This is a genomic window from Lacticaseibacillus sp. 866-1 (assembly GCF_016861825.1).
Classification (GTDB): Bacteria; Bacillota; Bacilli; order Lactobacillales; family Lactobacillaceae; genus Lacticaseibacillus.
The window spans coordinates 1-57312 of the sequence record NZ_BOLU01000006.1 but is presented as its reverse complement, the minus strand read 5'-3'; the positions used below and the strand labels follow the sequence as shown (position 1 = coordinate 57312).

Genomic DNA, 57312 nt, shown 5'->3' with positions numbered 1-57312 from the left:
CCGACGCGCTGTCATCCCCGTTGTCGCTCATCGCGCGGATGATGACAAATGGCGTGTGGAATTCATGCGCGACCTGGCCAACCGCGGCGCCTTCCATTTCGCTAGCTAAGGCGTCCGGGTACATGGCCAAAATGCGCTTGACGGCACTTTGACTCGACACAAACTCGTCGCCGGAAACGATCAGGCCGACGTGCGTGTTCAAATCAGTTTCATGCGCAGCTTGAGCAATTTCCTGGACGACTTGCTGGTCGGCGTCAAAATAAAGCGGCTGCTGCGGCAGCTGGCCCGGCTTGTAGCCAAACGCCGTCGCGTCCACGTCATGGTAGGCGACCTTGCTGGAAATCACGACGTCGCCGATGTTCAGGCCCTGGCCGATGCCGCCGGCGGAGCCCGTGTTGATCAAGACGTCCGGCTGGTACTGGCTGAGCAGCACGGTTGCGGTCATTCCCGCCTGCACCTTGCCGATGCCCGATTCCACCAGGGTGACCTCGGTGCCGTCAATCGTGCCGTGGTAATAATGCTGGCTGGCCACGACCCGCTCTTCTTGATTTGCCAGCTTGGGGAGCAGCGTGCGAATCTCCTCTTCCATCGCGCAAATAACGCCTATCTTCATTAACTTTCATCCCTTCTATTGTTCAAAAGCAGCTTACTTATTGTACGCCAGCCAGCCAAAAATTACAGCTTAAACAGCACCATCGCAACGACCAGCAGCAGCACTACAACGATGCCAATGGCCCAGTTGAGCCGCTTTTTCATGCTGTTGACCTTCTTAAAGGTCTGCTCGTCGAAATCGCCGCGGTGCGGGGCTCTCGGCGCCTTGCGCGGCTCGTGGGCCGCTTTGGCGTACTCACGCTCGGTTTCCACCCGCTTCTCGTCGCGTTTTTCGGCCTCGCGCTCGGCCTGCTTCTGCTGCTGACGGTACTCTTTACGGGTCAACTCAGGCATGGTGCACCTCCTGCAGCTCCCACAACGCCAGTCCCAGGGTGGTTTTGGCGTCACAGATCAGGCCATCAGCTTGGGCCTGCTTGGCCTCTTCCAGCGTCAGCCACTCACCGGTCACAAATTCTCCGACGTCCTGACTGCGCTGCTCGGCCGGCTTGTGCAGGTGCCGGGCGGAAAACAGGGTCGACTCGGCGTCGGAAAAACCGGCGCTTTGGTAAAAGTGGGTCAGGGGCGCCCACTCATCGGCGGCCAGCTGCGCCTCTTCATTCAGCTCGCGCTTAGCGGCTTCAAGTGGCGTCTCCCCCGGATTGATCTTGCCCGCGGGCAGCTCGAGGGTCTCCTGCGCAAGCGGCGTGCGCCACTGCCGGACAAACAGTGCCTTGTTCTGGCTTATCGCCAACACCCCGGCCGCGCCGGTCGTGTGAACCAGCACTCTTTTCGCCATGGTGTCATCCTCCAGTCTGACCGTGAGCTGGCTCAGCGTCAGTATCTGGTCTTGATAAATCTGCTGTCGTCCTTCGATTTTTTCCATCTGGGAGCCTTCCTTCTTGTCGCCTGGACAGGCGCATTCAATCCTATGATACCAATGGCCGGCGAGAATACCAACGCCTTAAGGAATCCTTCAGCAAAGTCCATCTCGAGGCTGATATTTGAGGCCTGATATTATGGTAAACTGAAGGCACGAAAGCATATTCAGGAAGTGAAAGACGTTGAAAAAAACAGAAAAGCGTATCCGCTGGGTGCGCGTCGGGCTCTGGGCCGCGGCCGGCCTGGTGATTGGCCTCTTGACCCAGCACCTGTGGGTCGGGCTGTTCGTCATGCTGGTCTTCGCCGGTGCCCGCCTGGTCGGCGAGTTGAGCCGGCCGGTGGAAAAGCCCGCCACACCGCCGATCACCCCAGACATGGCCGCCCATTACGCCGAATCCGGGCTGAGCGAAAGCGAGATCAACTTGTTCCGCGAAACTATGGACCAGGCCGCAGACGAGATCCACGAATTCGAGGCTATCGCCGACCGCGTGCCCAAAATCAAGACGATTGCCGTTAATGCCGACCTGCTCGACATCATGCACGCCTACTTCAAGGCCATCGTGCAGACCCCCAAGAAGCTGGGCGCAGCTGGACATTTTATCTATGAGCAGCTGCCAAACGTCTTGAGCATCGCGCAAAAATACGAGGCCATCACGCACCACGAGGTCAAGACCCAGGACACCTACGACGTGCTGACCACCGCGGCCAACACCCTGCGCGACCTGGCCGACACCATCAAGTCCGGCTACAGCGAGTTTGTGGAAAGCGACATCGACGATCTGGAAGCTGACATCGACTTGGCGAAAAAGCAGATCAAGCCGCGCCTTGCCGAATCGACCGAAACAGTCGACCGCGGCGTTCATTTGACACCGGAGCACGCCACCATCACACCAAAATCAGAAGAATCGGGGCAACAGCATGAGTGATGAAGAAGCAAAAACTACCGCACCATCAGCCGCAACCAGTACCGCCGCTGATTCAAACTTGGTCGCCGACCTCTTGAGTCAGCCTTTTGCCACCCAGGCCCCAAGCAGTTCGGCAACTGCCGCACCCGCCGCCACGGCTGCCGAGCACGCGGCGTCGAACCTGACCCCGGAGCAGGAAAAGCAGGCTCAGGACCTTGCAGCGCAGATCGACGTCAAGAACAATGACGGCGTGATGAGCTACGGCGCCCAGGCCCAGCAGCAGCTCGGCCAGTTTTCGCAGACAATGCTGGACAAGGTGCAAAGCCAGGACACCGGCGCTGTCGGCGACGCCCTCACCAGCTTGATGGCGCGGCTGAACGAAGCCAACCCGGATGAGCTGCGCGCCGAAAACAACAATGTCTTCAAGAAGCTGTTCGGCAAGGTTCGTCGCTCGATTTTTGAGATCACAGCCAAGTACCAGAAGATCGGTGCGCAAATCGACACGATCGCCGCGCGCCTGACCAAGGAGCAGCAAGGCTTGCTCAACGACAACAAGATGCTTGATGAACTGTACGCTCAGAACAAAGCTTACTTTGACGCGTTGAACATCTACATCGCTGCCGCCAAAATCAAGCAGGACGAGCTGCAAACCAAGACGATTCCTGCCGCTTTGGCCGAGGCCCAGGCGTCCGGCGACCAGATGAAGGTCCAGGAGGTCAACGACCTCAAGCAGTTTGAGAGCCGCCTGGAAAAACGCGCGTACGACTTGCAGCTGGCCCGCGAGATCACCTTGCAGCAGGCGCCGCAGATCCGCCTGATTCAAAACACGAACCAAGCCCTTGCGGAAAAAATTCAGGCCAGCGTCAATACAGCCATTCCACTGTGGAAGAACCAAGTCGCCATCGCCTTGACGCTGCTCCGGCAAAAAGATGCCGTCACCGCCCAGCGCCAGGTTTCCGAAACCACCAACGACCTGCTGAAGAAGAACTCGTCGATGCTGAAGATCTCGGCCGTCGAAACCGCCAAGGAAAACGAGCGCGGCGTGGTCGACATTGAGACTTTGACCCAAACGCAAAACGACTTGGTCGACACCTTGCAGCAGACCCTGCAGATTCAGCAGGAAGGCCGCGCCAAGCGGCAGGCCGCAGAGCAGGAACTCGGCAAGATGGAAGAAGACCTCAAGAACCACCTGCTCGATTACACCCATGGCAACATGAACCCGCAAAATCCGCGGGCTTAACCGCTTCTATCAACCAGTCGCTCAGGCGGCTGGTTTTTTCGTGCGCCGACGCAAAAAACCGCACTGCCCAAAATCAGGCAGTACGGTCAAATCCAACACTGATTAAGCTAACACCACCACGTGTTTGCCGACAAAGCGGCCAGACTCCAAGTTGGCATGGGCCTCACCGACTGCTGAAAGCCCACGATAGACCTTGGCAATTGGGACGGTCAGCTTGCCCTCTTTGACCGCAGCAAGGACTTGGTTGAAGATCTTGGCCGGCAGGTCTTTGGCCTCACCGGCATAACTGGTCAAGAACTTGCCGCTGGGGATCATGAACGGTGAGAAGCGCTCGATTTCCCAGCCGCCGCCAAGTCCGCCAGTGAAGCAGAGTTTACCAGCTGGTTTGACTGCGCTAAAGGTGTCCGCCAGCGTCGTGGTGCCGACCAGCTCAAGCGCCTTAGCCACGCCGTCAGGAAGTACGTCGTGCACCTGGGCGGCAATGTGGCCGTCGTCGATCAGCACATGGTCTGCACCCATGGCCGTTAGTTTGGCCACCTTGCCTTGACTGCGCGTCGTGGCAAGCACGGTCGCCCCCAGCATTTTAGCCAGACCGATGCTCATGAGCCCGACGGTTGACGAGCCACCGCGAATCAGCACGGTGTCGCCGGCCGTTAGGTTTAGCCCCTTGTTCAGCGAGCCGTAACTGGTCTGCAGCATTTCCGGCAGGGCGCCAACAACGTCCCAGTCAAGGTCAGTCTCCAGCGGAATCATTGCCGCATGCGGCACCAGGCAATACTCGGCGTAAGAGCCGTCAATCGCCCGGCCGAGGCCGTCCATCATCATCGCCACTTTCTGGCCGCGCTGATACGGTGAGTCGGCAGCTGGCGTGTCAATCACGCCTGTGCCTTCAATGCCCAAGATCCGCGGAAACTGGAAATCGCCATCGGATTCGCCCTTGCGGCTGGTGACTTCCGACTCATTCACCCCAAAGGCCTTGACCTGCACCACGTCAAACCCGGCCTTGACCTCAGGCTTTGGCACCTCTACAGGTTTCAGCGCACTGGCCTCACACGGACCGGTTAATTGAATTGCTTGCATATTCGTTTCCTCCTTGGTTGTCTAATTGAATCGCGTTTCAGGTTTCTGTCAGGCCAGCGCGTACTCGAGCCAGCCGTACGGCGTTGCGCCTTGCGCCACCACCGCGTCGTGGTCATTGATCTGCCACAGCTGTGTACTCGGGTGCAGCCCGGCGGTCTGGCAGAACTGGTTCAGTTCGTTCAGCCCGCGGGTGATCCCGTCCAGGGTGTTGGCGACGCGCACGCGTACATACCGACCCGCCGGCTTTTTGATCAGCGGCAGCAAGGTTTCGTTCGACTTGCCTTGCGTTTCTTTTAGAATCCGAAACGACGCGTCCATGTAACCGGCGGGATCATCGACTGGCAAATCGGTTAAATACCCCGAGGTGGCCGTGTTCATCAGCGCCAGCGAATCCAGCTCCTGATAAAACTCTGAAAACAGCTGGGCCACCTCTTCTTCGGTGCAGTCCACCGCTTTGCGCGAGCACCAGAATGTGGCGGGCTTCAGCGTCGCCACCACCGGCGCATACAATTTACCGGCCGGCGCCTTGCCAGGCCGCGTCAGCCGCTGCTGAATCACCGCCTGCACGCGCTGCAGATCCTCGATTTGACTGGTGATTTTGGCCTGAGCGGCCTGCAGCTGCGGGATGGCCTGCCGGTTGTCGGCGGACCTGATGGCCTTGATCTGTTCAAGCGAGAGCCCGATGTGGCGCAGACCAAGAATCGTCATCAGGTCGTACAGCTGCTGGTACTCATAGTAGCGGTACCCGGTGTCGCTCACCTTGGCCGGCTTACAGAGCCCCTGCTCATCGTAAAAGATCAGGGTTCGTCTGGTGGTATTGGCTAACTTGGCCATTTCACTAATTTTAAGCATCGCACTGTCCTTTGGGTTGACTGTCACGTGACGGTATGGTTTATAACTAGTGTAGCACAGTGATTCAGGCCGGTATTCTGCCTTGACACTGCCGCCGACAACCTTAGGGTAAACTGTGACGCGGCGTGACAGTCAAGCTATTTTTCATCAGTAATTGCCAACTGGGTTGCGCAACTCGCCACCGTAATGACCACCTGAAAGAAGGATTCTTATGACCACCTTACAAGACTCGATTCAAGACACGATTTTTCACAACCGCCAACCCGACGCCAAAAAGCTGGCCGCATATGGTTTCAAGCAGGCCGGAACCACCTGGCGCTATCAAACCGACTTGGTCCCGGGCTTCAGCCTCACCGTCAACATCGATGGGGACACCATCACCAGCCCGGTCACCGACCAGGAGTCCGGCGACTTGTACACCCTTCACCTGGACCCAGCCAACTCGGGGATGTTCATCGGCCAGATCCGCGGGGCCTACATTGCGGCGTTGACGGCGATCTCAAAGGACTGCTTCGTGCCGACCATGTTTGACGCCGGGCAGATGAAAAAAGTCACCGCGGCCATCGGCGAGACCTTCGATGAACAGCCCGAATACCTGTGGAAGCAATTTCCCAATAACGCGATCATTCGCCGCAGCGACAACCGCAAGTGGTACGCCTTGATGGTCAAGGTCACCCCGGACAAGGTAGGCTTGACCGGCGATGACCCCATCGACCTGCTGGTGCTGCGCGCAACGCCCCAGACGATTCAGGCCCAGCTCAAAAATGGCCAGGCGCTGCCCGCGTATCACATGAATAAACAGCACTGGCTGTCCTACCAGCTGGATGTCGGCACGCCACTGGAAACGCTGATGGCTCGCGTCAAAACCAGTCGCGACTTGGCCAAATAATCAACCGAACGCAAACGAAAGTAGGACAAAATTGCCTAGTCGCGTTCCATCAAGCAACGCCCAAGCGCACAAGCGCCTCTGCACCGCGATTCTAAAAACGAATCGTGGCACAGAGGCGCTTGTGCTTTGGGCTAAACCCGCTTGATGTCTCAGCCTCTTTTTTGCGTTATTTACGCATCGTGATCATCCGATAAGCGGTGAGTGCCACAGTGATGGCACACATCACCACCGCCACACTGAAGGCAACGTGCATGCCGTTGATGAATAGTTGCGGCTGGCTGGCGACAAACGTCGTCACCTTGCGCCCGGCCTCCCGGCTCATCGCCGCGTACAGCACCGTGGTCGACGCGGAGATGCCTACGACCATCCCCATGTTGCGCGCCAGCGCGTTCAGGCCCCCGGCGATCCCCAAGTCCTTAGGTTCGACCGCTGACATGACCAGCGTGTTGTTGGGCGACTGGAATGCACCGTTGCCAAACCCCATCACGGCAATGATCACGCAAACCAGCAGCCACGGGGTGGTCAGGCTCAGCGTGACGTACCCGACCTGGACGACCAAAATCACCAGCAGACCCACCAGCGTGATGACATACGGCCCGATTTTGTCTGACAGCGAGCCCGACAGCGGCGCGACGATCACCTGCACGATTGGGAACAGCATCAGCATGTACCCGGCCGTCGTCGCCGAAAGCCCGCGTGCATTTTCTAGGTAAAACGGGGAAATTACGTTAAAGAAGAAATTGGTGACGAAAATTAGAAAACCGGCGAACAGCGAGATGGTGAACTCCTTGTTGGCAAACAGCGACAGTGCCAGCATCGGTTCTGCGGTGTGCTGCTCGATGTAAATAAACGCGGCAAAGGCAATGATCGCCACCGCAAACATTGCCAGGATGACGGGCTTCGTAAACCCAATCTCCTGGCCGATGAAAATTCCGGCAAACAGCGGCACGATGAACAGCGCAAAGGCCACAAACCCGGGCCAATCAATTTTAGACTGGCTGTGCTCGATGTCCTTGGGGAACACCACCTGACCCACGATCATGGCCAGGATGCCGAGTGGGACGTTGATCCAGAAAATGTAGCCCCATGGCAGCACCCCGAGAATCAGGCCGCCGAGCCCTGGGCCGGCGATCGACCCCACGGCCACAAACGAGCCAATCATGCCAAGCGCCCGCCCGCGCTCCTGGAACGGAAAGACTTCGGTCACAATCCCGTTACTGTTGGCCATGGTCATCGACGCGCCAAGGGCCTGCACGACCCGCGCCGCCAGCAGCATCACAAATGAGTGGTTGAACCCGGCAAACAGCGAGCCGATGGTGAACAGCACCTCACCCATACGAAAGATGCGAATTTTACCGAAAATGTCGCCCAGCTTGCCCATGAGCAGCAGCAGCGCGCAAATCACGATCAGGTAAATGGACACGGTCCACTCGGCCTGGTTCATCGGCAGGTGCATGTCCTTTGAGATGACCGGCAGTGCAATGTTCACGATGGAAGCGTCCAGCGTGGACATGATGGTGAACATGCCGACGGCGGTCATGATCCACCAGCGATTTTTCTGAACGTGCGGATCGTCGACGTAATTTTTCATGGCGGCCTCCATTGCCCGAATTTGTCCCTTTTATTATATGGTCTCAATTTCTGAAAGACAAACGTCAGTACTGACGATATTTACGTAACCGGTGCAGTGTCTTTACACCGGATACCTAACAATTACACCCAGTGCGAAAGGCTTTTACACTCACCGCGTATGCTTGAGTCATTCCATTAGGGGAGGAAATATTCATGAAAAAAGGTTCACTTTTGAAAAAAGGTTCACTACTGGTCACCGTCGGGGTCGTGCTGCTGCTCGCCGCCTGCGGGGCCAAGCAAAGCGGCAGCGCGGCCAAGCCGTCAACCGCCAAGGCCGCCGATTCCAGCAAGATCATGGCCGTTGGGTCCACAGCCCTGCAGCCGCTGGTCGAACAGGCCGCGGCGCAGTATCAGGAGAAGACACCAGGCACCAGCATCACCGTCCAGGGCGGCGGCTCGGGCGCCGGCCTGTCGCAGGTTCAATCCGGCGCGGTGACCATCGGCAACTCCGACATCTTCGCCCAGCAGCAAAAAGGCATCGCGGCAACCAAGCTAGTCGATCACCAGGTCGCCGTTGTCGGCATGGCACCGGTCGTCAACCCGGACACGAAGATCACGAACCTCAGCTCACAGCAGCTGGTCGATATCTTCACCGGTAAGGTCACCAACTGGAAGCAGGTGGGTGGCGCCGACAAGGCTATCGTGTTGATCAACCGTGCGCAGGGTTCCGGAACCCGGGCCACCTTCGAGCAGTTCGCCCTCAAGACCGACAAGGTCAAAACCGCGCAGGAACAAGATTCCAGCGGCACCGTCCAGAAGATGGTCTCAAGCACCCCTGGCGCCATCTCCTACCTCGCCTTTTCCGCGATTAAGGACGGCGTGACCGCGGTGGCCCTCAACAACGTCAAGCCCACCGACGCGAACGTCACCACCAACGCCTGGCCGGTGTGGGCATACGAGCACATGTACACCAAGGGCTCGCCGAACGCCGCCACCGCCAAGTTCATCAACTACATCCAAAGCAAAGCGGTACAAAACACGTTGGTTAAGAAAATGGGTTACATCCCAGTCGTTGACATGAAAGTGGCCCGCACCCACGATGGGACCATCGAAGACAAGTAACCGACTCACTCGGCACTGACCCTTGCGGCCAGTGCTTTTTTCATGCTCGCAGCATGGACGCCAGGCAGTGAAAAGCATAAGATTATCTATGCATGATTTTTTCATGACGCTAATTGAGAGAATGTCGTTTATGTCGAAAAGTAACATCAGACTCGTCACCGTCGCCCTTCTGCTGTCCAATGTGATGTCAGGAATCGACAGCACCATCGTCAACACCGCCTTGCCCGCCATCATAGCGGACCTGCACGGGCTGCAGCTGATGGCTTGGATCGTCGCGGTATTTCTGCTTGGCACCGCTGTGTCCACCCTGCTGTGGAGCAAGCTTGGCCAGCGGACCGCCTATAAGTTCGCCTACCAGCTCGCGGCGTTGACCTTTGTGGTCGGCTCCCTGCTGCAAGGCCTGTCACCCAACATCTGGGTGCTGATCATCACGCGCGGAATCGCCGGCATCGGCAATGGGGGCATGATTTCACTGCCATACATCATGTTCGCCGATCTGTATCCGAACGTCCGCGACCGCATGAAAACCTTGGGCCTGGTTTCCGGCTTCTACAGCTTTGCCACCATCATCGGCCCACTGGTCGGCGGGTTCCTGGTCGATACACTGTCGTGGCACTGGATTTTCTACATTAACGTGCCGATCGGCCTGCTGTCGATCCTGCTGGTGCAAATTTACTACAAGGTGCCCCGCAGCGCCGCCGTCGATGCGCCGCTGGACGTGCGCGGCAGCCTCGCCTTGGTCGTGCTCTTGGTCAGCCTGCTGGGCGCCATCGAACTGATCGGCATGGTCAAGTTGCCGGTCATCCTCGCTTTGGTGGTGCTGGCGGTCTTGGCCATGGCGCTGCTGCTGCGTGCCGAAAAGCACGCCGCAGACCCTGTCATCCCCTTGCGGCTGTTTCGCAATTTTCCCCTGGTGATGGATTTTCTGCTGTTCACTCTGATTTGGGGCGCCTTCGTCTCGTTTCTGACCTACGCGCCGATGTGGGCGCAGGGGCTGCTTGGCACGACGGCACTGCTCGGCGGCGCCACCCAGATCCCGGCGGCGTTCACCAATGTCGCCGGCTCGGAATCGGTCCCAATGATGCGCCGCCGCTACACGCCGCACCAGGTGCTGACGTTTAACATTTTGATGCTGACCATCAGTTTCGTGCTGATGGCCGTCCTGAACGTCCACGCGCCGTTTTGGCTGCTGCTGGTGGCCGGCGCATTTGAAGGCTGGGGTAACGGCGCCTGCTTCAACGAGCTGCAGGTCAAAGTCCAAGTCGACGCGGAAAAACAGGACGTGTCGGTTGCCACGTCGTTCAGTTTTCTGATTCGCATGCTTAGCCAGACCTTCACCGTGGCCATTTTTGGCCTGCTGATGAACCAGCAGCTGGCCAAAGGGGTGGCCGCCCACCCCGGCATCACCATGGCCATGATGAACAAGCTGAGTGACTCCAACAGCGCCGCCAGCCTGCCCAACCATCTGCTGCCGGCGATGCGCCAGATTCTCTTCAGCGGCTTGCACAACATCATGCTGTTGGCCCTGGCGCTCATGCTGATCTCGCTGGCGCTGAACTTCTACGCCCAGCACAAAGAGGCCAAGCTGGCCGCGCCACTTCAATAATTTCCCGAATAAATTGCAAGAGGCAGCGCACTTTAAAGGTGCACTGCCTCTTTTATTATCCGGTAACAAGTGGCCGCAGGTGGGGTATCACCGCACTCGCCTCAGCGATTGCGGTAATACTTGCGAACATAATTCAACTGACGCAAAAACAGAAAACGGCGGCGTTTTGCGTTGTGATCCGCCGGGTAAAACAGCGGGTTGACCCAGTGTTTGCCGCTGATCAGCTGGTTGATTTCCTGATGCAGCGCCGGCGACTTCACGAAATGCCGCAACACAAATTTTGGCACAAGGCTGTATAGAAAGTCGCCCTTCGCCAGCACCCGCGGCTTGGTCTCGCCTTTGATGCAATCATCAACCAGGTTACGAGCCAAGTTTTGCCCCAGCCCAGTGATGTAGTAGCTGGCCCGGCCTTGCCGCGTGTTTGCCTCAAAAATTTTGATCTGGCCGTCGCGCGGATCGCGCTTCATGTCGAAATTGGCGTACCCGGCGTAGCCGACTGCCTCGAGAAAGTCCGCCAGCTGGTTCATGAGGGCGGCGTCAAAGCGGGCGATCAGCGCGGTGTAATTGCCGATGGCAGTACGGTCGTGCTCTTGCAGCACGACCTGGGCCAGGCTGACCATCCGGGCGTGGTGCTGACGATCCACATAAACCACACTGTCCCACAGCGCGTCATCGGCGCCAGGAATGTACTCCTGAATCAGCACCGACTCGCTGTACCCATTGGCATTCAGCAGCGTCAGCACGCGCTCCAGCGCCGTGCGGTCGACACACTTGAAGACTTTTTCCTTGCCGGCAAAGTGCATGTACATGTACTTGACGGTGTCATTGGGCTTCACGATTACGGGGTAACGCAGCCCGCGGTCGTCAAACTCGGGTGCCGGGTCGCTGCAAAGCGCTGTCTTTGTGACCGGGTGCGGGATCCCGTACTGATCGCAGAGCTGATAAAAATCGGCCTTATGCTGAAACTTGTTCAGCAGATTCAGGGTTGGGTAGTTAAACCGATAAGCGGGCTGAAGCGCGGCCGCGTTTTCAACGATCAGCCTTACGTATGCGTCATTGGTGCCAATTAGGAGCAGCGGCTTACCCACGTGGCGCTTGGCAAAATCCAGCAAGATCGGGGTAAAGCGGCCCGGTTTGCGCAGGTCATCGTGATACTCGATCTGGGTCGTGATGTCGCTCCATTCGGTAAAAGATAGCGGCGCCTGGCCGATGACCCAGGGCGTGATGCCGTACTCCTGATGAAACGAGATCGCCATCGTGTACGCGTTGATATCCGTGCCGACAATGACTGGGACAAAAGTATTTTCCATGTTTAAGCTCACCTATTGAGTAAAATCAGATTTTGAATCGATTGCTGACGCGCATGCAAGTCAAGGGGTCGCCCCGCTCGCTGCGCCATGGGTTTCCGTGCAGCCAAAAATGATTAGCAAACGCATTATACGACACCCGCCGCGAAACCTCACGAGAATCAAAACAGCGCCGGCTGGGCATCTTCAAACTCTGCCCCAGTCGGCGCTGCACGTTAATTGCCGTACGTTGAATCCTCAATCACCTCGACGTTAGCGGCCTGGGGGCCCTTAGCGCCTTGAATGATCACAAACTTGACCTTTTGCCCGGCCTTCAGCGACTTGAAGCCACCGCCGATGATGGCGGAAAAATGCACGTACACATCCTTGGGCAGGTCTGGGTCACTGGGCTCGATGAACCCGTAGCCCTGCTTTTCGTTGAAGAGCCGCACGCGTCCTTCCATGGCTAGGCCTCAAAGCCGTTTTCAACGGCTTCCGGGAAGTTCTCGGCGACAATCTTTGCACAGCGGCCGCACAGCGTCGGGAAGCGCTTGTCGGCCCCGACGTCGGTGGTGATCATCCGGCAGCGCTGGCAAACGTCCCCTTGCGCATGCTCAACCAGAATATCAGCATCGTCAAAGTGCACAGCGCCTTCAGGGACGCTGGCGCCCTCTGCTGCCACGGCGAACCCGCTGGTGATCAGCAGCTGCATGACATTGGCGTCCAAGCCAGCCAGCAGCGAGCGGACACTGTTTTGCGGGTAGACGGTCACGGCCGCTTCCATGGACTTGCCGATCAGCTTAGCGTCGCGGGCCATTTCCAGACTCTTTTGCACCTCAGCGCGGAAGCTCATGAAGGCACTCCACTGCTTGAGTAAGTCATCTTGACCAGCAAAATCCTGGGCCTCAGGCATGTTGCTGAGTGCAGCATATTGCTCCGGCTGACGCAGGTACGGCCAGATTTCCTCGGCGGTGTGCGACAGGATTGGGGTCAGCAGTTTAGTCAGGTCAAGCAAGGCGTCAAACATCACCGTCTGCATGCGCCGGCGAGCCAAACTCTTTTCGGCCTCGATGTACACAACGTCCTTGGCAAAATCCAGGTAGAACGCAGACAGGTCGTTGACCAAGAAACTGGAGATGGTCTTTTCAACGGTGGCGAAATCGTACTTGTCGTACGCAGCCTTCGCCGTCTTGATAACCTGGTTCAGGCGGACCATCATGTACTGATCCACGCTGCCAAGCTGATCGTACGCCACGGTGTCGGCCTTTTCGTCAAAATCGGCCGTGTTAGCGATCATGAACCGCAGGGTGTTACGAATCTTGCGGTAGGCTTCAGAGGTCTGCGCAAAATTATCCATCGAGACGCGCACATCCGACGAAGAGTCGACGGTAGCGGCCCAGAGGCGGATGATTTCGGCGCCGTACTGGTTCTCGACTTTGTCTGGGGCAATCGTGTTGCCCAGAGACTTGGACATCTTCCGGCCTTCGCCATCGAGGGTGAAGCCCTGCGACAGCACCTGCTTGTATGGCGCGACGCCGTTGACCGCCACACTGGTGATCAAACTAGAGTTGAACCACCCGCGATACTGGTCGGAGCCTTCGAGATACAGGTCGGTCGGGTACTCAAGTTCCGGCCGGGCTTCGGCAACACCTGCCCAGCTGGAACCGGAATCGAACCAGACATCCATGATGTCAGTTTCCTTAGTGAACTTACCGTTTGGTGAGTGCACGTTGGTGTACCCTTCCGGCAGCAGGTCCTTGGCCTTGCGCTGCGACCACACAATCGAGCCGTACTGGCCGAACAGGTCCGCCACGTGATCGATGGTTGCCTTTTCAAGAATTGGGGTGCCATCTTCGGCATAGAAAATCGGCAGTGGCACGCCCCAGGCCCGCTGGCGGGAAATGACCCAGTCGCCGCGGTCGCGGATCATGTTGTACAGCCGCGTCTTGCCCCAGCTCGGGGTGAAGGACACGTTGTCGATGGCGTCAAGGATCTGCTGGCGGAATGCTTCAACCGAGGCAAACCACTGCGTCGTCGCCCGGAAAATGACGGGCTTTTTGGTCCGCCAGTCGTGCGGGTACGAGTGAGTGAAGAAGTCGAGCTTCAGCAGGGCGCCTTTTTCCTCGAGAGCCTTAGTGACCATTGGATTGGCCTTGTCGTAAAAGACGCCTTCAAAGCCTGGCGCGTCCTTGGTCATGAAGCCTTTCTCGTCGACGACTGAAACCACTGGCAAGTCATAATTCATGCCAGCCTTATAGTCATCTTCACCATGTCCCGGCGCGGTGTGGACCAAGCCGGTCCCTGAATCCAGGGTGACATGGTCGCCCAAAATCACAAGGCTGTCGCGATCATACAGCGGGTGCTTGGCCACCATGCGCTCCATGTCTTTGCCGGAGAACGTCTTCAGCACGGCCACGTCGTTCCAGCCAAGGGCCTCCTTGACCACCTGCAGTCGTTCAGAGGCAACCACAAACTTCTTGCCATCGGCTTCGACCTGCGCGTACTCAAAGCGTGGATTGACCGCGATGCCCTGGTTGGCCGGAATGGTCCACGGGGTGGTGGTCCAAATAATGAAGCTCGTGTCGGTGCCGATGATGCCCTTGCCGTCCTTAACTGGGAAGGCCACGTAAATCGAGGGCGACTTGACGTCGTGATACTCGATCTCGGCTTCCGCTAAGGTCGACTCGGAGGACCAAGACCAGTAGACGGGCTTCAAGCCGTGATAGATATAGCCTTTTTCGGCCATGGCGCCAAAGACCCGAATCTCCTGCTCCTCAAACTTCGGCTGCAGGGTGATGTATGGGTGATCCCAGTCGCCGAGCACGCCAAGGCGCTTGAAGTCAGTCCGCTGCTTCTCAATTTCCTTCATCGCAAACTGGCGGCAGAGCTCGCGATACTCGTCCATCGCCATTTCTTTACGGTGCACGCCCTTCTTGGCCAGCTGCTGCTCGATTGGCAGACCGTGTGTATCCCAGCCGGGCACATACGGTGCGCGGAAACCGTTCATCGACTTGTAGCGCACGATGATGTCCTTGGAGATCTTATTGAGCGCGTGGCCCATATGAATATTCCCGTTTGCAAACGGGGGTCCATCATGCAGAATGAAGGCCGGCTTGCCCTCATTGAGCTTCTGGCGCATTTCGTAGAGGTGGTTTTCTTCCCACGCCGCCTGCATCTTCGGTTCCTTGTTCGGCAGCCCCGCCCGCATCTTAAAGTCGGTGTGGCCGAGGTTCAACGTATCTTTGACTTTCATGACTGCTCCTTTTCTGAATCTGTCTCATCCTGCTGAAACTTGATTGGGTGCGAAGGCCACGGACCTTCACACCATAAAAAAACACCCGTCCTATCAATAGGACGAGCGTGCTCGTGGTACCACCTAAGTTCGAAGCAAAAGGTTTTGCTTCCTCTAGTTGACCCAATAACGGTGGTCATCCGTCGAAGTTACCTCCGACTTACCTGAACTGATACCGTCAAGCGACTGGCACCGGGCTTGCACCCTCCCCGGCTCGCTGCTGTCAGTGGCGTTTGACGACGCGTGTTCATTGCTTATGCTTGAGGCGCATCGCTGGTATTACTACCGCCGTCGCTTTCATAATCGGCGGTTGAAGCGGTCGAATCTTCCGGTTCATCAGTTGGAAAAACGATCTCCGTGTAACGGGTCTCTCCATCGGTGTCCTCAGTCGCCTCTGAGTTTACTGAATCTGCAGGCTCATTGTCAACCTCTGCGGCAGATTCTGGCACTTTTTCCTGAGCGGGATCCAGGTATTCTGCAGATTCTGTTGTGCTGGCCAGCAATTCTTTCCACTCTGGACTCTTAACCACTTCCAGCTGTGATTCGAGCATGACCTGCAACCGCTGGCGGAAGACACGAGTCTGCCGCTTGAGGTCCTCGGTCTGAACAGTGATGTTTTTCGCCTTATCCGAAGCATCCTTGACGATCTGGTTGGCCTTTTCGGTTGCCGAAGTCAGCATGTCCTGGGAGGTCTTCTCGGCCTTTGACTGGATCAGTGCAGCCTCATCGTCGGCGTTCTTTTTGACCTTGTCGGCCGCCTCTTGCGCCACGATGATCGACTGGTTCAAGGCGTCCTTCAGGTCATTGAAGTACTTGTTCTTGTCCTGAAGTTCCTTGAGTTCTTTTTCCATCTCTTCGTTCTTCTTGAGCGAAGCGGAGTAATCCTTGATGATCTGAGCGAGAAAGTCATTGACCTGATCCTCGTCGAGGCCGCGCATGCGGTGATTGAATTCCTTATTGTGTATGTCCAATGGACTTAATGCCATGATGAACCCTCCCAGCTATTTCTTAATAATGTCGACAGCGACTCGTTCCTTGCCTTTTTTACTGACGCCGAGCACCGAATTAACGCGAATGCGACCAAAGCCGCGCACCGACACAATGTCGGCATCACCCACGGCCACGTCTGGCCGGTCAATGAGCTCAAAATTGAGTCTGACTTTAGCGGACTCGATCAGCGCCTTCGCCCGCGCCCGCGAAATCGCAAACGCGTGACCGACCAAACTGTCCAGGCGCAAACTGCTCATCGACAGCTGCGCCGGTTGCCAATCGTTTTGCGGCGTCACGACCTGATCCAGGCCGATTGCCTCAAACCGGACACTGATGCGGCCAAGCTTCGTGATGTTTTCCTGCACCCAGTCGCTCATCGTCTTGGTGGTGAAAAGTTGCCAGCGGCTGCCATCGGTGATGATGTCTCCAAACGCGGTCATGCGAATGCCCGCATTGGCAACCGTGCCAAGCACCTGACTGTGATGCAGCTCCGCGAATTTTTCCGGGTAGTTGATTTCCAGCGGCGCGACCTCAAAATCGATCAAGTCAGGCGCAAAGTAGTCAGGCGCGAAAATTACCCGGGCCCGCTCTGCACCGATATACCCGCCAAACACGTGGCACTTGACGGTGCCGTTGGTGCCGGTCAGCGTTCGGGCAATGTGGATCTGCCGCGGATCGAGAAAATCGGTCAGAACCGGCCGGTACTCCGTCGCCGCCGTGCTGATCTGGCTTTGCAGCTCATCGATCAGCGGCGCCTCGTCTTTTCTGAAGTGCTGATAAATCCCATCCATCTCAGCCCACCCGCATCATGATCGCACTGAAAATGGTTCCTAGTCCCGACCTGACCAGGTCAAGCACGAAGAACGCGATCAGCGGCGAAAAATCAATGCCGAAAATCGGCGGAATGATGTGAAACAGGTTAAGAAACGGGTTCACGATGCCGCCTAGCCATTGGCCAAACCGCGATTGCCATGCGCCTGGGAACCAGGACATCAGCACATAGACCACCATGGCCATCATGTAAATATAGAGGCCGTAATTGATGATCGTGAAAAGCCAATACAAAACTGTCGCCATACGTCCTCCTAGTTGGTCATATCAAGGTCAGTATCAGTACCCAACGTAGAAGCCAAAGTCCCATCAATCTGGAAGTTGGCCGGCGTGACCAGAAAAATCATCTCACCAACGCGGCGGATCTCACCGTTGATGGCAAACACCGTCCCGGTAAGAAAGTCGACGATGCGCGTAGCGTCTTCGGCCTTGATCTGATCGAAGTTGACGACGACCGCCTTGTTATTCAGCAAGTGATTGCCAATCTCCTTGGCGTCAGAATAAATGCGCGGCTCGTACACGACGATGCGCGCGGTTTTGTCAGCCGGATCGCCCATCGCCACGACCTTGTTGCCGCGATACTTAGGCTTGTTCGGCCGTGCCGCAGTGGTCGCCTTAGCCGTTTCTGGCGCCGCATCCTGCGTTGGCATTTCAGCCGCGTCATCCTCGTCAGGATCCATCGAGAAGAATTCGCTGAACTTACTACCCAGTTTTTCAAAAGCCATGAGATTTCCTCCTGTAAAGGCGCGTGTAGTTGCGCTTCGGCCGACAACGCCCGAGCGGCTAGCTACGCCCGGCACCTCACCGCCAAAATACAGCGGCAAGGTGCCAGGCTAGGCTACCCGTCGGGCTAAATGCGCCGGCCTTCGCAGCCTTTTATTGCCGGCGCAGCTTGAAGAACGGCGGCTGATCATTGTCACCTTTGTCATCCGGCTTTTTCTCGTCTTCTGGCTCTGGCTGGCTTTCGAAAATGTCGAACTCCTGCTTCTTAACATTGGCAAAATCGGCATCTTGATTATCGGTTGGCTTAGGCGTTTCGCGCTTTGGTTCACGCCGCAGATCCCAGTTGCCAAACGGATCATCTTGCGCCGGCTTGGAAGAATCAGCCTTGCCGTCCTGAGCCGGGCGATTGGTCTGACGACGGTTGCCGCGACCGTTATTTTGCTGAATGGTGGAATCATCGATCCCAGTCGCAATCACGGTAACCACAACTTCATCGCCAAGCTCTTCGTTGATGGAAGTCCCAAAAATGATGTTAACGTCAGAACTTGCAGCCTGGGCCACGATGTCCGAAGCGTCTTGCGCCTCAAACAGGGACAGGTCTGGGCCGCCAGTGATGTTCAGCAGCACATTCTTGGCACCGTCGATCGACACTTCAAGCAGCGGACTCGAGATGGCCTTCTTGGTCGCCTCAACAGTCCGGGTCTCGCCAGTGGCAGAACCGATGCCCATGAGGGCCGTGCCCTGGTTGGCCATAACGGTTTTAACATCAGCAAAGTCCAAGTTGACGTAGCCAGGACTAGTGATCAGGTCGGAAATGCCCTGAACGCCCTGACGCAGCACGTTATCGGCCGCATGGAAGGCTTCGAGCATCGGGGTCTTCTTGTCGACGATTTCCAGCAGGCGGTTGTTGGCGATGATGACCAGCGTGTCAACCTGTTCCTTCAGCTGGGCGATGCCTTCAGCGGCGTTCTTCGCGCGCTTCGGCCCCTCAAATGTGAACGGCCGAGTGACCACGCCAACAGTCAAGGCGCCAAGATCCTTAGCCACTTTGGCCACGACCGGTGCGGCACCGGTCCCGGTGCCGCCGCCCATGCCGCAGGTGACGAAGATCATGTCCGCGCCCTTCAAGGCGTTTTCGATGGCCTCCTGGCTTTCCTCAGCGGCCTTTTGGCCAACGTCCGGGGTCGAGCCAGCGCCCAAGCCGCGAGTCAGCTTCGGCCCGAGCTGAATCTTCGTTTCGGCATCTGAGTTAGACAGCGCCTGGACATCGGTGTTGGCCGCAATGAACTCCACGCCCTTGACCTCTTCTGAAATCATACGATTGACCGCGTTGCCACCAGCGCCGCCGACCCCGATGACCTTGATCACCGCACCGGTGTCTTTATCTGTATCCAGTGAGAATTCCATTGTCGTTCCTCCTTAAAAAGGTTTTATTCGAAGAAGTTACCGAAGAAGCGCTTCAAAGCAGAAGGTTTCCTCTCGCTGTCTGGGTCCGGGTCAGCCTTGCTTGGTTTGCTTGGCACTTTCGTGACTGGGCTATCCGAAGACGCGGTCATCTGACTGGTTGTCGGCGTCGGCAGCACGCTGGACACCAGGATGTCGATGTCGGTCATTTCCGCCGCGTACGTGATCAGACCCAGCGCCAAGGTGAAGGCTGGGTGCCGCATCCCCATTTGATCAGGAATGTAGCGTTTGACGTTGCGCTGGAAAATGTCCGAGGCCAGCGGCTCGATGCCCGGTAAGGCAGCCGTGCCGCCGGTCAGGACAATCCCACCAGGCAGGTCCAAGGCGTTGGACTGAGCCAGCGCGTCGTTCAGCCGGGTGAAGATCTGAGTCAACCGCGCTTCGATAATTTCCGACAGATAATGCTCGGAGACCATCACAGGGTCGGTTTGACCCACCACCGAAACCGGGAACTGGTTGCCTTCCGGTGCGGCTTGGCTGTCCGCGTTGCCGTAATCGCGCTTCAGCTTTTCTGCATCAGTCAAACCGGTGTTCAGCACCACCGAAATGTCTTTGGTGATGTAGTCGCCGCCTTCTTGGTCCAAGGTGGTCAGCTTCAACTTGTGATCGTGAATGACTGCCGCGGTGGATTGGCCGCCGCCCAAGTCGATCAGGACGGTGCCAAAGTCTGCCTCGCCATCGCTCAGCGCCACGCGGGCCTCGGCCAGCGGGGCAACCACGATCTGCCTGATGGTCAGCCCGGCTTTTTCAATGGCCTTTTTCGTGTTATGTAACACGGTTTTCGGCACAGTGAACAAGATGCCGCGCAGTTCGAGGCGCACCCCGATCATGCCACGTGGATCCTTGATGTCATCGAACCCGTCAACGATGAATTCTGTTGGGGTCAAAGACAAAATCTCACGCTCTGGTGGCAGGTTGCGCACCAACGCGGCAGAGGCTACCGCTTTCACATCGTCTGCCGTGATTTCCTTGCTCTGATCACCCACAGCAATCATGCCGGAGACAGTCTCAATTTGCAACATGGTTGCCGGCACACCGGCCACCACGTCGGTGATGTCGATGCTGGCCTTTTCAGATGCTTGCTGCACCGCCTGGCGAATCGCCGATGCCGCCTTATCAATATCCACGATCACGCCGCGAGATAACCCTTGCGCACGTGAATTGCCCACGCCAATAATGTTTAACTGGCCTTGAACACGCTCGGCCACGATCACTTTTATTGAGGTGGTCCCGATATCAAGCCCGACATAAATGTCTTGATTTCCCATGGACCCGGAACCTCCTTACCAACCTTTTTATAGTAGAATGAGAAAATATAACGCTGAAATTAGTTTACCACACCACATTATGATTTGCGGTGTCTTCTGGGGGAAACGCAACTTTTCGTTTATTTTGCTGCCGCCTTTTGGTAGGGCTTAAAAAACGCGCCAGCCTCCAGGTCCACGGTGCCCTTCCCCTGCACCTGGGCGATAATGCTAGGATAAAACTTGATCTGTTTTGCCACTGTCCGGGAATCGGCAACGACAGTGTTGCCGTCGGTCATCGTCATGGTGATCTGGTACGGGTTGCCGTCCCCGCGGCTGGCGGTCACTTCCGAAGTCGTGCGTCGCAGGGCGGCCGGAAAGCGGCTCAACGTCTGGGCCAGTTTGCCTGCCTCTTGATCGGAAAAGCCGGAAAAGACGGGGTAGTTATCCAGCGGTGTCGTGGTGCCCCTGGCAATAATCGTGCCGTTGGCCAAAATCATGCGGTACTGCTTGTTTTTGACCACGTAGCCGATCGGTTCGTGCTCCACCACGTGAATGGTGACGTGATCGACCGCGCTGACGGCCAGCGAGGCGCGTTTGACCTGCGGCAGGCGCTTTTCGATTTGCGCCGCCAGCTGCTTTTTGGTCCGGAGCACTTGCGGGATCAGCACCCGATCGGACAGACCACTGGCATTGATCACGTTTTGAATCGGCACATTGACCGTCCCGACCACCGAGACCTCCTGCACCTTGGAAAAAGGTGACACCATGTAACCAAAAAAGGCCAGGAGCACCAGCAGCGGGGTCAACAGCAAGACTAAGTTGCGCGCGCGCTTGTGGCGGCGCACTGCCGACACCCCTGGCAGTTTCAGCTTGGCTTCGCCCTTGGGCCGGCGCTTTTGTTTGGCCTGGTATGCCTCCCATGGCGTGAGTGGATCTTTTTGCTGTGCATGTTTGCGCCAAGCCATCGGTGGGCCTCCCTTCTCTGATTACTTAGTGTTTCAGGACACTTTCCAAAACAGTGATCAGCTGATCAGCCGCGTCCGGGGTGCCCATTTTTTTTGCCGCTTGCGCCATGCGCGTCAGCCGGGTGTCGTCTTCCATCAGGTCGACGATGCGGCCGGCAAATGAACTGTCTAACTCCGGTTCCGTGATGACGATCGCCGCGCCGACATCCGCCAGGCTCTTCGCGTTGACAAATTGGTGATTATGCGTGACGTTCGGGCTGGGGATCAGCACGCTGGGCAAGCCCAGCGCTGTCAGCTCTGCCAGGCTCGTCGCCCCGCTGCGCCCAATCACCAGTGAGACATCCGGCAGAATCTGCGGCATGTCGTCCACGTATGGGACCACCTTGACGTTTGCCGGAACCTGACGCAGTTGGTGAGAAATCTTGCCGTAGTTGGCATTGCCAGTGACAAACAGCGTCTGAAAAGCCGCCTTGCCAAACGTCGGCAGCGCATTGACCGCCGCCTGGTTGATCATCGGTGCCCCGCGCGAGCCGCCAAAAATCAGCAGCGTCCGCTTGTGGGGGTCGAGGCCAAAGTCCGCCAGCCGGTCATTCGGCTTGAGCCCGGCGACTTGTTGGGCCCGGGGGTTACCTGTGATGACGACTTTTTTAGCGGGAAAGGCGCTCGCCACGACCGGAAATGTGATGGCGATTTTGTCGACCGCGTGAGCCAAAAACTTGTTGGTAACCCCGGCGACGGAGTTCTGCTCGTGGATCACGGTCGGCACGTGGTGGCGCGCCGCGGCGTACAAAACGCCAGCGGACACATAGCCGCCAGTGCCCACCACGACATCGGGCTTGAAGTCCTTGATCATGCGGGTCGCCTTGCGCAGTGACCCCACAAACTTCTCCACTGTGCGGATATTTGTCTTGATGCCGTTAAAGTTTAAACTGCGCTTGAACCCTTGAAGCTCCAGGGTCTCAAACGGAATCTTGGCGTTGGGCACGATGCGGCTCTCGAGCCCCCTGGCCGTGCCCACGTACATCACAGCGTCCAGCATGTCGCGCTCTTTTAGCCGCTGAATCAAGGCCAGGGCCGGGTAGATATGGCCGCCGGTCCCGCCACCTGAAATCATCAGTCGCATAATTTACCCCTTTTTCTCAGCGTACTGAGTCACTGCGTCAATAAATTCATCGCCGCGCACTTCAAAGTTCGGGTACTGATCCCAGCTGGCGGCCGCCGGCGACAGCAAGATCACGTCGCCTGGCTGACTGGCCGCAAAGGCGAGCGGCACGGCCGTTTTGACATTATCGGTCCGGGTAAACGGAATGCCGGCCTGCTGGGCCAGTGCCTCCATCAGGGGCGCGGTTTCGCCAAACGTGACCATCGCGCGAACGTGCTGCTTGACCAGCGGCAGGAGGTCATCCATCGGCAGGTGCCGATCCAGCCCTCCGGCCAGCAGCACAATGGGCTGCTTGAACGCGTTCAAGGCCACCGTACTGGCCTCGACGTTTGTGGCCTTACTGTCGTTGTAGACCTTACGCCCGTCGACGGTCTCGACGTACTGAATGCGGTGCTTGACCCCGGTGAAGCGATGCAGGACATCGACAATGGCGGCATTTGGCGTGCCGCTGAGCTTGGCCGCGGCAATGGCTGCCAGCGCGTTTTCAATGTTGTGATCGCCAGGAATCTGCATCTCGTCGGCCTTCATGATCTGCTCGCCGTCAAAGCACAGCCAACCATCGGTCAACGTGGCGCGGGCGCCTTCTGCCCCTTTGCGTGAAAACGGCACGATAGTCGCCCGGGTCTGCTTGGCGAGCTCATGCATTTCCGGCAGGTCCCAGTTCATGACGAAAAAGTCGTCCTTGGTCTGGTTCATCGTGATGCGCATCTTGGCCTTGACGTAATTGGCTCGGGAGCCGTGCCAGTCCAGGTGTGCTTCATAAATGTTGGTGAGCACGGCAATGTGCGGGTGAAGCTTTTGGATGCCCACCAGCATGAACGAGGACAGCTCGCACACCACGGTGTCTGCCGCGCCCGCTTTTTGCACAACACCTGTGACCGGAATGCCGATGTTGCCGGCGTCATAAGCCTTACCTGCGCCTTCGCGCTCGTTGAGCATGAGGCCGATGAGTGTGGTGGTCGTGGTCTTGCCGTTGCTGCCAGTGACGCCGACCCATGTCGAATCGGACACCGAAAAAGCCAGCTCGGGTTCGGTGATCACAGGGATTCCCAGCTCTTGGGCCCGCACCACCATGGGATTGGAATACGGAATCCCAGGATTTTTGACCATCAGCGAGAACCCCTCATCGAGCAGCTCGACGGGATGGCTGCCAGTGATCACAGTGACCCCTTCGTCCAGCAATGCTTGCGCATCCTTGTTATCGTCAAATTGCTCCTTATCGTTGACGGTGACTAAGGCGCCGAGGCGATGAAGCAACTTCGCGGCACTGACCCCGCTTTTGGCAAGGCCCAACACCAAGACTTTCTTGTTCTTGTACTCTGAATTATTCAGCAACCACTTACGCTCCCTAGATATCCCGGCTTTGGCCGGGTTTGCTTGTGACGCTTGATGCTTGACTTAGGCCAGCGCGAACACCAAATATGCCGCCGCCCCGACCAGGCCGACCAGCCAAAACACGGTGTCGACTTTCCACTCGGACCAGCCGAGCATTTCAAAATGGTGATGAATCGGCGCCATCTTGAAGATGCGCCGGTGAAACAGCTTGAATGAGCCGACCTGCAGGATGACACTGGCGGTTTCGCAGACAAACACGATGCCAATCAGCAGCAGCGACCACGGCCGGTCAAGCAGCAGCGCAATGACGGCAATCAGCCCGCCGAGGGCCAAACTGCCGGCGTCGCCCATGAAGACCTTGGCCGGCTTGTGGTTGAAAAGGAAGAAGCCGAGCATCGCGCCGATGGTGACCAGGCACAAGATCAGGACGTCGGTGCGTTTGTCGTGCACTGCCAGCACCGCGTAGGCGGCAAAGGCAATCATCGACAGGCCGGCGACCAGACCGTCCAACCCGTCAGACAGGTTGACGGCATTGGAAAAGCCCACCAGCCAGAACATCGCAAAGAGGCCAAAGACCCACGCAACATTCAGCTGGTAGCCAAACAGCGGCAGCACGGTCGGGAACCCCTCATGAAAGTACACGGCAAGAAACACCGCGCCGCCCACAATCTGCCCCAGCAGCTTTTGCCAGGCTTTCAGCCCCATGTTGCGGTGAAGTTCCACGCTGATGAAATCGTCCCAGAACCCGAGTGCCCCATACAGGACTAGGATGAACAGCCCAGCCCACACACTCAGGGTCAGCTGGTGCTGCCACCAGCCGGTAAAAATGGCGGCGACCACAATGGCAAAGATGAAAACCGTGCCGCCCATGGTCGGCGTCCCGTTTTTCTTTTCGTGCCACTTCGGGCCGACCTCGCGAATCGTCTGGCCCTCTTTTTTCATCCGCATGTATCCGATGAACAGCGGCATCAAGATCACGGTAATCGCAAATGCCGCGACCATCGGGATCAACATCTCAGTGAATTGCATTGGTCTCCTACCTTCGTCAATTAGTCAGTTTTCTGAAAAGTTACGGTCACAGAGTCACCGCCAAGCAAGCTGCCCGCCTTCAGGCTCTGAGCTGACGCGTATCCAGCACCTTGTAACTTAAATTTTTTGCCAGTCAACTGGGCCAATTTTAACACATCACTCTTAGACCAGCCAGAAACGTCTGGCATGGTCATGGCGCCGTTTGTGAGAAGCACCACGCGGGCAGAGCGTAAGGCCTGTGTGCCCGCTGCGGGCAGCTGCTGGACGATGCGATTTCCGGTCCCAACCACGGATGAGGTCAGGCCTTTTTTGGTCAGAGCTGCCGTCGCAGTATCCAGTGGATCGTTAGTGACTGCCGGCACGCTCAAGGTTTCGGACGACCCAGTGACGGTGCTGCCCGCATTTAACGCCAGCAGTCTGGTCATCAGCGGATGATAAATCGTGTTCAGAACACTGACCGCCGGCGTCGTCATGGCACTGTTTTGCTTCAAGGTTAAATAGACAATAAATTGAGGATCATTTGCCGGGGCGACAGCCAGTAAACTGTGCAACTGGTTTGTCTCACCCGGTAAATAACCACCTTTCGGGTTGGCAATGTTAGCCGTCCCGGTTTTGGCCGCCACGTCAGCGCCGGCAATTCTGTATGTCACACCGGTGCCGTATGGCTTGTTAATAGTGTCACGCATTTCGTTTAGCACCGTTTTCGCGGTGGCGGCGGAGATTGGGTGACCCACTACCTGACGCTTGTAGTTGGTCACTTTCCCGTTCGAACCGGTGACCTGCGTGACGACTCGCGGCTGGATCATCGTGCCCTTGTTGGCAATTGCGGTCGCCGCTTGCAAGATCTGCATTTGCGTCACGTTGATACTTTGGCCATAACCCATGACGGCACGGGTAACCGGGTTGGTCAGGCTGTATCCGCCTGAAGCTTCATTCGGCAGCGTGATCCCTGTTGGCCGGCCAAATCCAAAGTCTTTCAAGGTCTTGGCCTGATTTGCTTCACCCATCTGCTGCACAATGTGCACAAAACCGACGTTACTGGAGCGTGGCAGAGCCTGCGAAAATGGGATCTCGCCAAAACCGACGTGGTTCCAGTCATGGATGGTGGTGTTTTCGACTTTCACACCGCTAGAATTATAGTAGGTGTTCGGCTGAAAGGTCCCACTTTGAATCGCCCCTGCCAAGTTGAAGACCTTCATCACTGACCCGGGTTCATAAGTATCTTCCACGAGCATGTTTTGCCAAGACGAGCCGGGCTCAAGCCCTTCCATCGTGCTGGGATCAAAGGTTGGCCGCTGGCTCGCCGCCAGGATTTCTCCGGATTTAGCGTTCATGACGACCCCGGTAACTGACGCCTGCTTGTACTTAGTTTGAACGCTGGCGAGCAGCGTTTCCAGGTACGACTGCAAAGAAGAATCCAGGGTACTCTTAACCATGCCACCATTTTTAGCTGCCTTAGTCCGTACCTTGGCCTTAGGCAGTCGGTAGCCGTAATTATCCACCTGGGCTGTCTGGTAGCCGTTAGTGCCGGCCAGCTGTTTATTGAACTCTTTTTCCAGCCCCATGACCCCGACCAGTGGTTGATTCTTGTTGGCTGCATTCGTTTGAGTCAGCCCAATCGTGTAGCTGGCAAATACCCCGTTCGGATACAACCGAGAGGGACTGTCAATGAAGTGGATCCCCGGCAGGTGTTCTGCCTCGATCTCCTTACGGATGGACAACGATAACCCCGTGCCAGCGGCGCCAAATTCGACCTGGAAAGTCTTCTTTTTGGGACTCAAATAGGCCAAAATTTTGGCCTCAGAAAGCGGCAGATATTTGGCCAGCACGGCTGCCGTTTTGGCCTTGTCGCTGACGTAAAGCTTCTTGCCGTTTTGCGTGTAATTTTGATCGGTAATCGCATAAATGGTGTAGGTTGATGCGTCCTCGGCGATTGTCTGGCCGTTGCGGTCGACAATACTGCCGCGTTTGGCCTGCAGGGTCGTTTTGCGTGCATACTGGGAGGCGCGATACACCGCCAGGTTTTTGGAATCCACCGACCCGACAAGCGCCACGTACGCAAAACGACAAACGAACGCCAGCAGCGCAATCAGGGTGAGCGCGAACAGGACAATCCCGAACACTTTCCGATTGCGCTCGGGGTGCCGGGCGCGCATTTGTCGTTTAGTCGTTTTCTTCTTCATCAGTCTACTTCACCGCATGTTTGATATTACCCTCGATCACGGCAAACCCGTGAGCACTGGCATAGCTGTTGAGCCGATCCGAGTTGGACAGTTCGCCGACAGTTTGCTTATCGTCGGCAATGATCCGCTTTTGCACGGTCACCTGGTTTTGCACGGTCTGGTAAGTCCGCGTCAGATTGGCCAGATGCATCGAAGCGGTCAGATAGCACAGGCAAAACCCAACGGCGACCAGCCCCAATACGACGCTGAGCAACCGCTCCAGCGGCGAAAATGCCACCTTGGTTGCCGGCTGCGTTGCCGGTTGAACCTTGGGCCGGGCTTGCGGCGCCTCTCGCCGTTGCGGTTCCAGCATATCTAGCTGTCTTGCTGTGTTATCGACCATCTTGAGCACCCCTTCAATATATCCGCTCAACCACCCGCAGCTTAGCGCTGTGCGCACGGTGATTGGCAATCAGTTCATCCTCGCTAGGGAGGATCGGTTTGCGATTGATTAATTTGAAATGCGGCCTGGCTTCCGGCGGAATCACCGGCAGGCCCTGCGGCAGGTCTTGCACTGTCGTCTGCTCCTTGAACATGGTCTTCACCAGCCGGTCCTCCAGGGACTGAAAGGTGATGACACTGATGCGCCCACCCGGCTTGACCAGCTGCAACGCTTGGGTGAGCGAGGCCTCCAGGGCCCCCAGCTCATCATTGACAGCGATGCGGATTGCCTGGAACACCTTCTTGGCGGGATGTCCGCCGGTGCGTCGCGCCTTGGCTGGAATGCCGGCCTTGATCAGATCGACCAGCTCAAACGTGGTGTCAATTGGCTTGCTCGCTCGCGCCTGCTCAATCTTGCGGGCGATTGACTTGGCGAAGCGCTCCTCGCCGTAACGGGTGAAAATTCGTACCAGGTCCTGATACGACCACTCGTTGACGACGACCCGCGCTGACAGGGCTTGGCTTTGATCCATGCGCATGTCCAGCGGCGCATCGAAGCGGTAGGAAAAGCCACGCTTGGAATCGTCGAACTGCGGACTGGAGACGCCCAGGTCATACAAGATCCCGTCGACTGAAGTGACCCCTTCTGCCGAAAGCGCCTCATCCAAGTCGCGGAAATTGCGGTGAAGCAGGTGCAGGTTGACCGGCACCCCTTGCGCTGAGACCGCGTCGATGGCGGCCTGATCCTGATCGAAGGCGTAAAGCTGGCCGACCGTCAGCTGGCTGAGGATTCGCCGGGTGTGGCCGCCGCGCCCTAAAGTCGCATCGACATAGGTGCCGGCCGGCTTGATGGCCAAGTTGTCGGTGGCCTCTTTTAATAACACGGTTTCATGCGTATATTCTGTCATCGCGCTCACAGTCCAAAGTCGGTCAGATTTTCGGAAATATCATCGAAGCTGTCCTCGGCGCTTTGGGTGAAGCTGTTCCACCGTTCTTCGCTCCAGACTTCTATGCGGTCGGAGACCCCGACCAAGACGCAAGCCTTATCGAGCCCAGCGTGCTGGATCAGAGGTTTGGGAATGTTGACGCGGCCCTGCTTGTCCAGCTCGCACTCAGTGGCGGCTGAGTACATGAACCGCGTAAAGGTCCGGGCGTCCTTTTTGGTCAGAGGTAAGGCCTCGATTTGGGTCTGCAGCTTCTGCCACTGACCCATCGGATAGCCGAACAGGCAGCCGTCCATGCCGCGCGTCAGCACAAAATCACTGCCGAGATCGGTGCGGAACTTAGCCGGAATGATCAACCGGCCCTTTGCATCGATACTGTGATGAAATTCTCCCATCAGCATGGACAACGCCCCCTTTCCAACGTTAAATTCAGTCTACCACAATCACCCACTCCTCACCACCAACTCCCACAAATTCTGCTTGACAATTTGAAAAGCTACCCCACGATTCCCTGAGTATACAAAAAAATCCCCATCCACTGCGGTTTGCAGCGGGTGGGGACAGGTGGAAAAATGGTGGGGACCAGGCCCTAAAGTGAGAGCAAAATCGCCCCAAGCCACCAGAATGTGGCCGCCAACAGGAGGACTCGGCCCAAGGTCGTGAAATAACGGGCAAAGAGCAAATCATAATCGTGGGCCAGAAAATAGATAATCAAAAGAATCGCAATTGCAGTGGTGGTGAACAGCGCGACCCAAATCGTGTTGGGGGCCTTGGCGGCGGCTAAGCTGGCCACGCCCAGCAGGTCCAGCGCGACCACCAGGAATGGCAGCACGCGCGAATGAAACTGCAGCGCCCGGCTGACGCTCCATAAGGCCAGGCCCGCTAACGGTAAAATGATTCCGATCAGCATGTTCATCACTTCCTTCCCTTAAGACTATACCCGATTTTGCGTGTACGGGCACGAGAATTTGGTTGAAGCGCCTGGGCAAAACGGGTACACTACTCGAGTAGAACGCGCAACCAAATTGGTCAAAGGTGGTGATTAAGGTGAAAGAAAAACGCTCAAAATTCTGGTGGGTCACCCACATTGCCACCTGGGCGATGCTGATCGTCACCATCCTTGGGGCCCTAGTCGTTGGGTTATCCGCGATGAATGTTTTCTAACCGCACTATAAAAAGTGAGCCTGCATTTGCAGACCCACTTATTTTTTTGCTTGGATTAGTGCTGTGACAACAGCTGACCGCCGTCTTTGGATTCAAACAGCGGCTTTTTGACGGTGGTCATCAAGACAGACACCACGATCACGGTCAAGATGCCGGTGGCGACGGCCGAGCCGCCGTTGATCACCAGCGAGTACAGCCACGCCGGCGTGCCCTTAGGGGCGTATGACCCCCAGAAGACCCAGCCGGCCAGGAAATGGCAGAAGTACTTCGCCAAGACGCCAATCAACCCAGCCCCCCAGGCCAGGCCCAGGGCCTCGCGGTTCTTACCCGCCTTCAGCGCCGCTTGGAAGCGACCGTACAGCAAGCCGCCAAGCCCCGCGACAGCAAAGGCGATTGGATACTCCAGAAAGCCCTGGATCGGGTTCAGGACGGACCCTTCGCCAAAGCCAATCAGCATGATATCCAACACACCCCAGGTCAGGCCCGCGGCCATCCCGGCGCCAAGGCCGCGCCGCAGCGCCAGCACAGTGATCGGAATCACCCCGTAAGACATTTCAATACTGGAAATGCCGGTTTTGTGCGGCACGTACTCCAGCGCCATGGCAAACGCGGCAATCACCGCAATCTCCACCAAAATCAAGACACGTGAATTCGATTTAGACATAAAAAATCCTCCTTTGGGTCAGGATCCCCCACAAAGAAGGTCGATTTCTCGACACCGCAATTCCTACGCTCGTATTAGCGAACAGGTTCGAAGGGTCTGGGCAAATGCCCACTCTCAGCCAATGGCTCCCCTTTGCGTGGTCCCACCACTATTTTGTTTAGGCACAATTTTGCTTGTGCACTATCATTATAGCAAGCGGAAATTCAATGTCAAAAAGTAAGCTTACAAGATTGGCGCAAACAGCCGCGCCAAGTCGGCCCCCACCCGACTCATCGGCGACTGTTTTTTGACCATCGTGTACGTGTACAAGGTGGTCTGCTGCATGTCGAGCTTGAACTGGCGCTCCACCATTTCGGCCAGCGTGCGATCGTAAATGAACGCCGCAATTTCAAAATTGAGCTTGAACGAGCGCAGATCCAGGTTCGGCGAGCCGGTCATCAAGTACTGTGAGTCAACGATGATGGCCTTGCTGTGCAGGAACCCCGCCTGGTAGCGGTAGACCTTCACGCCGGCTTTGACCAGCTGGTTCAGGTAGAACTCTGTGGCCTTGGCCATCATTGGCTGGTTTGTGTGCACCGGCACCATCAGCCGCACATCAATGCCGGAGTGCGCCGCCAGAATCAACGCGTCAAGCAGCGAATCGTCCGGCACGAAAAATGGGGACTGAACCCAAATCCGGTGCTTGGCCAGCGCCATCAGCCGTAGGTCGCCCAGCTTGATGGCCTCAAGCTTTTGCTCCGGGCCGCCGGCAACGATTTGCATGGTCGTGCGGCCGTTGTCCGCAGGGTCCGGGAAGTAGGCCTTTTGGAAGTGGACCTTCTTGATCTTGGCCGTGGTGTTCCAGTCCATAAAGAAGCGGGCCTGAAGCGACGCCACGGCTTGACCGGTCAGGCGCAGCTGCGTGTCGCGGGTGATTGCCAGCTTCCGACTGGTGCTGCCGATGTCAAAGCCGCCCATGTACGCGACCTGCCCATCGATCACCGTAATTTTGCGGTGGTTGCGGAAGTTGATGCGCAAGTTGGCCCGGCCCAGCCGCGTTTCCAAGAATGGCTCGACCTGCCCGCCGGCTTGCACCAGCGGCCGCCAAAAAGCGTGATTCAGGCGGTGGGAGCCGAAGGTGTCATAGATCACCCGGACCCGCACGCCCTGCTCAGCCTTTTGGGTCAGCAGCTGGACCAGCGCCTTGCCCACCCCATCCGGTTCAATGGTGTAGGCCTCAATGTGAATGTGGTGCGTCGCGGTGCGCAGGTCGGCAAACAGCGCCTTGGTAAAGTCCTGACGGTTGAAAAGCAGCCGCACCCGGTTCATGGTGGTGATCAGGGCCCCGTCTGCCTGCAGCAAGGTCCGCACCAGCTCAGGGGCGCCGGCAAACGGCGAGGCCGCCCCGCTTTCCTGACTGACCGTCACGGCTTCTTGCTGCGAGGCCACCATTTGGTCGATGCCCAGGCGCTGCTGCGTCGCCAGCGAGTTCAGCTTGTTGGTGGCCAGCTTGCGGCCGAAGAACCAGTACAAAATGAAGCCAATCACCGGCAGCAGCAATAACACTAACAACCACGCCCAAGTCGCCGCAATGTCCCGCGGCTGGCGGAACACGGTGATGATGGCCGCGGTTGCGTTGATCACGATAATAATGATGACAATGGTCGTGAGCCACATAATGGAAACTCCCTGCTAATCGACCGAAGCCACCCCGAACCACTTCTCATTCAACTTCTTCAGGGTGCCGTTTGCTTTGAGCGTCTTCAGGCCGGTATTGATTTGATCTCTCAGCTCATTATCACTCTTTCGCATGCCGACCGCAAAATCTTCCGCCGGATAGGTGCCTTGGATGACCTTGTAGGCTCCTGGATCCTTTTGGTGGGCAATGTAGTAGTTGGCGTAAACCTGGTCGATCACGATGCCCTGAATCCGCCCGGCATTCAGATCCAAAAAGGCGTTATCAAAGGTGTCGTACAGGACCGGCTCGCGGTTTTTAATGATGTCCTTCAGCTTTTTCGGCTGAGCGTCGATGTCCGAGGCGCCGCTGCTTTCGCTTTGAGCGCCGACGACCTTGCCCTTCATGTCGGCAAACGAATTGATGTTATCAGCGCGCTTTGTGACCAGCACCTGGTGATTCTTCAAGTACTCGGTTGAAAAGGCCACCTGTTTTTGGCGCTCAGGCGTCACGGTGTAGCCGTTCCAGATCAGGTCGATAGTTTGGTTGCGCAGCTCGGTTTCCTTCATGGACCAGTCAATCGTCTGAAAGCTGACCTTCACACCGTAAAGCTTGAACAGCGCCCGTGCCAGGTCGATGTCGTAGCCGGCGACGGTGCCGTTCTTTTGGCGAAAACCCATCGGGACAAAACTGTCGTCAAGGCCGACGACCACTTTTTGATCCTGTTTGATGCGCGGCCAGGAGTTCTTCTGCTCGGTGCGGGCGTAACCGGAAAGCACCAAGGCGAACCCAGCCAGCAGCGTCAACAGGATTGTTAACCACTTACGCTTCATTCGACTCACTCCCCTGCTTGGCCACTGTCAGTGTCGCGTCTGCCACCATCTTGGCGAATTCCATGTCATGGGTGACGACCACCTGTGTCATCCCCTGCTGCTTGACGCTGGCGATCAGATCAGCCACGGACTGGCGCAGGTTAGGATCCAGGGCGGAAGTCGGTTCGTCGTAAAGCAGGATCTTGGGATCAAGCGCCAGCGCCCGAGCGATCGCCACCCGCTGCTTTTGGCCGCCAGACAGGGAGTACGGGTACGCGTTGGCCTGCGCTTCCAGGTCCAGCTGGTCCATCAAGTTGCGCGCGTGCTTCTCCGCGGTTGCCGCGCTGACACCTTGCAGTGTCGGCGCCAGTGTGATGTTTTTCAGCACAGACAGGTTCGGGAATAATTCAAAGCCCTGGAACACGACGCCGATAACGCCTTGCTTGCGGAGCTCAGCAGCAGAAGTCGCTTGCCCGTTGTAGGTGAAGCTGCCACTGTCGGCCGGGGTTAGCCCCGCGATGATCCGCAGCAGCGTGGTCTTGCCGGCACCGCTGGGGCCAACGATCGCGAGTGTTTTCTGGTCTTCAATCGTGACATCCAGGTTGTCCAGGACGACCTGATCGCCGAAGCGTTTGGAAATATTTTTAAGCTCTAACATATGCTTACCCCCTGCCTACTTGTAGTAGCTGAATGACTTTTCGACGCGGCGCTGCAGCAGCGTGAGCAGCAGCGTCATCACCAGATAGATGACGGCGACCAGCACCAACGGCACCAGCGTCACGTCGCGAGAGGTTGCAACCTCGCCGGCCCGCAGCAGGTCGCCAAGCCCGATGACGTAAACTAAGCTGGAATCCTTGACCAGGTTGATGACCTCGTTGCCCATGGACGGCAGCACGATCTTCAGCACCTGAGGAATCACCACGTAGCGCAGCGTCTGCCAGCGCGTCATGTTCAGCACCGTCGCGGCCTCGAACTGGCCTTCCTCAACCGCGCCGAAACCGCCGCGGTAAATCTCGGCGAAGTAGGCCGCATAGTTGAGGATGAAGGTGAAAATGACAGCTGAGAAGCGGTCAAACACGATGCCGATCAGCGGCAGGCCGTAGAAGACGAAAATCAACTGAAGCAGCAGCGGCGTGCCACGGAACACCCAGATGTAGGCTGAAAGAATTGCCTTGCCAGCCTTGGCCAGGATGTTTTTGCCGCGCTGAATCAGCCCAACTGACACCAGCATGCCCAACGGAATGGCCCCGATCAACGTCAGGAAGAAGACCCCCAACGTCATTTTCACCCCAGCCAGCAGCGCCGGCAAAATCGAATTAATGTAACTCATGATTATTCCTCCCTTGCGTTTTCAAACGTTGAATAAAAAAACACCGCACAGAATTGTTCTCAAGCAATTGCTTGAGGACGCTTCCGCGCGGTGCCACCTCATTTCGACCAGCCGTCACCGACTGGTCCTCACGTGGTTGAAAAACATGGAACTGGCGGTAAAACAAAACGCCCCCACTCAGACTAATGTCTGAATGAGGGCGACTTGAATGCCGCGGTACCACCTCATGCTCACCAACGCGTCACCGCGAAGGTCTCATGTCGTTTTTCAACCACGGCGATAACGAGCCCAACCGGCCTGACCTACTGAGTTCAATCAGGCACTCGTGGATGTGAGGCAAGAATGATCACGTCCGGCTCTCACCGTTCCGGACTCGCTTGGCTGATCAGCTTCTCACCATTTCCACTCAACGTTTTAATTGATTAAGGCTATAATACCTGCTTCAAAATGAATGTCAACCCTGATGCTGAAAAAGTCTGTGCCAAAAGCCAACTTTTTTCTGCTCGATGTTCATCAGCGGCACGGACTCGCCCAAAAGCCGCCGCGCAATATTGCGGTAGCCTTGGCTGGCTAAGTCGTCGGGGTCCATTACGACGGTTTCGCCTTTGTTGGAGCTGGCGATCACCCCATCATCATCGACCACGATGCCAAGCAAGTCGATGCCCAGGTGCTGCGTGATCTCGTCGATATCCATCGACCGGCCATCGGCCATCATGTGCTGGCGGATGCGGTTGATGATCAGGCGCGGCGGGTACACCATGTCACGCTGCTCAAGCAGCCCGACGATGCGGTCCGCATCTGACACCGCGGAAATCTCTGGGGTCGTGACGACGATTGCGCCGTCCGCGCCTTCGACGGCATTGCGGAAGCCTTGCTCAATGCCCGCTGGCGAGTCCAAAATCAGATAATCGAATTCCGGTCGCAGCTCGTCGACAATCGCCTTGACCTGATCGGGCTCGAGCGAATCTTTTTCCGCGTTTTGCGCCGCCGGCAAGACGTACAGCTTGTCGTCAAAGCGTTTGTCCTTGATCAGCGCCTGATGCACCTTGGCGCGGCCGCTGGCCACGTCAACAATGTCGTAAATGATCCGGTTGGACAGGCCCAGGACCACATCCAAATTGCGCAGCCCGATATCCAGATCCATCAGACACACTTTTTTGCCTTGCAGCGCAAGCGCCGTGCCGATATTGGCCGTCGTCGTGGTTTTGCCGACGCCGCCCTTGCCTGAGGTGACCACCAAAGAAGTACCCATTACATTTCCTCCAGTTTCCGGAACAGTTTCGGCCGCAGCTTGGCCAGTGCTGGCACCTTACCATGCACCAGTGCGTGCAGGTCGTCAATGTATGACGTCGTCTGCGCGGTGTAGGAATTTTTATCGATGATCTCCAAGGTGTCAGCGATGCGAATCTGCGCGGCGCGGCTGATGTCGCCAACGATAACGGCCTCTTGGTCCCCCAACGTCCCGGCAATCAGCAGGCCTTCAACCTGGCCCATCACAAAGATGTTGCCGGTGGTTTTCAGCGTGGCGCCGCGGTGCAGGTCGCCCAAAAACAGCACATCGCCGCTGTAGTCCGCCTCCTGACCGGAGCGCAGAACGCCGCCGACCAAATGGGTTGCCTTCGCCGCGAATTCAGCCCGGAGTGGCTCGACTGCCGCCACCGCCGCATGGATGGTCTTGATGGCGAACTGCGGATAAGTGTCAAACACCGTCTGCACTGCCTTGGCCTGGTCCTCATTAAGCAGGCGATCACCGGTTTCCAGAACAAAATCGACATGTTCCTGGTCCTTCGTGTCCCCCGCCACGCGCGCAAGCAGCGTGGTCAAAGCCGCTGTGATCTCATCCAGTGAAGCCTCTGATGCCAGCTGCAGCTCGAACCCGCTTTGGCGGCCCTTCAGCGTTACTGCCTCCATGCGTACACCCCCAATATTAATCTATCCTTAAGTTTATCAATATCTGGCGTAAAGGCAAATACGCCAGCGCAAATATCACCAGATTCACGATGAGACTCGGCCCGAGGTGGTTGGCGATCAGCGTCGTGGCGGTGACTTGTGCGAACCCCAAAAAGCGGTTGACCGCGTAATTGGCCAGGGTGAATAGCGTCAGCACGATCACGACCAGCGCCCCAATGTAAAACGGCGACTTGGGCACCACTGGCCCGAGCTGCCGCACCACGTAAACCAGCAGCGGCCACAGCAGCGCGTTGACCCCCAGCATGCCCGTGTAGTAGCTGTCAAAAATCAGGCCAAACACCGCCGCGATGGCCACAATGTATTCTTCTTCAGGCAGCAGCAGGGTCGCCATGATCAGCGCGATCAAAGTCAGCTGCGGGACCCCGGTGAACGTCGGCGACATCACAAACTGTGCAAAGACCTGCGCGATGACCCCGTCCAACAGCAAGGTCACCAGCAGAAGCAGCAGCACCCAGCCGTGCTTGGTAAACTTTTTGTCTTTCAGCATGTTACTCACCCTTGATGGTGCGGTCGATCACCGTCACCACGGAAAGGTCGTTGAAATTAGCGGCCGGTTTGACGTACACCGTGTTGGCCAGGCCAAAATCATCCTTGGCGACCGACGCCACCGTCCCGATGAGCAGCCCTTTTGGCGTGCTGCCACCGAGTCCAGAGGTAACGACCTTCTGCCCTTTTTTGATGCTGTCTTCGGTATCGACTTGACCAAGCACCAGCTGGTTCTTGGCGGCGTTATAACTCGAGATCACGCCGTTGACAATACTGCCATCGCCGGTGGTGATCTGCGCCGCAAACCGGTCGGCGGACTTGTTGTCCGTGGTCATCATTTCCACCTTGGCATTGGTCTTCTCCACTTCGACCACGCGCCCAACCAACCCAGAGCCGGCCATCACTGGCATGCCCTTAGCCACGCCAGCGCCTTGGCCCTTGTTGATCACGACAATGTTGCGCCAGTCGCTGGGGCTGCGCATCATGACCGTCGCCGGCACCTGGTCGTAATCCGTCAAGGTGGCGTTCAGCTTCAGCTGCTTTTTCAGTGCCCGATTCTCACTTTGCAAAGTCTGGTTGGTGACCTTGGTCTGCGCCAGGTCCGCCACTTGCGCCTTGAGAAGGCGATTTTCCTGGTACGTGTTCAGTAGGTCATTGACGTCATCCAGCCCGCCTTTGATAAAGTTGCCAGGCGCGGCAACGATGCGCCCACCGATGCCGACAATATCGTTGCCGATCTGCTGTACCAAGGGCGGCGTGTTCTTATTATTCCGCACGGACATGGACGTGAACATCAGCCCCACGCTGACCAACAAGGCGACCATCAAGACGATCAGTTTTTTGTTAGAAAAGAACTTTTGCATGAGTCGCTCCTTTTGGTCTTCTCAATGAAAAAGCCGGCCCAATAAAACTCGCGGACCGGCCACTGGTGATTGCAGCTGCCTGCATGGATCAGTGTTTCTTCAGGACATCGATGTTCTTAAGGGATTCCCCGGTACCGATAGCGACGCATTCCAGTGGATCTTGCGCCACAAACACAGGCACCTTGGTGGCGTCGGAGATGACGGCATCCAACGACTTCAGCTGCGCGCCGCCGCCAGTCAGCACAATGCCGTGATCGATGACGTCTGCCGCGATTTCCGGTGAGGTCTCTTCCAGCGTGTCCTTAATGGCCTCAATGATCGCCTGGACAGTTTCCTGAATCGCTTTGGCGATGTCTTCGGCCGTGATATCCTGCGTCTTCGGCAGACCGGTCAACAGGTCACGCCCGCGTACGGTCATGCCGTCCAGCTTCTTGGCTTCCTCGATGGAAGCGCAGCCCAACTCGATCTTGATCTCTTCCGCCGTGCGCTCGCCAATCAGCAAGTTGAAGTTCTGGCGGATGTACGCTACCACTGCCTCGTCGACCTTGTCGCCGGCCATCCGGATGGAGCGGCTCGACACAATGCCGCCGAGCGAAATGGTGGCCACGTCGGTCGTGCCGCCGCCGATATCAACGACCATAGAGCCGGTCGGATCCATGACGGGCAAGCCCGCACCAATGGCCGCCGCGTATGGCTCCTCGATGACAAACGCCTCTTTGGCGCCTGCCACCTTGGCCGCGTCGATCACCGCGCGTTTTTCCACTTCGGTGACGCCGCTGGGCACGCAGATCATGACCTGCGGGTGGTTGTTCTTGCCGCCAAGCGCCTTGTTCATGAAGTACTTCAGCATCGCTGCCGTGGTGTCGTAGTCGGCGATCACACCGTCTTTCATTGGCCGAATCGCGTCGATGTCAGCCGGGGTGCGGCCGATCATTGCGCGGGCTTCCTCGCCCACCGCAATGATTTCCCCTGTTTGTGTGTTTTTCGCCACGACTGACGGTTCGTTCGTGACGATGCCCTTCCCGTCAACGTAAACGAGCGTGTTTGCGGTACCGAGGTCGATCCCGATGTTTTTTGAGCCTAATCCAAGCAAGACGTTCTCTCCTTACAAGTCCGATTTTCTAATCTCTTGCATTATAGCATAAAGACCTCGTCGTCCGGTCTTGCGCTCACGATTCACACGCTTCCATCGCCATAATTTAATAAATCTTAGAGGTGGTGTTCCTGGCTGAACGAGTAAAACTGATCGCCGCCCACCACAATGTGGTCCAGCAAGGCCACCCCAATCAGGGCCCCGGCAGCAGCAAACCGCTCGGTCAGCTCAACGTCCATCTCGGAGGGCAGATGATCGCCGCTGGGGTGATTGTGCACCAGAATCAACCGCGACGCATTCAGTGCCAGCGCCATGCGAAACACCACACGCGGATCAGCAATCGACTTGTCGACCCCGCCGTGGGCCAGTTCCACCTCGCGAATGATGGCGTTGCGCACGTCCAGCATCAGCGCCAGCAGGTGCTCCTCAGTGGCCCCAGCCAGGCGCTGCACCATCGCCGCACCGATTTGCGGGGCGTCCAGTACTTCGCCGTACCTCAGCGTTTGCCGCTGCTGCACGCGCCGTGACAACTCGAGGCCGGCCACCAGCCGGGCGGCCTTAGTCGGACCAATGCCCGGTACGGCCAGCAGGTCACCAGCGGTGGCGAGACTCAGCCCGGTCAAGGCCGGGTACTGGCGCAGCACTTCCTCTGCCACCATGACGACGTCGTACTGCCCGCTGCCGCTGCCAATCAACACTTCCAGCAGTTCCTTATCCGATAGCGCAAGCGGTCCGTGCGCTTGAATCAATTCCCTTGGCTGCATCTTGACTCCCCCTTTTTGAGGAGAGATTACGCCATCTAAACCTTTAGCGCTGACTGCCGAGCAACGTTTGGCGTACAGCAGAGGCCAGGTAAAGCGAGCCCGTCAGCACCACCGGCTCATCTGGAAACTCGTCCAGGTGGGCGGCCAGCGCCTCCTGCCAGCTGGCAAAAGTGCGCAGCTTGCCGGCGTCCGGGTAGTCTGCCAAGGCCTCGGCCCGCGGATTATCCGGCACGGGGACCAGCCAGAGCCGCGCCGTGCTGGCTTCCAGCTCAGCGATGATGGTGGCCACGTCCTTATCCGCCAGCACGCCGACGATAAGCGTCACCCGCTCATCGTTAAACACCTGCTTGACCGCGCTCAGCATGGCCGCGATGCCTTGCGGGTTGTGCCCACCGTCGATCACAATCAGCGGGTCGTCGCTGAGCTTTTCCATGCGCGCCGGCCAGGTGTTTTTGGCCAGCCCGCGGCGAATCTCCTGGGGCTGAAGCGGCCAGTTCATCGCCTTAGCGGCCACGCGACTGGCCGCGATCGCCAGCGCCGCATTTTGCACCTGGTAGTCCCCCACTAGCGGCACGAACACCTGACTGAGATGAAACGTACCGGCCTGATAGTCAAAGCGCTGCCCCCAGCCATCAAGCGCGGCGCGGCTGGTGCCAAAGTTCTGACCGGCCACCAGCCACTGGCTGCCGGTTTCGGCGACGCGCTTTTTCACTGCTGCCATCGCATCTGCCGGCAGCGCCGCCGTCACCACCGGCCGCTGCGGCTTGATGATGCCAGCTTTGTGCGTGGCGACGCTTTTGATGGTGTGGCCCAAAAGCTTGGCGTGATCCAGCCCCACGCTGGTGATCACTGAGACCTCCGGCGTGATGACATTGGTCGAATCCGTATCACCGCCGATGCCAACCTCGATCACCGCTAGGTCCACCTGCTGCTGGTGAAAATACCAAAACGCTAGCGCCGTGATGTACTCAAATTCGGTCACCCCAAAGTCGGGATCAGTTTCACGCAGTTTGGCCATCGCGGCGTCTGTGGTCGCGGCAGCCGCCACTAGATCGGCATCGGGGATCGGCTGGTGATCGATCATAATGCGCTCATTAAAGCGCATGATGAACGGCGAGGTGTACAGCCCGACTTTCAGCCCACTGGCTTCCATGATGTGCGCGATGCCCGATGCGGTCGAGCCCTTGCCATTCGTGCCGGTCACGTGAACGTAGCGGTCGTGCTGCGGGTCGCCCAGCGCGTGAAGCAGTGCCAAGATGCGCTCGTGGCCGCCGGTTTTGGCCAGCCGCGGCAGCGCATGGATCGCTGCAACGGTCTCATCGTAAGTTTTCATGTCTAAGCCCCCAATAATGCCCTTAATCTTACTACAAAACGCGCCCAAGCCAAACGGCCTGAACGCGTTGATTGATCGTTTAAATCACGATGACCGGGGTGCCGACCGCCACAGCGGCAAACAACTTCGGCATGAAGGCCGGCGGCTGGTTGACGCAGCCGTGCGAGCCGTGCTGCTGATACCACGTACCGCCAAAAGTTGGCTGCCACGAGGCATCGTGTAACCCGACGCCAGTATTATCGATCGGCATCCAATAGTTCACCGGTGTGCGATAATCCTCGCCTACCAGGGTAGCGTTGCGCTGCTTCGACCACACCGCGAACACCCCGCTCGGCGTTGGTGTGGCCGGCTTGCCAGTGACAACGGCGGAATCCAGCACCACTTTGCCATTTTGGTAAAGCCATTCGTGCTGATTTTCCCTGTCGACCTCTAGATACGTGGAGCCAATATCCGTGCCATCAGCGTGGTAACCGGTACCTTGGTGCAGAACCGGCTGGGTGAAGTCCTTGCCAGCTTTGATCAGGGTAATCAGGGCATCGGTTTCCTTGCTCTGCATAATGCTCCAACCATAAGTGCCAGCCGGCACCGTGACGATTCCTTGCTTGGTCGAATGAAACTGGCGGGACTTGTTGTACGTGTTGTACTTGTCGGCGAGTTCAGACACAAACTTGGCCACACCACCGCGGTCGACCTGGACGCTGCCGTCAGAGTAACTCAGCCACGATTTGAGCCGGTCGCTTGAAATCTGCTCCTGATGGTTTGTGACCGTCACGACAGCCTTGATGTCACCCATTGCTTGCAGCTTGCTAACAGCATCTTTCAGGGCTTGATCATTGGCCTTGGCCTTAGGCTGGGCGAACGTTTGCTTCAAAGCGACCGTGCGGCGGTTAGCTTGAATCGCCCCGGCAAGCGCCTCGGCCAGCTTGGCGGCATCGATTTGGTTACCTGGTTTTTCCTTCTCAATGTTGTAGCTGTCATTCGTCAAAACGACCTTGGCATCGACCGGCGCGGTCCGCGACGCGTTCAGCTTGGCTGCCTCGGCGTTCGCGTACTGCTTGATCTCCGCGCTGTCGGCGCTAGAGGCCAAAGCCGTTTTATCGCTTTGCGCCAGCACCACCGCGGAAAAACCCCACGGATTCTGCTTGGATAATAGCTTATTCAGCATGGTCGTGTAATCACGCTTGAGGCCCAATGTTTGCCCGGACACTGTGGCCACAGTCTTGCCGCCGTCCTTCAGCTGGTAATTCACGTCGGCCAGCTGCGCCTTCATTTTCGCATCCGCCTGTTTGACGGTTTTACCGCTCAGGTCGACACCCAAGGCCTCAGTCTTCGGTAAAAACCGGTCTTGGTAATGGTTACTGCGGACCCCGTAACCGATCCCAGCAACGGCCAAAATGGCGACTGCGGCGGTAATCAACCAACTTTTTCTTTTCATAACTGCTCCTTACCATAGTCAAATCGCTTGTGTGCAAAGTATATCACACTGACTAATAGTTAGCCCATCAGCCTTCAAATCAATTATACCGCCCCCAGCACCCCTGACAACCGCTGGGGTCCGGGCAAGCGTTGCCAATGCTTAATTCTTAGTAAAAACTATTTTTATACCACGGTAGCCAAAAAAAGAAGCTGCACGCGGCAGCTTCTTCCTAAGCGTGACCATTATTTGGCCGCTTGCAGTTCCTTGATGCGGGCGTTGGTCGCGTCCAGTTTCGTCGTAAAGTCGGTTCGTTTGGCCTTCTGTTCCGTGATCACTGCTTCCGGCGCCTTGGCCAAGAAACCTTGATTGCTCAGCTTCTTGTCGGCCCGCGTTATCTCCTGCTCGAGCTTCTTGGCGTCTTTTCGCAGCTTAGCGATTTCCTCATCCAAGTCGATCAGTTCCTTGAGCGGGACATAGATCGTCGCGCCGGTCGTGACGGCGCTGCCGGCCAAGGCTGGGGCCTCGACGTCGGTACCCACAGTCATTGCCTTCAGGTGAACGAACCGGTCGATGAAGTCGCGGTTATCATTGAAGACCGCCTCCAGACTTGGGTCCTGCAGCTTGATGATCAAGTCGATCGGACTGGCCAGCGGCGCGTTGACCTCGGCGCGAATGTTGCGGACACCGCGAATCAGCTCAATGATGGCCTGCATCTGCGCGACAGCAGCCGGATTTTCAAATTCTTGGTGCGTGGTCGGGTATGCCGCCGTCACCAGGGACTCGCCGTCGTGGGGCATCGTCAGCCAGATTTTTTCTGTCACAAACGGCATGATCGGCTGCAGCAGGCGCAGGGTCTGATCCAGCACATAGCGCAGGTTGACCCGCTTTTGCGCCTTGATCGTCTCATCGTCGCCGTAAAGGACTTCCTTGGACATTTCGATGTACCAGTCGGCCAGTTCATTCCAGATGAAGTTGTACAGCGCGCGGTCGGCTTCGCCAAACTCAAAGTGGTCGAACAGGCGCGTCACCTCAGCGACTGTGTCGTTCAGGCGGGCAAAAATCCACTTGTCCGACAGGTCGAAAGTGCTTGGATCCGGCTCGTCGTCTGCTTTCGTGTCGCCCAGGTTCATCAGCACAAAGCGACTCATGTTCCAAATCTTGTTGATGAAGTTCCAGGCTGCGTCCATCTGGGTGTAGGAGAAACGGGCGTCCTGGCCAGGCTTGTTGCCCTGCGTCAGGAACCAGCGCAACGCGTCGGCGCCGTACTTTTCAATGACGTCCATCGGATCGATGCCGTTACCCAGGGACTTGCTCATCTTGCGGCCCTGCTCGTCGCGCATCAGGCCGTGAATCAAGGTGTGCTCAAACGGGCGCTGACCGGTGAACTCAAGGCCTTGGAAAATCATGCGAGCAACCCAAAACGGAATGATGTCGTAGCCGGTAACCAGCGTGTTGGTCGGGTAGTAGCGCTTGAAGTCAGGCGCGTCCTTGTCCGGCCAGCCCAGCGTGGAAAATGGCCACAAGGCGCTGGAAAACCAGGTATCCAGAACATCGGGATCCTGTTCCCAGTTTTCCGGGTCCTTCGGGTCTTCTTCGCCGACGTAAGTCTCGCCGGTCTTCTTGTTGTACCAGGCCGGGATGCGGTGACCCCACCAGAGCTGGCGGGAGATGACCCAGTCGTGAATGTTTGCCATCCAGTTCAGGAAGGTGTGTTCGAAGCGGTCTGGCACGAAGTCGACCTTGCCGGCGCCTTGCTGGTTTTTGATGGCGGCTTCAGCGAGCGGCTTCATCTTGACGAACCACTGGGTGGACAGGCGGGCTTCAACCTGCACGCCGGTGCGTTCGGAGTGGCCGACACTGTGGACAATCGGCACGATTTTAATGATGTCACCGGAGTCCTGCAAATCCTTGACGAGCGTCTTGCGGCACTCGAAGCGGTCCATGCCCTGGTACTTGCCGGCGTTTTCGTTCATGGTGCCGTCGTCATTCATGCAGTTGATACGCGGCAGGTCATGGCGCAGGCCGACCTGGAAGTCGTTGGGGTCGTGGGCCGGCGTGATTTTAACGGCCCCGGTCCCAAAGTCCATGTCCGCGTGCTCATCGGCGATGATTGGAATCTTTCGGCCGACGCCCGGCACGATGACTTCTTTGCCAATCATGTCTTTGTAGCGCGGATCCTTGCTGTTGACGGCCACGGCGGTATCGCCAAACATGGTTTCCGGCCGGGTGGTGGCAATTTCAATGCCGCCCTTCGTCCCATCGGCGAAGGGATAAATCAGGTGGTAAAAAGCACCCTTGTCGTCTTGGTGAATGACCTCGATGTCGGACAACGCCGTGCGCGCCTGCGGATCCCAGTTAACAATGTACTCGCCGCGGTAGATCAGGCCCTTGTTGTAAAGGTCGACGAACACCTTGCGAACCGCCTTGGACAACCCGTCATCAAGGGTGAACCGCTCGCGAGAATAGTCCAATGACAGGCCCATTTTGGCCCACTGCTTGTGAATAATTGCCGCGTACTCGTCCTTCCAGTCCCAAACCTGCTGGATGAACTTATCACGGCCCAGGTCGTAGCGCGAAATCCCCTGCTCGCGCAGCTTGGCTTCGACTTTGGCTTGCGTCGCGATGCCGGCGTGATCCATCCCCGGCAGGTACAAGGTGTCATAGCCCTGCATCCGCTTTTGGCGAATGATCATGTCCTGCAGCGTCGTGTCCCAGGCGTGGCCCATGTGCAGCTTGCCGGTGACGTTCGGCGGCGGGATAACGATCGTGTACGGCTTGGCCTTCTTGTCGCCGTTTGGTTTGAATACGCCCTGGTCCAGCCACTTCTGATAGCGGCCGGCTTCGACTGCTTTGGGGTCGAATTTTGGTGCTAATTCTTCACTCATAAGGATCCTCCTGTTGTTTTCGATGCCGAGATCGGGTAGTTGCGCTCAGGCGGGCAACGGGTGAGCATCCAGCTACGCCTAACGCACCGCCGCCAAAAAACGGCGGCAACGCGTTAGGCTATGCTGGCTGTCACCCTAAAAGCGCCCGCCTTCGCAGCTTGCACAAAAAAACTCGCCCTATCGATTAGGACGAGTTAGCTCGCGGTACCACCTAAATTAAGGCTCAACGCCTTCACTTGAACCTGATAACGGGTGGTCCCGGTCGGCCCTACTGACTTCAGGTCGACGGCTCGCAAGCTACTTATCACGGAACACTTCAAGGCTCACACCACCCGCCTTGTCGCTGAAAAAGCGTCCCGCAACCCTCTTGGTCATCGCGTTGACGCTATTATAAGCCGAGCGGCCGCGACCCGTCAACGGGCTTTCGCCTTTTGGTGCGCGGTGTACAGCAGGCTTTGCAGCTCCGAGGTCAAATCGATGTAGCGGATGGTAGTCTGCGGCGCGCAGGCCACCGGCTGCGGTGCGAACGTCATGATGGCGTTGATGCCGAACGCCTCCAGCGTGCCGATCACCCCGGTTTGCGACGCACTCGGCACCGCGAGGATTGCCGTGTGAATGTTCGGGTTCATGTGTGCCGCCAGAGTCGCAAACGGGTACACCGGAATGCCGCCAATGCGAGTGTTGACCTTCGTCGGGTCGGCGTCGAACGCCATGACAATGTTCAGGTCCGGATTACGGCGAAAATTATTCATCAGCAGCGCGCGCCCCAAGCCGCCGACGCCGACCAGAATAATTGACTCGGAAGAATCCACGTCGAGCAGCTGGCCGAACTCCTCCACCAACGTCGCAATGCTGTAGCCGTAGCCGCTTTTGCCGAGCTCTCCGAAGCTGGAAAAATCGCGGCGGATGGTCGCAGATGGTATGTGAATAATTTCGCTTAGACGGTCCGAACGAATGCGGGCGACGCCTTCCTGCTGTAGCTGGACAACTGCGCGATAGTACAGGGGAATGCGTTTAATCGTAGCTTTTGAGACATGTGCTTTTGTGTTTTGCATGGGTCTTGCCTCCGCCCTTGAATTCTGTGTAAGCGTTCACAATGTCAGTTTAGCATAACCTTTGTGAACGAACAAACAAAATCCGGTGGAAGTGCGCGACCGCCAGACGTACTGGGTTCCGGGAGGATTGGGCCGGCGACGCACAGCAATCGTGGTGGGCACCACTTCAAGCCCTGTATCCCAGAAGCGCAACTCTTTTATCGGCATAATAAAAGCTGCCCTCACCAGGCAGCTTGCAGTACTCACTGATCTAATTTCATCTGCACAAACGTGACCGGAGTCCCATACGCATCAGCCTCGCGCGTGCCGGTTTGTTTGAAGCCCAAGGCCTCATACAGGTGGCGGGCACGGGCGTTAAAGTCCGCGACCTCGAGGGTAATGGGGCCGGCGTAGTGGTAGCGCTGGCGGCCAAAGTCGATGCCGGCCTGAACGAAGGCGCGGCCACGGCCGGCGCCCGTGTAGGCCGGCGCCAGCCCCAAGCCAATTTCCATCACGCCATTGGGGAAAGAAAACTCGTACATCCCGATCAGCTCGTCGTTTTCCAGCACCGAATAGTAGTCATCCCCGTCATCAGCAAAAATGTTGTCCATTTCTACCGCGTGAACCGCGGCGGGAATGTTATAGAACTCATACGGCGCTGGATAGACCCAATCCAAGTACGCCTTGGCCTCGGGCCGATTCATGTAGCGGATCTCAGTCATCGCGGTCTCCTTTTTACAGCAGCTCAGAAATCATGTCCTGGTCTTGGTTCATGAACTCGTCGGACGACTTGATCTCGGTGATCTTCACACCATCCAAGGCGCGCTGCATCAGCCCCTCAACGTCCAGCTTGCTTTCGTAGTAGCGCGTCTTGTCCAGGTTTGGCTTGGTCTTAGGAGACGGCGGCGCGAAAATTGTGCAGCAGTCTTCAAACGGCATGATCGACAGGTCGTAGGTGTCGATGTCCTGCGCGACCTTGATGATCTCCGTCTTGTCCATCGTGGCCACTGGCCGAATGATCGGCATGTTGGTCACATCGTTGATGGCGACCATGCTTTCCAAAGTCTGGGACGCCACTTGGCCGATCGACTCGCCGTTGACGATGGCCAGACCCCCGCGCTGCTTGGCCAGCGCCTCGGTCAGCCGCAGCATCAGCCGCCGCTGCACCGTCATCAGGTACCCTTCCGGTACGGTGGCCTTAATGGTTTCCTGAATCTCAGTGAACGGCACCTGAATAAACTTGATGTAGCCGGCGTATGGCGCCAGTTTGGTGGTTAGCTGCTTGGCCTTGTTCAAAGCCGAGTCGGACGTGTACGGCGGGCTGAAAAAGTGAACCATTTCCAGATCGACACCGCGCTTTAGGGCGTAATAGCCGGCGACCGGGGAATCGATCCCACCGGACAGCATCAGCATGGCCTTCCCGGCGGTGCCGACGGGCATGCCCAGCGCGCCTTGAATCGTTTGCGTAGACAGATAAATCGCGTCACGGCGCACTTCCACCCGCAAGGTGTAATCCGGATGGTGCATCTGCACCTTGAGGTCTGGCCGGTGATCGACCAAAAAGTCGCCGAGATTCAAGTTCATCTGGTTCGTGTCAAGCGCAAACGTGTGGTCCGCACGCCGGGTGTTGACCTTGTAACTGGCTCCCTGCGGCACAGATTCATTCATTAATGCCAGCACGGCCTCGTGCACTTGGTCCATGTCTTTTTCAACTTTCACAGATGGCGAATAGGTCTGGATGCCAAACACCTTGGACAGGCGGGCCATCACGGCCTTGGCGTCCTCACCGTTGAGCTCGATGTGCAGCCGGTCGCGCTTGGGCCGAATGGTCAGGTCGGGAAATTCGTGCAACGCCTTGGTGACGTTGCCGTGCAGGCGGCTGATGAAAGCTTGGCGGTTCTTGCCCTTGGTGGACAACTCGCCATAGCGCACCATGATTTCAGTGTAATTCACAGATTTTTTCCTCCAATAAAGTGGCAACGGGTTAGGCAGACGGCATCAACTTGGCAAAGCCGGCATAAACCTGGTCGAACGCCTGGTTAAAGGCCCTGGCCTCGTCCATCGTGTTGTACTCGTCCAAGCTGACCCGGATCGCGGATGTGGCGATACTGTCGTCGACATGCATCGCGGCCAAGGTGGAGCTTTCAGTACCTTTTTTGCTTGAGCAGGCCGAAGTCGTCGAGATGTAGATGTCGTGCGGCTCAAACGCGTGGACAATGGTTTCACCGCGCACCCCGGCGATGGCAAACGTCAAAATGTGCGGGGCGAAGTCAGGCGTCAGCTGCGAAAACATCGTCACGTTCGCGAACTGGCTGACGTGGTCGTAAATCGCCTTGCGAATGGCCTGCTGGTGCGCGACCTTTTTATCCTCATCGGTCAACAGCAGCCGCAGCGCCTTAGCCATCGCCGCGATTGCCGGCGTGTTTTCAGTGCCGGAACGCAGGTTATCCTCCTGGCCGCCACCGGTCAACAGCGGCGCGATGTGCCGGCCCTCTTTGATGTAAACAAACCCGGTCCCGCGCGGCGCGTGGAACTTGTGGCCGGAGAACGTCAGAAAATCGATGCGCGGATTGCGCAGCGACTTCATCAGACCTTTGCCGATCGCTTGCACGGCGTCAACATGAAAGTGAATGCTCGGGTAGTCCTCGAGGATTTTCGCGACAGCATCGATCGGCTGCTTGGCGCCGACCTCGTTGTTGACTGCCATCACCGAAACCAGAATCGTGTCCGGCCGGATCGCCGCGCGCAGTTCTTCGGGATCGATGAAACCGCGCTTGTCGACAGGCAGATAAGTCACCTCAAAGCCCAGCTCCTCCAGCTGCCTCATCGTGTTGATCACTGCGGGATGTTCGACCTGCGTGGTGATCAAGTGCTTGCCAAAAGGCCGCTTCTCGATGGCCGTCCCCTTGATGACCCAGTTGTCGCCTTCAGTGCCGCAGGACGTGAAATAGATCTCGTCGGGTTTGGCGTGCATCAGGTCCGCAATCTGCTTGCGGGCACTTTGCAGCACCTCATTGCCCTTGCCGCCGACCGCATGCAGGCTGCTCGGATTGCCAAAAAAGTCCTCGGAGACCTTGCGGTAGGTGTCCAGAACCACCGGCAGCGCCTTGGTCGTTGCGCTATTGTCGAAATAAATCATGGTCAACATTCTTCCTTTTCGTAAGTTTAGCTGCATGCAAGTATACCAAATATTTTGGCGAAAATGAACCGCCAGGATCCGCCTGGCAGAATAAATAGAAGAATGTTCAGCCAGCCTGTATACTTTTGGCAGAGTTCAGACGTCTTATTCACGGAGGGAGGGGCGAGATGGCCAAATCAGAGTTCGACCAGCATTTGCTGGCGCTAGGCGGCGTGGTCGTGCAGCGGCTGCAGGCGCGCGGGATCCAGCGGGCCGACGCGGAAGACGCAGTGGCGACGGCCTACGAGAAAATCATCGTCATGCTGCCGGACCTTTCCGTGCGCAACTTTGACGGCTGGTTCTACCGCATCGCGCTCAATGCCTTCCTGGACAGTCTGCGCAGGCGCCAGCGCGAAACGCTGACTGCCGCCATTCCCGAACCTGCCGCCGCCAGTCCGGCGCAATTTGCCGAGATGCTTGCACCGCTGCCCGCCAACCAGCAAGAACTGCTGGCGTTGAAATATTATTACGGTTTTTCATATCAAGAAATCGCGCAGCTGCTCGGCCTGAAGCCAGCCAGTGTGAAAACCATGCTGGCGAGGGCGCGGGCCAGTCTGCGCACCAAATGGGAGGAATAACAATGTTAGACAAAGCGCTGCAACATGCCAAGTGGAAGCAGCGGCTGATGATGGCCGTCATCGCCGCCATCGTCGTCGTGATTTTGGTACCACTGGGTTACGTCGTTCTCAACAAAGTGGCGGCCCGGCAAAGCGCGGCCCTGTTTGACCAGCTGAATGCTTACCACACTGTCGCAGAGCCCAATGTCGAGCTTTCCTCGGAGATGCTGGCTAACGACACCAGTTTTGGCGGTAATGTAGTGACCAAAGAATATAAGGACATCGACGGTTACAAAGTCCCTTGGGGAACCTACACGTCCCAGTACACCAACCTGCGCTGGGAGCTGGACGACCGGTTGTTCGCTCAGAGCATTGAACGCCGCGATAAGCGTTTCGGCCTGCAACAGTTCCAGCCCGGGAGCACGCAAAAAATCGCGCGATTCTACACTGGGACCAAGGACTTGCCTAACGAGGCCCAAACGCTGGCCGAGCTGCCTGATCACGTCGGCGAAATCGCCGTCACTTTTAACCGCGGCTACACTTATGCTGAGCTGAAACGGCTGCTGCCAAAGAACCTTGAGCTGCGGTGGGGCTACCTGTTTAACGATACCGCGCACGTCTCCATCTCCGGCGACGTGGCGCAGCCTAGAATAGGCGAGAGTCCGATTGGCATGGCCCTCGCCGACGGTCAATCGCCGCAAAGCCAGATTAAATACTGGCGCCAAGCACTCAGCCAATATTGGACCGGCGCCAAGAATAATCAGGCCTATGAAAAGGCGATGAAGACCCCACCGGCGCGATTAAAGTTCAGAGGCGTGATGCTCACCGGCACGACCGAAAATTTGGCCAAAGTCGCAACTGCCCCGTATGTGAGTGGGACCAGCGTGGGCGTGACAGTACCCCGCGTACCGTTCATCACGCCAACTAAATAAGGCAAATGCGGCCGCAGGTAGAAACTTGCGGCCGCACTTTTCTTCTATCCTATTGAACCCAATTAGACGAGTTCGTCGTGCTGCTGGGCGTTGAAGTCGTCGGCCACCTTCTTGTAGCTGCCTGGCTCCACCTTTTCGAGCACGGTGGCAATGGCATCAGCTGCCCCTTGGTAATCGTACTTGGCGTATAACTTTGCTGAATCGGTCATGGCCTGGGCCACTTCCTCGTGGGAGGTCTTGTAGCGGTTCGCGTATTGCATGAGCTGCTCGCACAGCCCTGCGGCACTGATCAGGTCGCGACTTTGCTGCTTCAACTGGTCAATGTCCGCGGACACCCGAATCAGCGTTTTGGCAATGGCGTCCAAGTCGATTTTGACCTGATCCATGTCGTCTTTCAGCTGCAGGATCTCGTCGCTGACGACCTTGAAGAAGTCGCGATAGGCTTTTGGCAGACCCGGCAGGTCGTGGCGAGACACCTCATAGCGCACATCACGCACGGCCCGCTCGAACGCGTCGACCTGAGCCAGCGCCTTGCGTTCGGTTTCGCGCAGACCGGAAACGCTGGCATTGATGGCCTGCTGCTGCTTTTCGATTTCGGTGAGATCTGTGCGATCATGCGTAAACTGGGCCAAAACGTCTGAGTAAATCGCCTGATTCTGATTGATCTGGTCAATGGCCTTGGCGTATGCCTGATCGATCGTGTCCAGTTGCACCTTCAACTCATTTGCCGTTTTGATCTCATCGTGGTTGAGCTGATAGGACTGATTGAGGTGATCCAGCTCGATATTCAGCGTCCGGTTCTGCTGCATTGCGTGGCTGATGAACTGCCGCAGCTCGTCCTTTTGATCCATAACTGAACTCTTCGCGTTGAGTTCCTTTTCCATCACCGCGTACAGGCTGTCGATTTTGTCGGCAATCGTCGCGTTGTTTGCGGTCAGTTCAGTGACGTCCAGGTCCTTGATCTGAGCCTCCGCCTTCGCGACCAGGTTTTGCACCTCGGCGACCCCAGCGGGCACGTCGTCGGTAAAGAGAAAATGCTGCTCAGTCAACTGCTGATAGCCCGATTGGATTTCCTGCAACTGTGAAGGAAATTCGTTGACGACCGAGTTCACCAGCGGCGGCAACTGCTTGACTTGCAGTTTGAGCGCCGCAACGCTATTTTTGAACTGCTTGATCGCGGCTTTTGCCCGCCGCGGGTCACCCCCAACGTTGACTTCAGTCGCCGTAGTCAACTGTGAGGCGATATCCTGCAAGCTGGCTTCCAGCGCCGGGAGCGCGTCGCCATAGGCAAAACTCTTGGCCAGCACCGTCTTGCGCGCGTCCTGATAGTCGTTGCGCAAAACTTTCAGCTGCTTGGCGTTATCGGCCTCAGCCTCTTTGATCATGCCAAGGTGACTTTCGATCTGCTTCATGTCCTTGGCTGCCGAAGTCTGCAGCGCATCGATGTTGGCCATGCCATCTTTGACCTGGCCAAACTTGAATTGCTTGTTGGCCTGCTCCACATCAAGCAGCGCTGTCTGCAGCTCAGTCAGCTCGCCGTCAACCAGACCCTGATACTTTTGCGACCAGGACTTAAAGTCGGCCAGGCTATCGCCAGTCAGGCTCAGCTGCTGAATACTGCGGATCAGCCCCGGCACCGCACCGGTATCAATGGTCGCGACCTCGGCGTCCAAATCGTGGATCAACCGCGCGTTCCGCACCTGATAGCCCCATACCCCTAAGGCTAAGAGCACAATGATGATCAGTACAATAATAATCCAATTCATTTTCTCTACACCTTCCGCGCCGACTTTCAAGATTGCATTCTCGGCCGCTGCCTCGTACACTGACCTTAATGTTCTGAAAATCGTCTTCGGTTCCTAGTATCTCAAAAACGCCGGCAATATGAAACCCTTTTAATAGGAAAAGCCGCGACGTTTCGGACTTTTGACGCAAAAAGGAGTGTCACCATGACTGCCATTGATCCAATCATCGTTGACCAAGTCGCCGCTTTGCTCGACGGCGAGACCAACGTCATCACCAACTTAAGTAATGCCGCCGCTATTTTGTACAACAGCCTGGATCAGGTCAACTGGGCCGGATTCTATATCTACAGCAAGCAGCGCAATTCATTGGACCTCGGCCCGTTCCAAGGCCAGGTCGCCTGCATGCACATCGCGCCCGGCAGCGGCGTCGTCGGTACCAGCTATGAGAAACAAACTCCCCTGCGCGTGCCAAACGTGCACGAATTTGCCGGCCATATCGCCTGCGACGCCGCCAGCAATTCGGAAACAGTGGTCCCGCTGCAGGTTGAAGGCACCATCGTCGGCATCATGGACATTGACTCACCGATCCTCGACCGCTTTTCGGAAAAGGACGTGAAAGTGCTGACGGACTTCGGCGCGGCGCTTTCGAAACACCTTGACGCGGCGGCCCTTTCCGCGATATACTAGTGCGCGTGTAAAATAATGCAGCAGTGAATGGAATGGTCGGCTCCAGTTTGGCAACCGGTATCGGAGAGCTTAGTAACCGCGGCTGCAAGAGCGAACGGCTTAGCCCGACTGCCCGTGTTCTGAATTCACAATTCATTATTTTACTCCAAATAAAAATCTTGGAGGAAATATCCTATGTCTCGTTATACTGGTCCTCGCTGGAAGCAGTCCCGTCGTTTGGGGCTTAGCCTTTCCGGCACTGGTAAAGAACTTGCTCGTCGTCCGTACGCCCCTGGTGACCACGGTGCCAACAACCGCCGTAAGGTTTCCGAATACGGCCAGCAGCTGACTGAAAAGCAGAAGCTGCGTTGGATGTACGGCTTGAACGAACGCCAATTCCAGAACCTGTTTATTCGCGCCGGCAAGCTCAAGGAAGGCACCCATGGTGAGAACTTCATGATCATGCTGGAAAGCCGTCTGGACAACCTGGTCTACCGTCTCGGTTTGGCCACCACTCGTCCGCAGGCGCGTCAGCTCGTTAACCACGGCCACATCACGGTCGATGGCAAGCGCGTTGACATTCCTTCCTACGAAGTAACGCCGGGCCAAGTGATCGGCCTGCGTGAACGCAGCCAGAACCTGGCAATCGTCGGTGAAGCACTCGAAGCAACGATTTCTCGTCCTGCTTACGTCTCCTTCGACGAAAACAAAAAGGAAGGCACCTATGTGCGCCTCCCTACGCGTGACGAACTCGAACCAGACATCGACGAATCCCTTGTCGTTGAATACTACAACCAGAAACTGTAATTCTCGATTACAATTTCCGCGATGCAATATCGAAAAAGCATTTGGCCAGCCGGTCAAATGCTTTTTTGCTTGCGTAAACCATGAAAGTCATCGTCGAGACAACCCATATTGGCAGAAGTCATTCATTTAACCTGCCCGCATTCTTATCCGATTGTTTCATGAACTGCGTCAGCAACTGAAGGTCTTGTGCCGTGATTGTCATTATCGAGACCCGCCTCTTCGTCCAGCGGCACCTTTATGACCGCCATCAGTGACAGTAAATCTCAATCACAGCTAGCCCGTCTGAATCCGCGATGTGCCACTTCGCGTCATCCCCCGTAAAGCAGGCCGCTGACAACTAGTCAAAGTTAAGACTACGCATGGCAAAGACCCTTACCGACAATGCCAGATATGCCGTGACTGTCAAACGCAACGAACGCACCGTCACCATGCAAGCGCAAATCGCCACAAGCCATGTCAGCTTTAACGACAAAATTGATTGGCACATTTTAGCCACGATCGTTCGTGCCACCATTCTACTGTCTGGGATCAGGAATACGCGTGAGGCAACTTGCCCAGGTCCTAATATTGACGATTACGAATAGTTCGTAATAGCGCTACAATGATCGCGTAAGTATTTGTGAAAATTTTATTTTATAGAAAGAAGATGCTGAGGTGAAATTACTCGCAATCGTCGGCAACAACGCGACCAAGTCATACAATCGCACGTTGCTGAAGTATATGAAAGCTCATTTTGCCGACAAGGCGACGATCGACCTGCAGGAGGTTCGCGACCTGCCAATGTTCAATGAGGATGAGCTAGATCATTTTCCTCCGGCCATTGAAACCCTGATTCGTAAAGTGGAGGCTGCCGACGGAGTCATTATTGCCACCCCTGAATACGATCATTCCATGACCGCAAGTCTCAAAAGCGTGATTGAATGGCTGTCTGCAAGTTATCATTCACTGGCCGGCAAGCCCATCATGATCGTTGGTGCCTCCCTGGGCGCTCAAGGCACGGTCCGGGCCCAAATGGACCTGCGGCATGTCCTTGACGCGCCTGGGGTCGATGCTTGCGTGCTGCCTGGCAACGAGTTCATGTTGCCCCATGCCGCAACGGCATTCGATGCGAATGGCGCGTTGAAGGACCAGAAAACCGTCAAGTTTCTTGACGAATGTTTCAGTCAATTCATTAAATTTATCCACTTATACAGTGACGAGACAAAGGAGAACCATCAAATGAGTGTCGCAAGAACCTGGGATCAGAGTTTTGATGTTGTGGTTTTGGGCTTCGGTGGTGCCGGGGCAACCGCCGCGCGGTTCGCTGCAGACGCTGGTGCTAAGGTGCTGCTGGTTGATTCCGCACCGGAAGGCCATGAAGGCGGCAATACCCGGTACGCCGGCCAAGTCGTCGGCGCGGGCACCGATTTTGACCAGCTGAAAACCTACTACAAGGCGATGACCGCGCCGATGAACCTCGACGAGGACATGATCGATACCTACGTTGACGGCATGGTCAAGATGCCCGACTACTTCCGCAAGTATCTGGGTGTGGAGCCCCTGAGTATCGCTAAGGACTGGGATCACAGCAAGGTCGACTTGCACGGGATTCTGCATGAATTTCCTGACTTTCCCGGCGTGAACGCGTATGACCTGCTGGTCGTACATGAGCGTCAATTCGACTCCGCACTATGGAAAAAACTGCGCAAAGAAGTTCTCGACCGCAGCGACAAAATTACGGTCTGGTACAGCTCACCAGCCAAGCACCTTGTGCAGGACCCGGAAACCGGTGCCGTACTTGGTGCACAGATCGAGCATGATCACGTTCTGCTAGACATCAAGGCGCGCGGCGGCGTCATTTTAGCCACCGGCGGGTTTGAAAACAATCCGGCAATGATTCAGGATTACCTGAAGGCTTCCCGCCTGGCTCCAATCGGGTCGCTTTACAACAAAGGCGACGGCATCAAGCTGGGCGAAGAAGTCGGTGCCGACATGTGGCACATGGCAAACTATGAATCACTGGGCATGCTGCATGGGCTGACTTTTGCTGGTCCTGCTGGTACCCGCGGCCGCTTGATCCTGAGCTGGCCAAAAGCCGCTGACGGCAGTACCTTCACGGTCGGCGACGACGGCTCGCGGTACTTCAACGAGGCCGAAGCTAACAAGCACGGCCACATTTACTATCACGGCACCTGGCAGGTTCCAATCGCTAATGACCACCCACACCTGATTTTTGATCAGACGCAGTGGGACGCGATTCATGCCAATAAGTTACCAGTCGATAATTTCGACGACATCACCGTCAAGGCGGCCAGCCTAGAAGACTTGGCCAAATTGATCAACGCCAAGCCCGACGTCTTGGTCAAGGCTCGGGAAGACTTCGACCACTTCGCCGAAACCGGTCGCGACTATGCCTTCGACCGGCCGGCAAGCACGATGCGCGCGTTTGACGACGGGCCATACTACGCCGTGCCGTTGCGCCAGACCGTGCTCAACACGCAAGGCGGCCCGCGGCGCAACAGCCGGGCTGAAGTGCTGAACACCGATGGCGAGGCCATCAAGAATCTGTACTCTGATGGTGAACTTGGCGGCATCAACGCCAACCAGTATCAAGGTGGCAACAACCTGGCCGAATGCCTGATTTGGGGCAAAATCGCCGGTGAAAATGCCGCTCATGGCCTGAACCCGACGGCCGCGGAGACGACGACAACCGACGCCTCGACCGGCGCTTCGGAACATGAGGAGACGACCGAGCAGTCAGACGCGTCCACCGGCGCCTCGGCCCACGAGGCCAGCACACCGGAAACGTCTGACTACCCGGTTGGGCCTAACCAATACATCGGGAAAAGCGACGCCGGCATGGGCAACGAGATCGTCGTTCGGGTAACCTACGATTCAGGTAAATTGGAAAACGTCGAAGTGCTCAAGCAAAGCGAAAGCGCCGACGTTGGCTTGAAGGCCATCAAGGAACTGCCTCACGAGATGGTCGCAGCCAACTCCCCAGAAGTCGATGCGGTGACCGGTGCGTCAGTCACCAGCCACGCGCTGCAAGACGCCGTGGCAGATGCCATCAGTAAGGCGACTGCCTAACTGCAAACAAAAGAAGAACGCCAACGCGTTCTTCTTTTGTTGTCCAGACTTTTGCCATAACACCCACGTAGGAGTGAATAACGTTTCTATCACATGAACTAACACAAAAATTGGTCGATGCCATCGAACATTCAGCCAGTCAACTGTATCCTGGATTATTCATAGAATTTCAAAAAAGCAGCGTAATCCCACGATTCACACGGGACTGCGCTGCTTTGGTGTTTCACCCATTGGGTGCGCCTATATGCTAAGGTTGAGTCGACAAAAACCATCACGAAAGC

At 56.9% G+C, this 57312-nt stretch carries 53 protein-coding genes, 2 pseudogenes, 1 riboswitch and 1 other annotated feature (1 of these 57 only partly in view); of the genes and pseudogenes, 11 read left to right on the top strand and 44 right to left on the bottom strand.

Going from position 1 to position 57312, the window contains the following annotated elements; translation table 11 throughout:
* The 3 genes from JUE30_RS03275 to JUE30_RS03265 all read right to left on the bottom strand — a co-directional run.
* Positions 1 to 613: the 5' portion of a 5'-methylthioadenosine/adenosylhomocysteine nucleosidase gene (locus tag JUE30_RS03275; protein WP_203623598.1), read on the bottom strand. Its footprint begins 80 nt before the window's first position; the window shows 613 of its 693 coding nt (coding positions 1–613); it begins with the start codon at positions 611 to 613; the stop codon falls past the left edge of the window.
* A 62-nt stretch (positions 614 to 675) separates the two neighbouring features.
* A complete protein-coding gene (locus JUE30_RS03270; RefSeq protein ID WP_203623597.1) occupies positions 676 to 945 on the bottom strand; it encodes a hypothetical protein in 270 nt (89 codons plus the stop codon).
* Positions 938 to 1474, bottom strand: a complete 537-nt coding sequence (locus JUE30_RS03265) for an NUDIX hydrolase (RefSeq protein WP_203623596.1) — start codon at positions 1472 to 1474, stop codon at positions 938 to 940. Before JUE30_RS03265 ends, JUE30_RS03270 begins: the two co-directional genes overlap by 8 nt.
* A 178-nt stretch (positions 1475 to 1652) precedes the next feature.
* Between JUE30_RS03265 and JUE30_RS03260 the strand changes: the two genes are divergently transcribed.
* Both JUE30_RS03260 and JUE30_RS03255 read left to right on the top strand, forming a co-directional pair.
* Complete coding sequence (locus JUE30_RS03260) at positions 1653 to 2396, top strand: 5-bromo-4-chloroindolyl phosphate hydrolysis family protein (RefSeq protein WP_203623595.1); 744 nt, start codon at positions 1653 to 1655, stop codon at positions 2394 to 2396.
* Entirely contained in the window at positions 2389 to 3615 is a 1227-nt protein-coding gene (locus tag JUE30_RS03255; protein ID WP_125755488.1) for a toxic anion resistance protein, read from the top strand. Before JUE30_RS03260 ends, JUE30_RS03255 begins: the two co-directional genes overlap by 8 nt.
* 102 nt (positions 3616 to 3717) lie before the next feature.
* On the opposite strand, the gene JUE30_RS03250 is transcribed toward JUE30_RS03255, so the two are convergent.
* The gene (locus tag JUE30_RS03250; protein WP_203623594.1) at positions 3718 to 4695 is read right to left on the bottom strand and encodes a zinc-binding dehydrogenase; all 978 of its coding nucleotides are present in this window, start codon (positions 4693 to 4695) and stop codon (positions 3718 to 3720) included.
* 48 nt (positions 4696 to 4743) lie between these two features.
* The gene (locus JUE30_RS03245; RefSeq protein ID WP_203623593.1) at positions 4744 to 5547 is read right to left on the bottom strand and encodes a MerR family transcriptional regulator; all 804 of its coding nucleotides are present in this window, start codon (positions 5545 to 5547) and stop codon (positions 4744 to 4746) included.
* Between the two features lie 211 nt (positions 5548 to 5758).
* Here JUE30_RS03245 and JUE30_RS03240 point away from each other — a divergent pair, with 211 nt between their 5' ends.
* The gene (locus JUE30_RS03240; RefSeq protein ID WP_125755493.1) at positions 5759 to 6436 is read left to right on the top strand and encodes an MmcQ/YjbR family DNA-binding protein; all 678 of its coding nucleotides are present in this window, start codon (positions 5759 to 5761) and stop codon (positions 6434 to 6436) included.
* A gap of 166 nt (positions 6437 to 6602) precedes the next feature.
* Here JUE30_RS03240 and JUE30_RS03235 read toward each other — a convergent pair whose 3' ends face one another.
* Positions 6603 to 8027: an MFS transporter gene (locus JUE30_RS03235; protein ID WP_203623592.1), complete on the bottom strand. Its 1425-nt coding sequence runs from the start codon at positions 8025 to 8027 to the stop codon at positions 6603 to 6605.
* Between the two features lie 194 nt (positions 8028 to 8221).
* Here JUE30_RS03235 and JUE30_RS03230 point away from each other — a divergent pair, with 194 nt between their 5' ends.
* Both JUE30_RS03230 and JUE30_RS03225 read left to right on the top strand, forming a co-directional pair.
* The gene (locus JUE30_RS03230; protein ID WP_203623591.1) at positions 8222 to 9130 is read left to right on the top strand and encodes a phosphate ABC transporter substrate-binding protein; all 909 of its coding nucleotides are present in this window, start codon (positions 8222 to 8224) and stop codon (positions 9128 to 9130) included.
* A 130-nt stretch (positions 9131 to 9260) separates the two neighbouring features.
* Positions 9261 to 10736: an MFS transporter gene (locus tag JUE30_RS03225; RefSeq protein ID WP_203623590.1), complete on the top strand. Its 1476-nt coding sequence runs from the start codon at positions 9261 to 9263 to the stop codon at positions 10734 to 10736.
* A gap of 101 nt (positions 10737 to 10837) precedes the next feature.
* On the opposite strand, the gene JUE30_RS03220 is transcribed toward JUE30_RS03225, so the two are convergent.
* From JUE30_RS03220 to JUE30_RS03135, 19 genes and pseudogenes are all read right to left on the bottom strand, one after another.
* On the bottom strand, positions 10838 to 12046 hold the full coding sequence (locus JUE30_RS03220; RefSeq protein ID WP_203623589.1) for a hypothetical protein: 1209 nt from the start codon (positions 12044 to 12046) through the stop codon (positions 10838 to 10840).
* A gap of 212 nt (positions 12047 to 12258) precedes the next feature.
* Complete coding sequence (locus tag JUE30_RS03215; protein WP_125755501.1) at positions 12259 to 12486, bottom strand: cold shock domain-containing protein; 228 nt, start codon at positions 12484 to 12486, stop codon at positions 12259 to 12261.
* 2 nt (positions 12487 to 12488) lie between these two features.
* Positions 12489 to 15275: an isoleucine--tRNA ligase gene (ileS, locus tag JUE30_RS03210; protein WP_203623588.1), complete on the bottom strand. Its 2787-nt coding sequence runs from the start codon at positions 15273 to 15275 to the stop codon at positions 12489 to 12491.
* Positions 15276 to 15568: 293 nt separating this feature from the next.
* A complete protein-coding gene (locus JUE30_RS03205) occupies positions 15569 to 16300 on the bottom strand; it encodes a DivIVA domain-containing protein (RefSeq protein WP_125755506.1) in 732 nt (243 codons plus the stop codon).
* 15 nt (positions 16301 to 16315) lie between these two features.
* Positions 16316 to 17095 (bottom strand): RNA-binding protein, encoded by a 780-nt coding sequence (locus JUE30_RS03200; protein ID WP_203623587.1) that lies wholly within the window; start codon positions 17093 to 17095, stop codon positions 16316 to 16318.
* A 1-nt stretch (position 17096) separates the two neighbouring features.
* Positions 17097 to 17381, bottom strand: coding sequence for a YggT family protein (locus tag JUE30_RS03195; RefSeq protein WP_125755510.1), 285 nt, complete (start codon positions 17379 to 17381; stop codon positions 17097 to 17099).
* A gap of 8 nt (positions 17382 to 17389) precedes the next feature.
* Positions 17390 to 17860, bottom strand: a complete 471-nt coding sequence (locus JUE30_RS03190; protein ID WP_125755512.1) for a cell division protein SepF — start codon at positions 17858 to 17860, stop codon at positions 17390 to 17392.
* Between the two features lie 151 nt (positions 17861 to 18011).
* Positions 18012 to 18266, bottom strand: a pseudogene (locus JUE30_RS11370) (cell division protein FtsZ); the annotation flags it as partial.
* Positions 18267 to 18313: 47 nt separating this feature from the next.
* Positions 18314 to 19265, bottom strand: a pseudogene (ftsZ, locus tag JUE30_RS03185) (cell division protein FtsZ); the annotation flags it as partial.
* Between the two features lie 23 nt (positions 19266 to 19288).
* Positions 19289 to 20590: a cell division protein FtsA gene (gene ftsA / locus JUE30_RS03180; RefSeq protein WP_203623586.1), complete on the bottom strand. Its 1302-nt coding sequence runs from the start codon at positions 20588 to 20590 to the stop codon at positions 19289 to 19291.
* Positions 20591 to 20709: 119 nt separating this feature from the next.
* Positions 20710 to 21534, bottom strand: coding sequence for a cell division protein FtsQ/DivIB (locus JUE30_RS03175; RefSeq protein ID WP_203623585.1), 825 nt, complete (start codon positions 21532 to 21534; stop codon positions 20710 to 20712).
* A 25-nt stretch (positions 21535 to 21559) separates the two neighbouring features.
* Positions 21560 to 22657 carry an undecaprenyldiphospho-muramoylpentapeptide beta-N-acetylglucosaminyltransferase gene (murG, locus tag JUE30_RS03170; RefSeq protein WP_203623584.1) on the bottom strand — a complete coding sequence of 366 codons (1098 nt, stop codon included), beginning with the start codon at positions 22655 to 22657 and terminating at the stop codon, positions 21560 to 21562.
* Positions 22658 to 22660: 3 nt separating this feature from the next.
* On the bottom strand, positions 22661 to 24031 hold the full coding sequence (gene murD, locus JUE30_RS03165) for a UDP-N-acetylmuramoyl-L-alanine--D-glutamate ligase (protein WP_203623583.1): 1371 nt from the start codon (positions 24029 to 24031) through the stop codon (positions 22661 to 22663).
* Positions 24032 to 24094: 63 nt separating this feature from the next.
* Positions 24095 to 25060: a phospho-N-acetylmuramoyl-pentapeptide-transferase gene (gene mraY, locus JUE30_RS03160; protein WP_203623582.1), complete on the bottom strand. Its 966-nt coding sequence runs from the start codon at positions 25058 to 25060 to the stop codon at positions 24095 to 24097.
* Between the two features lie 20 nt (positions 25061 to 25080).
* Positions 25081 to 27243, bottom strand: a complete 2163-nt coding sequence (locus tag JUE30_RS03155) for a penicillin-binding protein (protein ID WP_203623581.1) — start codon at positions 27241 to 27243, stop codon at positions 25081 to 25083.
* Between the two features lie 4 nt (positions 27244 to 27247).
* Positions 27248 to 27625, bottom strand: coding sequence for a cell division protein FtsL (locus JUE30_RS03150; protein WP_125755528.1), 378 nt, complete (start codon positions 27623 to 27625; stop codon positions 27248 to 27250).
* A gap of 13 nt (positions 27626 to 27638) precedes the next feature.
* Positions 27639 to 28571 carry a 16S rRNA (cytosine(1402)-N(4))-methyltransferase RsmH gene (gene rsmH, locus JUE30_RS03145; RefSeq protein ID WP_203623580.1) on the bottom strand — a complete coding sequence of 311 codons (933 nt, stop codon included), beginning with the start codon at positions 28569 to 28571 and terminating at the stop codon, positions 27639 to 27641.
* A gap of 5 nt (positions 28572 to 28576) precedes the next feature.
* Positions 28577 to 29008 carry a division/cell wall cluster transcriptional repressor MraZ gene (gene mraZ, locus JUE30_RS03140; protein WP_203623579.1) on the bottom strand — a complete coding sequence of 144 codons (432 nt, stop codon included), beginning with the start codon at positions 29006 to 29008 and terminating at the stop codon, positions 28577 to 28579.
* Positions 29009 to 29196: 188 nt separating this feature from the next.
* Positions 29197 to 29517: a DUF3397 domain-containing protein gene (locus JUE30_RS03135; protein ID WP_203623578.1), complete on the bottom strand. Its 321-nt coding sequence runs from the start codon at positions 29515 to 29517 to the stop codon at positions 29197 to 29199.
* A 137-nt stretch (positions 29518 to 29654) separates the two neighbouring features.
* Here JUE30_RS03135 and JUE30_RS03130 point away from each other — a divergent pair, with 137 nt between their 5' ends.
* The gene (locus JUE30_RS03130; protein WP_125755536.1) at positions 29655 to 29771 is read left to right on the top strand and encodes a DUF4044 domain-containing protein; all 117 of its coding nucleotides are present in this window, start codon (positions 29655 to 29657) and stop codon (positions 29769 to 29771) included.
* Between the two features lie 55 nt (positions 29772 to 29826).
* Here the strand turns inward: JUE30_RS03130 and thiT are convergent, their stop codons facing one another.
* The 18 genes from thiT to JUE30_RS03040 all read right to left on the bottom strand — a co-directional run bounded on the left by thiT (position 29827) and on the right by JUE30_RS03040 (position 49216).
* Positions 29827 to 30435 carry an energy-coupled thiamine transporter ThiT gene (gene thiT, locus JUE30_RS03125; protein ID WP_203623577.1) on the bottom strand — a complete coding sequence of 203 codons (609 nt, stop codon included), beginning with the start codon at positions 30433 to 30435 and terminating at the stop codon, positions 29827 to 29829.
* Positions 30436 to 30478: 43 nt separating this feature from the next.
* Positions 30479 to 30577: riboswitch (TPP riboswitch) on the bottom strand.
* Positions 30578 to 30657: 80 nt separating this feature from the next.
* Complete coding sequence (cls, locus tag JUE30_RS03120; protein ID WP_203623576.1) at positions 30658 to 32091, bottom strand: cardiolipin synthase; 1434 nt, start codon at positions 32089 to 32091, stop codon at positions 30658 to 30660.
* 15 nt (positions 32092 to 32106) lie between these two features.
* The gene (locus JUE30_RS03115) at positions 32107 to 32922 is read right to left on the bottom strand and encodes an amino acid ABC transporter substrate-binding protein (protein ID WP_203623575.1); all 816 of its coding nucleotides are present in this window, start codon (positions 32920 to 32922) and stop codon (positions 32107 to 32109) included.
* Positions 32912 to 33559 (bottom strand): amino acid ABC transporter ATP-binding protein, encoded by a 648-nt coding sequence (locus JUE30_RS03110; protein WP_203623574.1) that lies wholly within the window; start codon positions 33557 to 33559, stop codon positions 32912 to 32914. Before JUE30_RS03110 ends, JUE30_RS03115 begins: the two co-directional genes overlap by 11 nt.
* 15 nt (positions 33560 to 33574) lie before the next feature.
* Positions 33575 to 34231 (bottom strand): amino acid ABC transporter permease, encoded by a 657-nt coding sequence (locus JUE30_RS03105; protein ID WP_203623573.1) that lies wholly within the window; start codon positions 34229 to 34231, stop codon positions 33575 to 33577.
* A 454-nt stretch (positions 34232 to 34685) separates the two neighbouring features.
* Positions 34686 to 35483 carry a septum site-determining protein MinD gene (gene minD, locus JUE30_RS03100; protein ID WP_203623572.1) on the bottom strand — a complete coding sequence of 266 codons (798 nt, stop codon included), beginning with the start codon at positions 35481 to 35483 and terminating at the stop codon, positions 34686 to 34688.
* The gene (locus tag JUE30_RS03095) at positions 35483 to 36142 is read right to left on the bottom strand and encodes a septum site-determining protein MinC (protein WP_203623571.1); all 660 of its coding nucleotides are present in this window, start codon (positions 36140 to 36142) and stop codon (positions 35483 to 35485) included. The genes minD and JUE30_RS03095 overlap by 1 nt, the downstream gene beginning before the upstream one ends.
* Positions 36143 to 36158: 16 nt before the next feature.
* Positions 36159 to 36689, bottom strand: coding sequence for a rod shape-determining protein MreD (mreD, locus tag JUE30_RS03090; RefSeq protein WP_125755552.1), 531 nt, complete (start codon positions 36687 to 36689; stop codon positions 36159 to 36161).
* A gap of 1 nt (position 36690) precedes the next feature.
* On the bottom strand, positions 36691 to 37551 hold the full coding sequence (gene mreC, locus JUE30_RS03085) for a rod shape-determining protein MreC (RefSeq protein WP_125755554.1): 861 nt from the start codon (positions 37549 to 37551) through the stop codon (positions 36691 to 36693).
* A gap of 88 nt (positions 37552 to 37639) precedes the next feature.
* Complete coding sequence (locus JUE30_RS03080; protein ID WP_125755556.1) at positions 37640 to 38644, bottom strand: rod shape-determining protein; 1005 nt, start codon at positions 38642 to 38644, stop codon at positions 37640 to 37642.
* 116 nt (positions 38645 to 38760) lie between these two features.
* Complete coding sequence (gene radC / locus JUE30_RS03075) at positions 38761 to 39408, bottom strand: DNA repair protein RadC (protein WP_203623570.1); 648 nt, start codon at positions 39406 to 39408, stop codon at positions 38761 to 38763.
* A gap of 43 nt (positions 39409 to 39451) precedes the next feature.
* Positions 39452 to 40741: a folylpolyglutamate synthase/dihydrofolate synthase family protein gene (locus tag JUE30_RS03070; protein WP_203623569.1), complete on the bottom strand. Its 1290-nt coding sequence runs from the start codon at positions 40739 to 40741 to the stop codon at positions 39452 to 39454.
* A gap of 79 nt (positions 40742 to 40820) precedes the next feature.
* A complete protein-coding gene (locus JUE30_RS03065; RefSeq protein ID WP_203623568.1) occupies positions 40821 to 42176 on the bottom strand; it encodes a L,D-transpeptidase family protein in 1356 nt (451 codons plus the stop codon).
* Between the two features lie 224 nt (positions 42177 to 42400).
* Positions 42401 to 45043 (bottom strand): valine--tRNA ligase, encoded by a 2643-nt coding sequence (locus JUE30_RS03060; protein ID WP_203623567.1) that lies wholly within the window; start codon positions 45041 to 45043, stop codon positions 42401 to 42403.
* 182 nt (positions 45044 to 45225) lie between these two features.
* Positions 45226 to 45427: a binding site (T-box leader), on the bottom strand.
* A gap of 29 nt (positions 45428 to 45456) precedes the next feature.
* Positions 45457 to 46098 (bottom strand): redox-sensing transcriptional repressor Rex, encoded by a 642-nt coding sequence (locus JUE30_RS03055; protein WP_125755566.1) that lies wholly within the window; start codon positions 46096 to 46098, stop codon positions 45457 to 45459.
* Positions 46099 to 46340: 242 nt separating this feature from the next.
* Positions 46341 to 46799, bottom strand: a complete 459-nt coding sequence (locus tag JUE30_RS03050; protein WP_125755568.1) for a GNAT family N-acetyltransferase — start codon at positions 46797 to 46799, stop codon at positions 46341 to 46343.
* Positions 46800 to 46812: 13 nt separating this feature from the next.
* On the bottom strand, positions 46813 to 48030 hold the full coding sequence (gene thiI / locus JUE30_RS03045; protein WP_203623566.1) for a tRNA uracil 4-sulfurtransferase ThiI: 1218 nt from the start codon (positions 48028 to 48030) through the stop codon (positions 46813 to 46815).
* Positions 48031 to 48061: 31 nt separating this feature from the next.
* Complete coding sequence (locus JUE30_RS03040; protein ID WP_203623565.1) at positions 48062 to 49216, bottom strand: cysteine desulfurase family protein; 1155 nt, start codon at positions 49214 to 49216, stop codon at positions 48062 to 48064.
* Positions 49217 to 49383: 167 nt separating this feature from the next.
* Here JUE30_RS03040 and JUE30_RS03035 point away from each other — a divergent pair, with 167 nt between their 5' ends.
* Both JUE30_RS03035 and JUE30_RS03030 read left to right on the top strand, forming a co-directional pair.
* Positions 49384 to 49833 carry an RNA polymerase sigma factor gene (locus JUE30_RS03035; RefSeq protein WP_203623564.1) on the top strand — a complete coding sequence of 150 codons (450 nt, stop codon included), beginning with the start codon at positions 49384 to 49386 and terminating at the stop codon, positions 49831 to 49833.
* A 2-nt stretch (positions 49834 to 49835) separates the two neighbouring features.
* A complete protein-coding gene (locus tag JUE30_RS03030) occupies positions 49836 to 50744 on the top strand; it encodes a sigma factor regulator N-terminal domain-containing protein (protein WP_203623563.1) in 909 nt (302 codons plus the stop codon).
* Between the two features lie 62 nt (positions 50745 to 50806).
* Here JUE30_RS03030 and ezrA read toward each other — a convergent pair whose 3' ends face one another.
* Positions 50807 to 52510, bottom strand: coding sequence for a septation ring formation regulator EzrA (gene ezrA / locus JUE30_RS03025; RefSeq protein WP_203623562.1), 1704 nt, complete (start codon positions 52508 to 52510; stop codon positions 50807 to 50809).
* A gap of 183 nt (positions 52511 to 52693) precedes the next feature.
* Between ezrA and JUE30_RS03020 the strand changes: the two genes are divergently transcribed.
* From JUE30_RS03020 to JUE30_RS03010, 3 genes are all read left to right on the top strand, one after another.
* On the top strand, positions 52694 to 53176 hold the full coding sequence (locus tag JUE30_RS03020; RefSeq protein ID WP_203623561.1) for a GAF domain-containing protein: 483 nt from the start codon (positions 52694 to 52696) through the stop codon (positions 53174 to 53176).
* A gap of 174 nt (positions 53177 to 53350) precedes the next feature.
* Positions 53351 to 53962 carry a 30S ribosomal protein S4 gene (gene rpsD, locus JUE30_RS03015; protein ID WP_125755582.1) on the top strand — a complete coding sequence of 204 codons (612 nt, stop codon included), beginning with the start codon at positions 53351 to 53353 and terminating at the stop codon, positions 53960 to 53962.
* A 654-nt stretch (positions 53963 to 54616) separates the two neighbouring features.
* Entirely contained in the window at positions 54617 to 57031 is a 2415-nt protein-coding gene (locus JUE30_RS03010) for an NAD(P)H-dependent oxidoreductase (RefSeq protein WP_203623560.1), read from the top strand.
* Positions 57032 to 57312 lie beyond the last annotated feature (281 nt).

Coding starts and splice junctions, on each gene's coding strand:
- JUE30_RS03270 (WP_203623597.1), bottom strand. CDS start 945: ATGCCTGAGTTGACCCGTAAAGAGTACCGTCAGCAGCAGAAGCAGGCC.
- JUE30_RS03265 (WP_203623596.1), bottom strand. CDS start 1,474: ATGGAAAAAATCGAAGGACGACAGCAGATTTATCAAGACCAGATACTG.
- JUE30_RS03255 (WP_125755488.1), top strand. CDS start 2,389: ATGAGTGATGAAGAAGCAAAAACTACCGCACCATCAGCCGCAACCAGT.
- JUE30_RS03250 (WP_203623594.1), bottom strand. CDS start 4,695: ATGCAAGCAATTCAATTAACCGGTCCGTGTGAGGCCAGTGCGCTGAAA.
- JUE30_RS03245 (WP_203623593.1), bottom strand. CDS start 5,547: ATGCTTAAAATTAGTGAAATGGCCAAGTTAGCCAATACCACCAGACGA.
- JUE30_RS03240 (WP_125755493.1), top strand. CDS start 5,759: ATGACCACCTTACAAGACTCGATTCAAGACACGATTTTTCACAACCGC.
- JUE30_RS03235 (WP_203623592.1), bottom strand. CDS start 8,027: ATGAAAAATTACGTCGACGATCCGCACGTTCAGAAAAATCGCTGGTGG.
- JUE30_RS03230 (WP_203623591.1), top strand. CDS start 8,222: ATGAAAAAAGGTTCACTTTTGAAAAAAGGTTCACTACTGGTCACCGTC.
- JUE30_RS03225 (WP_203623590.1), top strand. CDS start 9,261: ATGTCGAAAAGTAACATCAGACTCGTCACCGTCGCCCTTCTGCTGTCC.
- JUE30_RS03220 (WP_203623589.1), bottom strand. CDS start 12,046: ATGGAAAATACTTTTGTCCCAGTCATTGTCGGCACGGATATCAACGCG.
- JUE30_RS03215 (WP_125755501.1), bottom strand. CDS start 12,486: ATGGAAGGACGCGTGCGGCTCTTCAACGAAAAGCAGGGCTACGGGTTC.
- ileS (WP_203623588.1), bottom strand. CDS start 15,275: ATGAAAGTCAAAGATACGTTGAACCTCGGCCACACCGACTTTAAGATG.
- JUE30_RS03205 (WP_125755506.1), bottom strand. CDS start 16,300: ATGGCATTAAGTCCATTGGACATACACAATAAGGAATTCAATCACCGC.
- JUE30_RS03200 (WP_203623587.1), bottom strand. CDS start 17,095: ATGGATGGGATTTATCAGCACTTCAGAAAAGACGAGGCGCCGCTGATC.
- JUE30_RS03195 (WP_125755510.1), bottom strand. CDS start 17,381: ATGGCGACAGTTTTGTATTGGCTTTTCACGATCATCAATTACGGCCTC.
- JUE30_RS03190 (WP_125755512.1), bottom strand. CDS start 17,860: ATGGCTTTTGAAAAACTGGGTAGTAAGTTCAGCGAATTCTTCTCGATG.
- ftsA (WP_203623586.1), bottom strand. CDS start 20,590: ATGGGAAATCAAGACATTTATGTCGGGCTTGATATCGGGACCACCTCA.
- JUE30_RS03175 (WP_203623585.1), bottom strand. CDS start 21,534: ATGGCTTGGCGCAAACATGCACAGCAAAAAGATCCACTCACGCCATGG.
- murG (WP_203623584.1), bottom strand. CDS start 22,657: ATGCGACTGATGATTTCAGGTGGCGGGACCGGCGGCCATATCTACCCG.
- mraY (WP_203623582.1), bottom strand. CDS start 25,060: ATGCAATTCACTGAGATGTTGATCCCGATGGTCGCGGCATTTGCGATT.
- JUE30_RS03155 (WP_203623581.1), bottom strand. CDS start 27,243: ATGAAGAAGAAAACGACTAAACGACAAATGCGCGCCCGGCACCCCGAG.
- JUE30_RS03150 (WP_125755528.1), bottom strand. CDS start 27,625: ATGGTCGATAACACAGCAAGACAGCTAGATATGCTGGAACCGCAACGG.
- rsmH (WP_203623580.1), bottom strand. CDS start 28,571: ATGACAGAATATACGCATGAAACCGTGTTATTAAAAGAGGCCACCGAC.
- mraZ (WP_203623579.1), bottom strand. CDS start 29,008: ATGCTGATGGGAGAATTTCATCACAGTATCGATGCAAAGGGCCGGTTG.
- JUE30_RS03135 (WP_203623578.1), bottom strand. CDS start 29,517: ATGCTGATCGGAATCATTTTACCGTTAGCGGGCCTGGCCTTATGGAGC.
- thiT (WP_203623577.1), bottom strand. CDS start 30,435: ATGTCTAAATCGAATTCACGTGTCTTGATTTTGGTGGAGATTGCGGTG.
- cls (WP_203623576.1), bottom strand. CDS start 32,091: ATGTGGCTCACGACCATTGTCATCATTATTATCGTGATCAACGCAACC.
- JUE30_RS03115 (WP_203623575.1), bottom strand. CDS start 32,922: ATGAAGCGTAAGTGGTTAACAATCCTGTTGACGCTGCTGGCTGGGTTC.
- JUE30_RS03110 (WP_203623574.1), bottom strand. CDS start 33,559: ATGTTAGAGCTTAAAAATATTTCCAAACGCTTCGGCGATCAGGTCGTC.
- JUE30_RS03105 (WP_203623573.1), bottom strand. CDS start 34,231: ATGAGTTACATTAATTCGATTTTGCCGGCGCTGCTGGCTGGGGTGAAA.
- minD (WP_203623572.1), bottom strand. CDS start 35,483: ATGGGTACTTCTTTGGTGGTCACCTCAGGCAAGGGCGGCGTCGGCAAA.
- JUE30_RS03095 (WP_203623571.1), bottom strand. CDS start 36,142: ATGGAGGCAGTAACGCTGAAGGGCCGCCAAAGCGGGTTCGAGCTGCAG.
- mreD (WP_125755552.1), bottom strand. CDS start 36,689: ATGCTGAAAGACAAAAAGTTTACCAAGCACGGCTGGGTGCTGCTGCTT.
- mreC (WP_125755554.1), bottom strand. CDS start 37,551: ATGCAAAAGTTCTTTTCTAACAAAAAACTGATCGTCTTGATGGTCGCC.
- radC (WP_203623570.1), bottom strand. CDS start 39,408: ATGCAGCCAAGGGAATTGATTCAAGCGCACGGACCGCTTGCGCTATCG.
- JUE30_RS03070 (WP_203623569.1), bottom strand. CDS start 40,741: ATGAAAACTTACGATGAGACCGTTGCAGCGATCCATGCGCTGCCGCGG.
- JUE30_RS03065 (WP_203623568.1), bottom strand. CDS start 42,176: ATGAAAAGAAAAAGTTGGTTGATTACCGCCGCAGTCGCCATTTTGGCC.
- JUE30_RS03060 (WP_203623567.1), bottom strand. CDS start 45,043: ATGAGTGAAGAATTAGCACCAAAATTCGACCCCAAAGCAGTCGAAGCC.
- JUE30_RS03055 (WP_125755566.1), bottom strand. CDS start 46,098: ATGCAAAACACAAAAGCACATGTCTCAAAAGCTACGATTAAACGCATT.
- JUE30_RS03050 (WP_125755568.1), bottom strand. CDS start 46,799: ATGACTGAGATCCGCTACATGAATCGGCCCGAGGCCAAGGCGTACTTG.
- JUE30_RS03040 (WP_203623565.1), bottom strand. CDS start 49,216: ATGATTTATTTCGACAATAGCGCAACGACCAAGGCGCTGCCGGTGGTT.
- JUE30_RS03035 (WP_203623564.1), top strand. CDS start 49,384: ATGGCCAAATCAGAGTTCGACCAGCATTTGCTGGCGCTAGGCGGCGTG.
- JUE30_RS03030 (WP_203623563.1), top strand. CDS start 49,836: ATGTTAGACAAAGCGCTGCAACATGCCAAGTGGAAGCAGCGGCTGATG.
- ezrA (WP_203623562.1), bottom strand. CDS start 52,510: ATGAATTGGATTATTATTGTACTGATCATCATTGTGCTCTTAGCCTTA.
- JUE30_RS03020 (WP_203623561.1), top strand. CDS start 52,694: ATGACTGCCATTGATCCAATCATCGTTGACCAAGTCGCCGCTTTGCTC.
- rpsD (WP_125755582.1), top strand. CDS start 53,351: ATGTCTCGTTATACTGGTCCTCGCTGGAAGCAGTCCCGTCGTTTGGGG.